Genomic DNA, 57,671 nt, shown 5'->3' with positions numbered 1-57,671 from the left:
TTGATTACCAACATCTAGAAGACCCATATTACTTAGATCTTTCTGAACGCTCGAAATACTCTATAGAACACTTTAATGCACTGGATGATCTCTTTTCAAGTTTTGCCGATATTGCCTATTATTTGCTCGTTATTTTTTCCATGTTTGCAGTATTGATTACATTTAACCCATGGATATTATTGATTATTTTTGGCACTTTGGTGTTGTATACAATCAACTCGAAATTCTCATCAAAGCAAAATGTGTTAATATCCCAAAAATTAGGACCAATTAATCGCAAATTTAATTATTATCAAGTCATTGTATCAGATGTTTCAAGCGCCAAGGATTTTAGCATTTACCCGTTGTCAGATTTGATGTTTGATAAATACAATTATTTCTTAAAGGAAACAAATAAAGTATTTATAAACTACTTCTTGAAGAAGGGTTTTCATGGTTGTATATTCATAATTATTAGTGTTATTCAAATTGTTTCTATATATAGTTTAGTTGGATTTCAATCGATAGCTCTCAGCCTTGGTATAAGTACATTTGTTTTCTTAGTAGCAGCCGCAACTAAAACTTCGGAAGCTTTAAGTGGCTTTATAGCTAGTATATTTAGATTTCAAACATCATCTCAAATGCTGGGACCACTAGTAGAATTGATGAAATTGAAAGAATCTGAAGAACTTTATAAAGAAGGAGAAGTTGCTAATGTAATGAATTCATTGCGTTTTGAAAATGTATCATTTCATTATCCAAATCAAGAAAACATTGTTTTAAATGATATTTCATTTACAATTGATAAAGGTGAAAAGATAAGTATTGTTGGCTTGAATGGCGCGGGGAAAACAACATTGGTAAAGTTGATTTGTCGTTTATACAAACCAACTTCTGGTACAATCTACTGGAATGGTATAGATATCCAAAAGTATCAGTACAATTCATACTTAAGTCAAATTGCCGCTGTATTTCAAGATTTTAAATTGTTTGCTCTTACTTTATTTGAAAATATTGATATGGAATCGAATAACCGCGAAGAAGTATTACGTTGTATTAATCAAGCCGGTTTGAATGACAAAATTGCTAGTTTAGATGATGGCATTGACACATATCTTTCCAAACAATATCATGAGTTTGGAATCGAGATGTCCGGTGGGGAAATGCAAAAGTTAGCCATTGCAAGAGCGTTTTATAAAAACTCATCATTAATTATTCTAGATGAACCTACAAGTGCTCTAGATCCACTTGCTGAAGCTGAAATATATGAACACTTTAGTGAGCTAGTGGCAAATAGAACTTCTATATATATTTCACATCGTATGTCATCTTGTGTATTTAGTGACAGAATTATTATTCTTGATGAACATAAAGTACAAAAAATTGATACGCATAAGAATTTAATGAAACAAAAAAATTCAAAATACTATGAGTTATTTAATTCACAGGCAACATATTATCAAACAAGCGTTAATTCTTAATTCTAAAAATCGAATTTAATTTAAACATATTTGTGTAATTTTCAAGAAGATTTTACTTATATAAAACAAGAACCCAAATTCTATAAATTTAGGCTCTTGTTTTTTTATATAAATTAGATTCTCATTTTAAACTATTTAATAAATTCTCTTACTTCTGCTTGAATTGCTTTTGCAGCAATGTTATCAAGTGCGGTTCCTATTACTAAAATGTTGATTCCAACCTCTTTAAAGGCTTTATAATTTGTCTTGTTAATTCCGCCTTCAGCAATTGTTGGAACGCTTACAGCGCCAACTAATGCTTCAAGTCTTGCTTTCATAAATGGATGAATTTCTCCACCCTTTACGCCTTCATAACTCATGCCAGTCATCATTCCAATAAAGTCAACACCAATCGCTTCCATTTCTTTAGCTACTTTTGCAACTTCTAAAGGAGTTTCAGCTGGAACACCAAAGATATGTTTATCTGTTGGCATACCGATATAAGCATCAACTAATAATCCAAAACTATGAGCTTTTGTTACCCATTCCTTTAAGTCTTCTATACTAGATTTATGAGTGTGCAGCCCATCAACCCCTGATTTAGCGATATTGATAAAGTCTTCGTCTGATAATACGACAGGCATCACTTCAGTAAATCCACCTGGAACACCTATGGTTATGAAGATGCTTTCTCCCACCACTTGTCTTACTCCATGAGCAGCTTCTAGCATTTGTTCTAACTTGATTTCATGTCTTACTTGTTCAGCATCATCCATGTTATTTACGCCTTTATAACCTCTTGCAAGTGCTAATGCTGGATGGTTTGGTTCTAATAGTCTTGCTCCTGCATCAACAGCCGCTTTTGCCATTCTAGCATCATCACCTGTGATTCCAGTACTTAACAAAGTAGTTCCATTGTGTTCTTTAATAGCATCTAATACTTTCTTTCTACCTTTTTCTAGCTTTAATTTCATGTCATTTACAATCATTTAACTTTCACCTCTTTATGTCCAATTCTATTTACAACCATGGTTAACACAAAAGCGATAGCCATAGCTAGTAACATACAAAATGCAAATCCTAATGGATTATTTGACAACGCTGGTGCAATAACAGATGGAACGTAAGCAGTTCCTTTAACGCCTAGTAAGCCTACAAATAATCCACCAATTCCTGATGCAACAATTGCTGTTCCCATTATGAGTTTGTTTGAAAACATAAAGGGATACGCCGCCTCAACAAATGTACCAAAGCCAACATTAATAGCAAAACCAGGAGCAGCAATAGAACGATCATCTTTTCTTCTTGGCCAAACAATGTTTGCAAGTGTAATACCTGCTGAAACCATTACTAAACCTACCATATCTACAGCTCCAAGGAAACTCATTCCTTCGATTTCCATTTCAATTAATACGATTGGCAATATTGCAGCATGATATACTCCACCCATGATAGCGGGCCAGATTAATAATCCAGCAATTAAACCAGCTAACGCAGGACTAAATTGTAGTGCAGAATCGATTAACCATCTAATTCCATCTCCTGCCCATAAGGCAACTGGAGCGATTAAATAAAAGACGAGTAAGCCTGCGACTAAACCTGCAATACCACCAGCAATAATGTTTGCGGTTGTTCCAGGTATTTTCCATTTTATGGCTTGTTCTATAAACAATGCTGCAAGAATACCTGCAATGATTCCACCGATGATTCCACCAATGATTCCTCCATTAACAGATAGTACACCGGCAACAAGCCCAGCAACAATTCCAACTTCATCTAATCCTGATACTTGTTTTGCAGCAATAACAGCAACTAAAACAGGTAAGGCAAGAATTAGTATATCAAAGATTCCATAAAGACCTGATAAAAATGGTATTTGACTTAATGCTAGTACCAAAGCCATAGCAATAAACCCTGGAATAGATGCAAGCATAATGCCTCTAATGCTTATTCTTTTTAATATGTTTGAATTATCTATGCTATTAGATGATCCAGAAGATTTAATGACAGCGTGATACTTGATACCAAAAAATTTTGATAAACTTTGTATTGCAGCAATGGCTCTTGTTCTGTTTGTAGTACCAGTAGTACCAGAAACAGAAATTACTTTTGCTCCTAAAGATTGAATGTAGGCCATTGATGTTCCGCCTGTACCTGTGATTGGAATTTTCTTCTCAGCAGCAGCGCCTAAACTTAAAGAATTTACGCCCTTTGCATCCGCACTCATTACAATAATTCCATCTACTTCACCAGCTAGAATGTCTAAACTAAGTTTACTGTCTGCTTGTTTTGCTAATTCATTTGCTTCATTTAAACCTACTAATTCTGAGTTTACAAGTTCTCCGTTTGAAATTTCGTATAAACTAGCTTTTGTAGACGCTTTGATACTGTCCATTGATGAAGTTGCACCAACAAACACAATATTACTAACCTTTATTCCCGCAGAATCTGCTTGAGTTAGAATCTCTCCTAGTAATTTGTTGGGGTCTTTCCCACCCAAACTAAATAAATTCCCGCCCGAACTACCAATTACAGCAATTTTCTTCATATTAGCCTCCATTTGATTTTTTTGTATGTCTATACATATAATTATATTCTAGCACTATGTACGTACATGTCAAGCCCTTTTTTGAAAAGCTTTACATTTTTCTTAAAATTTTTTGATATTTATACGGACATATTGGATTTTTTTGAAACTTAATGGTACACTTAATAATAAGGAGTTGATGTTATGTACAATGAAATGCGTTATTTACATGAACAAATATATGAAGATCTTAAAAGTAAAATTCTTACGAAAGAATATATATATGGTTCAATGCTACCAAGAGAAATTGACTTAATGACAATATACAACGTAAGTAGACATACCATTAGAAAAGCAATGGAAAGACTTTTTGTGGAAGGATATGTTTATAAGGTAAAAGGAACCGGAACTTTTGTTAAATCTTCAAAGGCGGACTATAAACTATCAACGATGTCCAGTTTTTCTGAAATCATTGATAATCAAGCAGGAAAACCAAATAGTGTTGTAATAGAAGCAAAAAAAATGCTTGCAGATGAAAAAATTAAAGACAAACTTGATTTAGGTAGCACTAAAGATTGTTATTATATTGAAAGAATCAGAAGAAATGGTAAAACCAATCTTTGTTTTGAAAAAACATTTATTAACCCAGAGTTATGTCCAGACATCATAGAATATGTAACTCCAAATGCTTCATTGTATCAATTATATGAAAAAAAATACAATCTAACTTTATTTGAAGGAATATATGATTTGGAGGCCATCACTGCTTCAAAACATATCTCAAAGATTTTAGATATTCCTGAAGGTTCAGCTATTTTGTATATGGAAGCTAATATTTTTCTTGAAAATGGTAAGGCATTATATTTTGTAGAAGCTTATTATATAGGATCAAGATACACATTTTCAACAAATCTTAAAAGATAACTTAAATTATTGTATAAAAAAAACACTGAATGGTAATTCACTTTCAGTGTTTTCTTATACCAAAACACACAATGAACTAAAAAGTCATTTTTCTGTAAGAACAGAAGAATTGAAACATCAACAAGGGTATAATTTTGCGAAATTGTGTAAAAAGTGCTATAATACGAAAGAATTCATTGCAAATTTATTTAACAATTATTAAGTAACTAAGGAGATGATTGATATCCATAATATTACATATATAGATGACAAAAACTTTGAATATAATAAAGAATTGATAAGTGCACTTCATACCTATAACAAATCCCAAACTGGTTATAGAGAAAAAGACAGTCGCGATTTTTATGTTTTTAATAACGAAATTTTGGTTGGGGCTTGTCATACAAAACAAGCTTCTGACTGGTGTAAAATAAAGGGTATCTATTATAAGGATATCGATGTTCTAAAAGCGTTAATGAATGATATCAAAAAGTTTTACCGAGGAAACGTTGAGGGCATTCAATTTAATTCCGTGCAAGAACAAAAGGTTCTTGATTTTAAAGAAATCGGTTTTAGTGTTCATGGGAAATTAGATGATATGCCAAGTGGCAATAAAAATATTTTTCTTCTTGATAAAAATCTAGAAAGTCATGAATTAAACAAAGATTATTTAATGAAATCATCTAGTGAACCTATTCCTTCTTATAATACTCTTTTGAAAGCAGAAATCAAAAGAGTGAGAGAAAGTCTTGATTTTTCTACCGAGCAAATTGATTTGCAATATATTGTGCTTGATAATAATCAATTTGTAGGAGGAATCTACGGTAATTTCCAATATGAATATCTATTTATCAATGTATTATTCGTAGACAAGAAATACAGAGGAAAAAGAATTGCATCTAAACTAATGCATATGATGGAATCAGAAGCGTTAAAACGCGGAGTGATGAATCTGTATTTGACTACATTTGAGTTTCAAGCATTGGATTTCTATAAAAAGCATGGTTATAAAGTCATTATGACAATAGAAGACTTTCCGAAAGATTTCGCTGAATATACCCTTTATAAAAAAATGAAAATAATCTCAAAAACCAATTAATCAAAATATCTAATTAGAATGAGACTTAACAACGGTACGACTAGTTTTCCTTGTTGTATATCATTAATTCTTCTCCCAACCTAGACATGAATTTTATAATGGGAATTGAAAGTTTTATTGGGGCCATATATAAAGCAATAACCGCTTCAATGTTTTATACAAAAGCAAAAAAAGAACACTTTAATCTTGACTACAATGCTTAATTAATGATATAATTCAAGCATAAAAGTCAAAAAGGTGAAAAATATGGAAAATGAAAACAAAATTTTATCTGTAATGAAAAAAAATAACGGGACAATTACATCAAAAGAAGTAATGAAATTAAACATTCATAGACAATACCTTAAAATTTTAGAAAATGATAAGCTAATTGAAAAAGTTGCAAGAGGCGTGTATATTCTACCAGAATACTTTGAGGATCAAATGTATGTCATTCAACAGAAATTTAGAAGAGGCATTTTTTCTCATGGGACTGCACTATATTTACACGGATTAACAGATAAAACTCCAAGTGTTTATACAATGACATTTCCAAATAGTTACAATACATCAAATGTTTTATCACAAAATATAAACACTTATCAAAGCTATAATAAATACTACTCTTCTTATCAAAAAAAAATCAAGACAAATCATGAAAACATAGTATTAACTTACACCCTTGAAAAAACCTTGTGTGATATTGTTAGAGGAAACAGCCGGCTAAGTAGTGAAGAAGTAACAAATGCATTCAAGATGTATGCAAAAAGAAACGATAAGAACCTTCCCTTATTATTTGATATTGCAAAAACACTAAGAGTAGAGAAAAAAGTAAATACATATATGGAGGTCTTAATTTGATTTCACAAGGAAAACTCAAACATAAAATTAACATAATATCGATACAAAAAAATATTCCTCACGGGATTTTATATCAAAACTTCTTCTTTGAACGATTTCTTGAAAGACTGTCTCTTACTAAATATAAAAATATGTTTGTATTGAAAGGCGGATACTTAATTTCTTATATGTTAGGAGTAGAAGATAGAACAACCGTTGATGTTGATTTGACAGTAAGAAACTACAACGTTAATGAAGAATCACTACGAATGGCTGTTCAAGAAATACTAGACATTACCCTAGAAGACAATACCTCATTTGTAATAACAAATGTAACAGATATACGTCATGAAGACAAATATAATGGTTATAGATTTACAATTATAGGTACATTCTACTCCATCAAGTTTCATATAAAACTTGATGTATCAACCGGAGATATTATCACACCTTATGCTCAAGAAAAACAAATTCATTTATATATGTCAGAAACAGACATAACACTAATGAGTTATAATACTGAAACGGTTCTTGCTGAAAAAATTGAAACGATTCTTTCAAGAGCTGAAGCTTCAACTAGACTAAAAGACTATTATGACATTTTTTCTATACTAGTGAAAGATCTGGGTAACATAAATATAGATGATTTAAAACTAGCAATACAAAACACATTTATTCATAGAAATTCACAAAATATTCTAGATAATGCAACAAAAATACTAGAACAGATTAAAAAGAGTGACATATTGAAAGAACGTTGGGAAAAATATAGAGAAGATAACCCATATGTGGGAAAAATTGCATATAATGAAGTAATGACAAAGCTTGATCTTTTGGTTGGGTTAGTATTTTAGACACTCATTATATTATGTAAAGATAAATAACAAAAAAAGGAAGGTTCTACTATATTTATTTGTATAACCATTCAAAAAGCCGCACTCAAAGGAGTGCGGCTTTGTTTGTTTGCAAAAAAGATTAAGAAGGAGAATAAACGCCCGTTTCCATTGGAATTGATTCTCCGGTAGCATAATCATAGAAATCCCAAGTTGTAATATCTGTTTCTGCAAGATAGATTTTTTGACATGCAGGGGTTCCAATACCTATATTTGTCGCTTCGAGGTTATCAATATATAAATCATATGTTGCAAAGCCAGGGAAGAGGTTAGCGTATGCACAAGTAACGTTTTCAAGAACGATGACTTCAAGTAAAGTCAAATCTAATCCCCCACCGATATTAAAAGAGTCTACAATATCAAGATTGCTACAAATGATTGCTGTCACACTAGAAAAATCTTCTGAAACTTGTCCTAAATATAAATTATTAGCAGATACATTCGTTAAAGTGATATCCTGAAGTAAAGAGAAATCAGCCGTTTCCCCACTTATGAAAATATTTCCACTACAATCCACATTCGTTAAAGATAAATGTTCAAGTGCAGAAAATTCTACATCACGATCTCCAATCTTGATTATACTTGCGTTCACATCAGAAATCATCAAATCCGTTAAAGAAGCGAAAACGGATCCGACTGAACCGATAATGATTTGGTTTAAAGAAATGCCTCCGAGAGTTAAATATTCAAGAGAAGGATGAGATCCTTTAATATAGATTGTTCTATTTGAACCTTCAAATGTAGTAGTCGAAAACGATAAGTCAGATAATACAGAATCATTGATAGTGCCACCTTGGATTTCAACATCTCCAAGTACTGAATCTGCAAAAGTTAGGGTAGAGTATACCGATCCTTTCACAAAAACAGTATAGGAAACAGTTGTGTTATCGATGGTTAAAGTTGCTTTAGTTTCAGTGATAGGTTTTGTGCCAGTTACTGTAATCGTTCCAATGTTTGAGTCAACGAAATTCACCATATCAAGTTTGTCAAACTCATTTTCTTCATTTCCAAGTAAGGCACTATTACTAATAGTAGTACTATCAATCTCCACAATCGTTAGATTTGGAAAAGGCAAATCTAAATTGTCAGCTCCAACTTGGAAATAATTTAGAACAGAGTTTCTAATATCAAGTGTTTCAAGAACAGGAAAATCATAAAGCGTCTCAGCGTTTGTAACATAATCCAAATACGTATCATTTTCTGTATTGGCATTTTCAGATAAATACACACTATACCTTGAAAGGTTATCAATATTGATTGTCGTTAACAGTTGAAAATCTCCGTTTATGGTCAATTGTTTAAACGTTGTTAATGAGACGAATTCGGGACCATTAACAAGCAAAAGCTCTAAAGAGGAGAAATCACCTAAAACAAAAATATCTTGATTTCCTCCATTAATTTCCAAATTTGTTACCCAGTCAAGATCCATAAGCAGAACCTTTCCTACTTCATAGCCGTTGATAGTTTCTGGTATTACAATGTCGGTTTTTCCAAGCGTAACGGCATCATCATAATAAGGAAAGCCTGGCCCTAAGATGATATCTACATTATCACCGTCTACTGACAATGGCAAGCCCAAATTAACATCAAAATAATTAAGGGCATAGATTTGGAATAATAAAGAAGTAGTTAAATTATCAGGAATGTCGGCTGCGAAAGTTCCATCAACCATATCTCTTGAAAACAAGATTTTAGTTAAAGATATTGTCCGCTCGGAAAGATATGTTTCTAAATTGGCAGAGCCTGGAACCGTCAATACGATTTCAGTCGTATAGGACCCATCTGTTTCAACCGTAATGGTAGAAGAGGCAACGTACAAGGTAGATTGATCGGTATACACACAATCTCCTAAAATACTGTCTGTTATTTCAACGCTATACAGTAGATCATAATTTGCACCATTGGTAATGATTACTACTTCGAAATCATTCTCGCTATAGAGATCACCCTCATAAATGTTTTCTGAAGTAGTAGTTTCTGTTGTATTTGTTGTATCTGTAATATCCGCAAACTCGGTCAACCCGGTATACACATTTCCTTTTAAAGATGTTATTTCAGAATCCTCATTAAGATACATCTCAACAAATTCAGGTGGATCTGAAATCGTTTTCTCGCCATTACATCCTAAGACACCGATAAAAATGATTAATGTCAACAATATGAAACTGATTTTTTTCATAATACCCTCCTTATTATTTAAAAAAACAAAAAAAGTGTTCCAGTAATCTTTGAAAGCACTTATTTCTTGTTGCCGCTTTACTAACTTTACTTGCGGCAAATTTGTTTGTATATTAAATTTGAATGTCCTATTGCTTATAATTTAACTCAAGCGGAATAACTTGTCAATATCAGTAAGTATTATTTGTTCAATATATTGTCCTTCAGAATCTATATTGAAATGATTTAGCGAATTAATCGATAATACTTTTCTCTAAATGAGTTGATTTATATTTGTTTTTTTGATTTAATAGATATGATAGGTTAATCTGTAAAAAAATAAAAAAATATGAATAAGGAGCGTTATATGAAATTTTATATTAAACAAAAAGTTTTTACGCTTAAAGATCAATTTAATATTACTGATGAATCGCAAATCATGATGTATCAAGTGAAAGGAAAGTTCATGAGTCTTACAAATAAATTGGAATTATTAGACAAGAATGGAAATGCTTTGCTTTTTTCTCATAGAAAAGTATTAACACTTTTGTCTAAGTATTTTATCTCCAATTTAAAAGGCGAAGAAGTAGCTATAATCAAAAGGAAATTTTCTCTACTTCCTAAATTTGATTTGTCTATTCTTGGAAAAGAATTAACCATGGAAGGAAGCCTTTTTGCACATTCCTTTACTATTTTGGATCACGGTGGTGAGGTTGCCTCTATCAAGAAAAAAATAATCTCATGGGGTGATACATATGAGATTGAGATTTATGGGCAAGAAAATGTGGAACTATTCTTATTTGCTGTTATAATTTTAGATCAAGTTATCCACGAAAAAAAACATAGATATTAAAAAAAGATAAATATAAATAAAATGATGCAATACACTTTTTCTAAAGTTTGACAACATATAATAGATTTAGCTTAACAAGCCCTTTATGGGCTTGTTTATTTTTTTAAATATTTTTTTATAACATATTGAAAACGCTTGCATCAACGTGTATAATGTGTTGTGGTAATACCACCAAGGAGGAATAAATATGGAAAGCAAGTTAAAGGAACCTAAAAATCTTTCAAAAAGAGTTCAGTGGTTAAGAGACTACTATTTTGAAGGAGTAAATAGAGATTGGAATAATGAGTACCATAATTTCACTACCGGAAAACCATGGGATTATTTATTTGATGAGATGACCTATTATATTGTTCCTGAAACGATATCTTTTTATCAAACGTTCACTTCATCAACACTTCAAAGTGCAATACCAATTGAATTACCACAAGACTTTTGGAATTTATCTTTGAAAGAAAGAAGAGCAACTTTCTTAAAAGAGATCATGGTCAATAATATGCCAATTGTTATACTGAAACATGATTTATTATGCGGAGCGAATTTTAATCTAATGTCTTCTCACTGTTTAAACGAAAAACAAGCAAAAAAGAGAAGCAAATTGGTTTATGGTAAAAAAGGTTCAAGAAAAACCTTTCTTGAGTATTACTATCGCGGTTTTGGAAATGTAGGAGCAACGAGTGGACATTTAATTCCAAACTATAAAAAAATCCTAACATCAGGTTTTGAATCAGTTTATCAAGAGATAACCGATGAATACAATCGGTTAAGCCCTCAAGAAAAAGATTCTAAGGCTGGAGAACAATTAAGAGCTATGATGATAGCTTCAACTTTGCCGAAAGAATTAGCCGAAAAATACAAAGATAAATGTTTAGAATTAGCTACCAAAGAGAAATCTAAAACAAGAAAAAATGAATTGTTATTGATGTCAAAAAATCTAGAAGTTGTTCCTTGGAAGCCATCAGAGAACTTCTATCAAGCAGTCCAATCATTGTGGATAACTCATATGTTAGTCATGAGCGATGAAAATTATCCCGGCCCAGGAGTTTCTTTTGGAAGATTAGACCAATATCTATATCCATTCTATAAAAAATCCATAGAAGATGGAATGTCAGAATTTGAAGCCAAAGAAATTCTTGGTTGTTTTTGGTTTCACTGTAATACTGCTTATGATGCACAAATCAGAGTCGGATATAATGGTATAACTGCAGGATTTGGTCAACTCTTTAATCTCTCAGGAAGAGATGCTTCAGGAAATGATCAAACAAATGATTTAACCTACATACTGTTAGATGTTATTGATGATATGTCCCCAATCCTAGAACCGAAACCGAATGTCAGACTTCATAAAAACACTCCAGAAAAACTACTGGATAGAGTTGTAGAAATGATTGCTTCCTCTCAAGGAGCACCCTTCTTATTGAATTTTGATGAAAGATCCATGGCAGGAATGCTTAGAGAAGCAAAAAAAGCACATGTAGAAGAATATATTAATAAGGACAACGTATTTGAATACGCATCTGTTGGATGCCTTGAAAACACAATGTGTGGAAATGATAGGTCAGGAACCGTTGATAATAATCTCTATCTCTATAAAGCAGTAGAACTTGCATTCAATCAAGGAAAAGACTTAACTCCAAAATATAATGAATCTTCTATGAAGTATTTAAAGCTGAAACAACTTGGTCCTAAAACCTTGGGATTATCTGAAATGAAAAAGTTTGAAGACTTTTATCAAGCGGTTAAAGAACAAACAAAATACATTATAAAGGAAAGCGTTGATTTATATGAAGTATCCGAATCCATTCGTTCAGAATATGGGAATACTCTTTATTTATCTACATTAGTGGATGGAACAATCCCTTCTCATAAAGATATTACTGAAGGAGGATCTGAATTAAAATTTGTTACAATCGAAGGTGTAACATTTGCAACGACAGTGGATTCAATATTGGCTGTGAAGTATTTAGTATTTGATAAGAAAATTTGTTCATTAGAAACCATAAAAGAAGCTTTAATCCACAACTGGGAAGGTTTCGAAAAACTAAGACAAATCGCAAAAAACAAAGCTCCAAAATATGGACGTGATGAATCTCGAGCCGATGAAATTGCTTCAGATTATATGGATTTCTTTGCAGAAGAAACATGGAAATACAAAACTAAGTCAACCGCTCGCCAATTCAGACCAGGAATGTTATCTTGGAATTATTGGGTAGGGGCAGGATTTATTCTTCCTGCATCACCAGATGGAAGAAAGCATGGAGAATTTTTCTCTAATGCCATTTGTCCATCAAACGGAGCAGACACCAAAGGACCAACGGCCAATTCCAATTCTGTTGGAAACATATTAGGAGGCAAATCAGAATCAAGTGATTTTGAGGGATACGTAAACTGCCTTCCAAATGGTGCAAGTCATACTATTACTTTCAATTCTTCATTACTTAAGAATATAAACCATTTAGATAAATTTAAAGCATTTTTAAGAGGTTACATCGAAAATGGGGGAACGGCATTACAAATTAATGTATTAGATCCTGAAATGTTAAAAGATGCTCAAAAACACCCTGAAAATTACAAGAATTTGTTAGTTAGAATTACAGGCTATAATGCATACTTTGTTACTGTAGGAAGAGAATTGCAAAATGAGATTATCGCCAGAGAATCACACCAAGAGTACTAATATGCGTATTTTGAATATTCAAAGAATGTCCACTGAAGATGGACCAGGATTAAGAACAACCGTATTTTTTAAGGGTTGTCCACTTCACTGTACTTGGTGTCACAATCCAGAATCAATTCCTTTTTCCTTTAATAAAGAGTGGATAAAATCTAGTTGCATCTTTTGCTTGGATTGTATCAAGGTCTGTAAACAAAATGCTCTTCACTATAAAGAGAAAAAGATAATTATAAATAGAGCTTTATGCAATCTATGCATGAAATGTGTTGATGTCTGTCCAACCTCTGCTTTGAAAGCTATTGGAGAAGATATCTCAGTCTTAAGTCTTTACGAAGAGTTAATCAAAGACAAAGCATATTTTAGTAATGGTGGTGGAATTACTTTATCAGGTGGAGAAGTGCTTTTGCAAACAAAGGAAGTTGCATTACTTCTAAAACGTTTGAAGCGGGATAACTTAAATATTGCAATTGATACTTCTGGATTTGCAGATTACGAAAATATCAAAGAAATTATTCCTTATACAGATATTTTTCTATATGATATTAAATTTTTTTCTGAAGAAAAGCACAATTTTTTTTGTAACACTAGCAATCAATTAATCAAAGAAAATCTTATTAAATTAAATCAAGAGAAGACAAAAATTTGGATTCGTACCCCAATCATTCCAAAAGCAACTGATTTTGATGAGAATATTTTAGAAATTGCAACATTCTTAAAAGACAATAACATTGATTTTGATAGATGGGAATTATGTGCCTTTAACAACCTCTGTAAAGACAAATATTCGAGGCTTGATCTAAAGTGGGATTTTCAAAATGAACCGCTAATGACCAAGCAAAGAATGAACGAGTTAGAAACATTGGCAAAATCTGTCTTACCTGCAAAAAGTAAAAATATCTTTTCCACAGGAACTTATCAATTGGAGGTACAATATGAATAATGCATTAACAGAACAATTGAATAAAGAATTTGAAAAAACAATTAAAATAGGACTTGTGTCAACCATAGATGAAAACAACTCTCCTCACATAACTGTGTTATCTTCTATCATGGGAAAAGGAACTTCTCAAATGATTCTTGGCAAATTTATTGAAGGATATAGTAAAGAGTTTTTTCAAAAACGTCCAAAATCAAGTTTTTTAATCATGAATACAAACAAAGAATTTTGGATTGGGAAAATGAATTACAATCATGAGAGTAAAGAAGGAGAAGATTATATTAATTACAATAATCAGCCGCTATTTCGGTATAATTCCTATTTTGGAATCAATACGGTTTACTACTTTGATCTTGTGAAAATTTCGGATAAACTTGTTCTTCCAATGACAAAAGTCATTTATAATGCGATTCTCTCAAAGCTATTTAAGAGTAAATACAAAGGAGACCGTTTAAAAAAAGCGATGAATGATTGGACATACCATTTTTTATCTAAGATGGATACTTTAACTTTCATATCCTATATTGATGAAGACGGATATCCAAAAATTGTACCTGTCATATCCGCGCAATCTGCATCAAGCTCACGAATTGTTTTTAGAAACCAACCTTTTAGAGAAATGTTACTACCAATTAAAAAGGGCCAGGATATTGCAATATTAGGTTTTAGTATGACCATGGAAACGGTTCTTGTTAAAGGCATGTTCTCGGGATTTGATAAAATGGGATTAGGATACCTAGATATTACAAGGATTTATAATTCTATGCCACCGGTTCATAAATATATCTATGAGGAAAAAGTTAAGCATGAATAAACCATTAAATAAAACACTAGATGTTGTAAAAGATATTCAAGATAAAATTATTAATAACAGTTTAAAATCAGAAGATAAGTTGCTTCCACTTCGAGAACTTGCTATAAGCTATAATACAAGTCGGTCCGTGATTAATGCTGCGATACATATCCTTTCCACAAAAGGATATGTATCGGTAAGTTCAAGGCATTTTGTTGTAGTAAACGATTTTCTATATTCAGGAAGTTTGGATGTTGTAAGAGATATCTATTCACAATCAAGAGGAACTTTAAGAAAAAAAACAATTGAAGAAGTTCTATCAATTCGTAAACTAGTTGAATTAGATGCGTTAGACAATATTATAATTAACAGAAGAAATATAGATAAACTGAATGAAATTCTTCGTTTAGAAATAAACTGGGTTGAAAAGGAAAAAGAAAATTTAGAGGAAATTTGCAATTTAGATTGCGAATTTCATGAATGTTTAGTAAAGACGTCCGGAAACGCTGTTCTCTTTTTGCTTTATCGGTCTTTTAAAGATATTGAGCATGACTTAGTCAGAAGATTTTACGAATCAAAACACGAAGTAATGAATGTTGTATCAAGTCATAAAGCTTTAATTTTTGCAATTGAAAGTCAAAATATTGTAGACTCTAAAAATATTTGGAGAAATTTGCTTGAAGAAGGCGAAAAAGTAGTTTTGTCAGGAAAAACATAAAAGATTACCGTACCGTTCATATGCTTTTAAACAAAAAACCGCTTAATCTTGAATGAAAAAAGACAAATAGTATTTGAAAATTAAGAAATAACAAATGACAAAGAGTCAATCTCAATTGCTTAGGGATTGGCTCTTTTATTCATTAGAAGTATAACAGTTGCGATTTGGATTCTTTCCTTAGAGCGGTTGCTTTTCTAAATATTTAGTGATATTCTAAAAGTAGAATATGATTTAAGGAGGGAATAATGGAAAAGTTATTATTTAAGAACAACATCGTAAATATTGTTGTTGGAGTCATACTCACTCTTTTTACAATACTCGCTTATTTTTTAGGATGGATTGGTGAATTTCTTGCAATTTTCATCGGTATCATTTTGATTGCGTTATCTTTACAACGTTTTATCATTACGTTTAAGAAAGTTAGAAGTCGAAACGCAACTGCCGTTTTGATGATAGAAATCATCTTAGATTTGCTACTAGGCACATTATTGATTATCACTCAAAAGAATGCCGAAATATATATTGGTTTAATACTGTTTTTAAGAGGGTTTTCCTATTTAATTATTAATTATCTAATCAATAGACCAATTAAGTTTATTATCTACTTAATGAACATTTTGTTCTTAACTGTTGGATGCTTCTTTATGTTTAGACCACCACTCGGATTGAATTATTTAGAAATTGCTGCATTATGCCTCTTTGTCTTCATCGGACTTATCTACATTATCTTTGGAATTCTCTATTTAAATGAGAATAAGAAAAAACAACCTATCAAAGAGGAATTAGCGCTTGTAAAACAAGCCGCTAAACCTACTGAACCTCCAATGAATACCGTAGTGAAACCAACAGAAACTCCAAAACCAGATCCCAAACCTGAAGTGAAAATAGAAACACCACCTAAACCAAAGCCTATTGAACCAGCACCTGTAGTAAAGACACAAAATTTAACAGAAATGACGGTTTCGGAGCTAAAAGCCATTGCGAAAGAAAAAAACATATATGGTTATAGCAAAATGGTTAAATCTGAATTGATTGCGGTTATTAGAAAAACAAAATCATAAAAACATCAATTTTATAAAAAGATAACAAAGTAAATAGATTTCAGATTATCAAATTAATATCTAAATAGTTTCGTTTTTCACAACGAAACTATTTAGATATTTTTTATGTCTCTTAAACCAATAAAACGTTTAGAGCACATAGTTTTACATAATGAAACATTAGTTGTATAATTAACTTAAAACGACAGAATTACTTCAAAATTGATTCTTTTCATCCGATCGTTATATCGATTTTTTCTAAGGAGAATAGAAAATGAAATTAAAAGGTAAAGTAGCGGTTGTCACAGGCGGAGCATCTGGAATGGGAAGATCCATATCCATTCTTTTTGCACAAGAAGGCGCCAAAGTTGTAGTATCTGATTTAAATCTTGAAGGTGCCAAAGAAACAGTAGAAATGATTACAAAAAATGGCGGTCAAGCCATTGCGATTTTGACAAACGTGGCAAAAGAAGAAGACGTACAAGTCATGATTGATACGGCTGTTAAAACATTTGGAACAGTTGATATTCTTATCAACAACGCCGGAATCATGGATAACATGGAACCAGTAGGTGCCTTAACAGATGCTCAATGGGAAAGAGTCATGGCGGTTAATGCAACTTCAGTGATGAGAACCACAAGAAAAGTTGTACCTTTGTTCCTTGAAAAAGGTGCAGGTGTAATCGTTAATATTGCTTCTGTTGGTGGTTTATTTGGAAAAGTTGCTGGATGTGCATACACAGCTAGCAAACATGCAGTAATCGGAATTACGAAGAGCACAGGTTACATGTACGCTCAAAAAGGAATTCGTTGTAATGCCATTGCACCAGGAGCCGTTATGACAAATATTGGATCCACAATGACAAACGTTGATCCATTCGGTGGACAACGAGCTGGAGCGAGTGTCCAACTCAATCCACGTTTTGGAAAACCAGAAGAAATAGCAGGAGCAGCTTTATTTTTAGCAAGTGACGATTCAAGTTTTGTTAATGGAACTGTTCTTACCGTTGATGGCGGATGGATGGCTTAATTCAATTTTAAATAATTATCTAAAAAAGCGGAATGTCAAAATTGACTTTCCGCTTTTATGTTAATATATTGTTTTTTGGATGGATTAGATTCATTGAAAAATGAGTTTTTTGTGAGCTTTTCGATTACTTCTTATTTCTCACAGAATATACATATTAATTCATTAAAATAGTCACAATTAGTATACATTTTATATTTTTAAGAAATGAGGAGGAAATATATGTCATCTTTGTTAAGATTAGCAAACATTGAAAAAGACTTTAAAATCAACAAGGTTCAAAAGCAAGTAGTACTAAAAGGTGTTACCGTCGACTTTGACCGTGGTGAATTCGTTGCACTTGTCGGTGAATCGGGATGTGGAAAATCTACTTTGATTAATATCATGGGAGGATTAGATAGCGAATACACGGGAAGTGTTATTTGTAAAGAGGCATTTTTAAGAGACTATTCAGAAAAGCAAATGGATGATTATCGAAAAAAAAGGGTTGGCATGGTTTTTCAAGATTATAATTTGATTAGTCATTTAAATTTAGTCGAAAACATCGAAATTTCTATGCAAATGAGTGACATTGAACCTAAAATTCGTCGCCAACGGTCGATGGAATTATTAAAACTCGTTGGCTTAGAAAATTATTCAAAAAAATTCCCTTCTCAATTATCTGGTGGTCAACAACAACGAGTTGCTATCGCAAGAGCCCTTGCAAATAATCCATCTATTATCTTAGCTGATGAACCAACAGGAGCTCTTGATAAAGAATCTCAAGAAATCATCTTAACTATTTTACAAAAGATTGTCCAATCTGGAAAACTCGTTATTATTGTGACTCATAGTGAATTAGTCGCAAGTCATTGCAATCGAATTGTTCGAATTGATGATGGAGTGGTTGTTTCAGATGAAGTGAAGTATAAGGTAACAGAAATTGCCCAATTTGAAAAAGTTATTATGCCAAAGCCAATAAAAACAAAAGATATTGCCAAATTATCTTTTAAAAATTTAACAAAAAAAGGCATTCGCAGTTTGATTGTATCCATCGGAATGGCCATTGGCATTGCTTCAGTTGTTTTGATTTTAAATTTAGGGTTAGGACTGACTAATTACGTAAAAGAAGTATATGTTGATAATATGCAATCAACTCAAATCATGGTAACGAAAATTAGTGGTGAAGATTTCAGTAGCTCTGAAATAAATAGCATTATGGAACTTGATGGAATAGAACACACTTATCAATCCACCATCATCCAAACCGCAACGTATGAATATAATGATTTGGAAGCTGACATTGATAATTTAACTGGTTATTATGAGTATTATTATCCAAACATTCTTTATGGATCTATGCCTTCAGATGAATCGGAAATGTTAATTAACGAAACTATGGCATATTCTTTATCATCTGAAGGCATGATTGTTTCGATAGGAACTGAAATTAGTATAATTTATGACGAACAAATTTATGTATTTATTATTTCAGGAATTTATGAAGATTTATCTGAAAACAGCAACGAAGCAAATGTATATATTAGTGAAACGGAACTAGAAAATCTTTATAGCATTGAAGATGGATCTAATACTTTGTATGTAAGCCTTGAAGATGTAACTTACGTTTCTGTAGCGCTTGAAGATATCAAATCACTTGGATTTGTTGTATATCAAGAAGACAGTTCTGTTAATTCGTTACTAGAGTACATTGAAATAGGTACTAAGATATTAACTGGAGTTGGCGCTATCTCCATGATTGTGGCCGCTATTATGATTTTTATTGTTCTTTACATAAGTATTATAGAAAGAACCAAAGAAATAGGAATTCTTCGCGCAATTGGTGCAAGAAAATACGATATTCGCACCATGTTTGTGTTTGAAGCTGGATTAATTGGCTTAGCAGGAGGAGTACTAGGTGTTATTTTTTCAATTGCTGTAACGCTTGCGACAAATGCGATTACAGAAATCTCGCTTCAAACAACCTTAATTAGTTACAATGTATTATATTACTTACTTGGAATTGTGTTGAGTTTTATTGTAAGCATTATTGCAGGAATTGCTCCAGCAATCAAAGCAGCAGATCTTGATCCAGTAATCGCTTTGCGATTTGAATAGGAGAGATTCCTATGGCAAAATCAATGAGTAAAACTCAAATAAAAGCAAAAAGAAAACAGAAAAAAATAAAGAAAATCGAAAATATTGATGCCAAGGGAATTAGTCGCAAAAAATACAAACTAGTCATTACTCCAAAAACATTTTTTATTTTGAAAGCGATAGCCATTGTGCTAATTCCCATTGCTTATTTTGTTTATTCTCCACTTTTAGTTTTAGTCATGTTTCTATTCGTTGGACTTTATTTTGTGGCCATTGGATGCGAACATAGTTTAAACAAAAGCGTTATTAAAAGCAACCATATCAAAATTCCAAAATACGATAGTGCAATAGCTTTACTATTAATTTGTGTTTCTCTTTTTGGAGCATTATCTAGTTTTTCAAGCGGAGGTGTAGGAAGAATTGCTAATACTTTTCTAATGAAACTAAAAACTGCGGTGTCTAATTTTGGTTCACTTCAAACTGGAATTAGAAGTATTTTTGGAACTACAGCGGGATTTAAATTTGGTCCTATGGAAAAGCCTGATGGATTTATTCCAAATTCCGAAGCTTTTTTAGAGGAATTTGGAACAATGCCTCGTGGTGATTTTCATGAAGGTGTACCTAATTTTGAATTTTCAATGGATAATATCCCCATTGAATTTATGTTTTCCCAAGTATTTTCAACTGTTGCGACTGTATTAATTTGTATGGTAGGAATTTTTGGGGCTATCTCTTTATACTATACCATGATTAAAATACGAAAATTCAATACCGAACAAAACGAAATAATCATTGATGGCGAAATAAAACTTCTTTCTGATGAAGAGATGTTTTCAATTCTTGATTTTGGAGAAATAGAAGAACAACGCTAAACGTTTAGAATGATAAATATTTAAATGAAAAAAGATACGCATTATTAATGTGTATCTTTTTTTGGTATTACATCGTATAAATCTTCAATAATATCTATAATTTCTTTTTTCGATATTTCTAGAGTTTTGCACTGTAAAATATTGTCTCTAAAAATATCTTTCACTAAATCGAATTTCTTTTTTTTTAGCGTTTCTTTTGAATTGGTTGTAATGTAAGATCCTTTTCCAGATATAGTAAGAATGTATCCACTTTTCTCCAGTTCTTCCCAAGTTTTTTTAATAGTAATGACAGATACTCTCAATTCTTTTGCCATGGTTCGAATAGAAGGTAAATTGGTGCCAGATTTTAACTCTCCACTTAAGATTTGAGCCTCAATTTGATCATAAAGTTGCTGGTAAATGGATGTGTCAGACTTGCTGCTAATAAAATAACTTTTCATTATTTTATTTGCTCATAGTTTTTAGCTGATTTATTTAGAGATATCCTACTTAACCCCACAAATATGATGATTCCTGCAAATAACATTCCTGTTTGATAGAAGACATTTGGATTATCCAATATTTTTGATGCCCAAGGAACTAGTAAATCTAATAATTCAAGCCCAATACCAAAGATTGTGGAAACGATGATGGCGAATATGAGTGGCTTTCCAAAATAATAAGCAGTTTTGAAATATAATGGTAAATAGACAATATTAAATAGACCAAACATAATGAATACATATCCAAAAAAAGCTGGACTAATATCTAGGAAAATATTAAAAGAACCATAGACCAAAACGTGAATAATACCAAAAATAACGGCTAAAACAATATGATATAGTTCTAAAATAATAACCGTATACCCTTTTGATTTTGCTATGTCACTTTTTTTAACAGGAAGCACGGTTGTAAATTCATAATCTTGTTGAGCTAAGTATGCCGAAAAAATCTGAGGGGCACTTACCCAAAAGAAGTACATGAACACTAATATGAATATCCATTGAGGTATCATGATTAAACCCGCAAGTAAAATGGGTAAAACATAGAAAAATTTATTTACAGACAAAACCAGTTCTTTATAAATTAAGTTTTTCATTTTGATTTTTCCTCTCTGAATAATAGATCATGATGTCATCTAAGCTTGGAACACCAACTCTAATTTGAGTGTTTTCTTTTAAATACTCTTTTTTGATTAAACCTGTAAAACCAAATGCGTTTTTCTTATAGGATATCAAATTATTCTTAATAGAATCAAGTGCGTCGAAATCGCCATTTATGAGTTTGTATTTTTCAATTAAATCATCTTTTGGTAAACTTTCGACAATCTTTCCATTTTGAATAAATGTAATGTAATCAGCACTTTTTTCTAAGTCGCTGGTTATGTGTGTAGAAAACAAAATGCTAACTTCTCCATCCTCAATAATGCTTTGAAAAAGCTCAAGTAAAGAATCTCTTGCAACTGGGTCTAATCCGCTAGTAGGTTCATCAAGAATAATTAATTTAGCATGATGGGATAAGGCTAAAGCAATGGAATATTTCAAACTCATTCCTTGAGATAATTCATCCATTTTTTTCTCTGGATCTAAGTTAAATTTTTTTAAATAATTTAGGTATATTTCTTCATCAAAATTCAAATAAAATCGCTTAAAGACACTTGTAATTTCTTTAATTTTTCGTTTGGGATAAAAAGATTTTCCTGACATGAATGCGATGTCCTTTTTAATCTCAATTTCAAATTCGTCGATATCTTTTCCAAAGATAGAAACATGACCACCATCTTTACTAATGATATTTAACATCGCCTTTAATGTTGTAGTTTTTCCTGCACCATTTTCTCCAATAAATCCCATGATATATCCTTTTGGAATACAAAAGGAGATGTCATCTAAAGTAAACTTTGGATACTCTTTTCTGAGATTTTTAACTTCTAATACGTTCATAAAAACGCCTTCTTTCAACTGTGTATGTTGTACATATACAGTATACACAATAAGTGAATGAGTGTCAAGAAATATTAGAATAGAAAAATAGAATAACTTCTATCAAAAAAAGAAATAAAAAAGTATAATATGGATGGGTAGATCTTTGATGGAAGACTTTTAAAGATTTATAGAATTTTTTTGTCAAAGAGTATTCATAAGAGGATAATTGAAAGGAGAAATGTATGAACAATGCAGTAGTAACGATAGAAATGGAAAGCAAAAATATAATTAAAATAGAGTTATATCCCGACATTGCACCAAATACCGTTAACAACTTTATCAGTTTGGTAAAAAAAGGGTTTTACGATGGTGTCAAATTTCATCGTGTAATTGAAAACTTTATGATTCAAGGTGGAGACCCTGAAGGAAGTGGTATGGGGGGACCTGGGTATAGCATAAAAGGAGAGTTTTCATCAAACGGATTTCACAACTCTTTGACGCATGTAAGAGGAGTTATATCCATGGCAAGATCACAACATCCTAATTCAGCTGGTTCTCAATTTTTTATCATGCATCAAGACTCGCCTCACTTAGATGGACAATACGCTGGGTTTGGTAAGGTAATAGAAGGCATAGAAGAAGTGGATCGAATTGCGTCTGTTGATGCGGATTATAGAGACAGACCTGTAAAAGATGAAATAATGGTTAAAGTAACGGTTGCGACCTTTAATGAAGGTTACTTGGAAGTTGAAAAGATTTAAATCAGTTTATCAGAATCATATTTCTTAAATCTTAGGAATGTTAGATATTGCCAATAAAGAGGAGACCTTAATTGTTTATAGGGAGTATGAAGATTTCATTAGAGAATAACATTTATAATATTCTCATTATAATAACGTTTTCTCGAAGTGAAATATTGTAATATTTAATACAATGTGATATATTATATAGAGCTTAATATTCATTGATTTCAACCATATACAAATAAACAAGAAACACACACTATTTTTACAAGATTTTATATGTTATATAAAGATATGGAGAAAACATGATGTACACTAGTATATTACTGGGAGTCATCCTTGGAATTACAATCAGTCTGTTTTTATTAAAAAAACAATATGTTAAGACAGATAAACTGCTAAAGGTTCTCTCACTTTTACTGTTTTTTGTCTATATAATTTCGTTTTTTTTCACAGATTCCATAGACAGCACATTTAATTTGTTTTTTATAGATATCAGAACACCCATTGATGCTCAGGCAACGTGGGTTTTTTCACGTTTAATGACTGTTGTGATGATTCTTTTAAGATGGTTAACTGCCGTAGTGGTTGCGTGGGGAATTGTTGGATCATTTTTCAAACAACGTTTTTTAAAATGGATGATGGCTTCATTTGGAATCGTCGTAGGAATTCTTGACATCATTTTTTTTAAGAGTCATATGATTGCTTTCTTTGGAAACGATGCTTACACTCTTTTTTCATTAAGAGGAATTCAGTTTGCGCTTGTGATTGTGTTTTTGCTTATTTTATCCATTATGAATCTTATTACTTTAATTCAAACAAAGAGTAAAGTGACAAAGAAAGATATATTAACCCTTATCGTTGTATTCATTCTTTCCTGTTTTGCCTTAATGCCAGAATCGCTTTTATATAACCTGCTAGGAAATTATGGCGATTCGCCTTTAGATTTTAATAATGAGCACTTATTATTAATTGTTTTTTCGTTTGCTTTTATCATTGCTGCTTATTTTGTGATGTTTTCCAAAACACAAGAAGATAGAAATCTTATGCTTATGTTTTTGGTCTTAGCAGCTTTTTTCCAATATTTCTATATAAGAAGAACTGGAATTGGTTCGCTTCCACTTCATCTATGTAATACAGCGATTTTACTTATGATGATTTCATTTGTATTTAAATGGAAAGGTGTTTTCTATTTTAATTACTTTGCTAATGTCCTAGGAGCTTTCATGGCGATTCTTTTACCAAACTATACCTCAGACTTATATTCATCTGGTGTCGTTCATTACTGGTACAATCATATTTATGTATTAGTCATTCCAATTTTAGGAGTTGCTTTTCATACGTTTGAACGCCCTACGCTCAAACTAATGATTAAAGCAATTGGAATCTTCTCAATCTATTACGTATTTGTCGTGTTTATCAATGCTTGGATTAATAATTTTGAATCAGTCGATTATTTCTTTACCTATTCAAGTTTTATCCCATCAAAACTAGGGCTTGAAAGTGTTCAATATCATAACACGATTTCATTTCAGTTTAAAGAATTAACCTTTGTTTTTTTCTGGTTGTTCCAGGTTCTATATTTCTTTGGGTTCATCTTCTTAATGTTTATGAGCTGGTATGTATACGATGGAATCTTCCAATTTGCGGATCGTTATTACAATCTTATCTTAAAACGCAAAAAAATGAACATGGATGTGTTAAATCTAAAAAAAGCTTTAAATGGTAGAAAATTAACCGAACCCATCAACCCAGGAGGAATAGACATGTTGAAAATATCTCATTTTTCAAAACAATATGGATCATCAAAAAACAAAGCAGTTGACGATTTCTCTTTAGAAGTCTATGCGGGAGAAGTCTTTGGGTTTTTAGGACATAATGGCGCAGGAAAATCGACGACCATTAAAAGTTTAGTTGGTATTCAATCCATTACAGAAGGCGAAATGGAAATTTGTGGGTATTCCATAAAAACGCAACCCTTAGAAGCAAAACTTCATATTGGATATGTATCCGATAATCACGCAGTCTACGAAAAACTAACCGGAAGAGAATACATTCATTATGTTGCGGATTTATATAAAGTCTCAAAAGAAGAAAGAGAAGAACGTTTAGAAAAATATTTAGAACGATTCGCTTTAGCTTTTGCAATCGATAACGAAATTAAAAGTTACTCCCATGGAATGAAACAAAAACTTGTCGTTATCGCATCTCTCATCCACCAACCAAAAGTATGGATTTTAGATGAACCTCTAACAGGACTTGATCCTACTAGTGCATTTCAAATTAAAGAATGCATGAGAGAACATGCCAACAAAGGCAACATCGTCTTCTTTTCATCTCACGTTATTGAAGTGGTTGAAAAGATTTGTGACCGAATTGCCATTATTGGAAAAGGAAAATTAGAAGGCGTATATGTAATCAAAGACTTATTAGCCACTGGCACTTCTTTAGAACAACTCTATATGGACAGCGTTGCAAAACAAACCATAAAAGGAGTGACTTAATATGTGGAATCGCCTGCTGATTTTAACGAAGATGCAGCTGTCAAACAAAATCAATTTCAAATTCATTCATAATAAAAGATTTATAGCTAAAGTTGCCTTAAGTCTTTTAATGATTATCATTGTTACTATCGTTATGGCACTCGCTTTATATGTTATTAAAGGCATCTTATATATCCCAGTTAATGTGTATTTTGTTATCTTTATTTTATTCTTTACACAAGTGCTTAGTATCATAGCCACAACGAATGGCTTGATTGTGGATTTATATATTAGCAAAGACAATCAAATATTATTATCTTTTCCTGTAAAGAATGATGAAGTATTTGTCAGCAAACTCATGGTGTTTTACGTTCATGAGTTTGTTAAAAATCTGTTCTTTTTAATTCCACTACTGATAGGTTTTGGTTTTATCAATAATATGCAGTGGTATTATTATTTAAACATTATACCAATGGTTTTAATCATGCCAATGATATCAGTGTTAATCAGTGCGCTTCTTTCACTTCCCATCACGTATTTAAAAAATTTCTTTTCCAATCGGAATATCTTACTTTTGGTGATGGTATTTGCATTGGTTTTCCTTATTTTTTATTTTGTGACAACACTTGTATCAAGTATTCCAACTCCTATCCGAATTGTGCCTTTATATAACCGGTTTATCAGTGTCATTGCAATCTTTATGCAATCGAGCGCTAGGTACTCCACCATTTATGGGCTAATTGGAAAACTTCTTTTTGGAATTAATGTGGCAGTGAATTACTTGATTGTATTTGGAACTGCTTTTGTCTTATTGCTTCTAGTCTTTCTAGTTTCTAGGCCACTTTATTTTAGATTAACATCAAAATCACTAGAATCCGCTTCCAATCAAGTACATGTTTCAAAATACATTCCAAATAAAAGTATTTTTCGAACGTTTGTCAAAAAAGAATGGCTTATCACAAGCAGAAGCATCAATGAATTGTTATCCAATTATGCCATGCTTTTATTGTTTCCCTTTGTATTATATGTTTTAAACTATATCTACATGGGAATACCAAGAATTTCTCTTGGAAATTCACTGGTGATCGTTTTTGATTTAATGATAAGTTTATTTATTATTACTTCTTCAAATACGGCATCTGCGTCAGCAATTACACTGGAAGGGTATGAGTTTGTTTTATTAAAAACATCGCCTTCTAATACGCATCAAGTGGCTTGGGCGAAAATCATGTTTAATCTCTTATTTTCTTCTTGTATGATTATTTTGAGTTTTATCATGTTTCGGATTTCTCTTCAAAACTTTCCCGCCTCTTCGTTGTGGCCTATGATGATTGTGATATTAATTATCAATTCAAGTCATATCATCTGGAGTTTACAAATCGATGTATTAAATCCAAAACTCAGTGAATATGCAGCCACAGGCTCCTTAAGTAACAATCAAAATGTTTCAAAATCAGTAACGATTGGGTTTGTTTTAAGTTTAATCATTGCTGTTATATTTGGAGTTTTGAGTTTTGTCGCTCCAGATTTAGCTTGGACGATAACGATTATTATTTCGCTTTTGTTTTTAGTATTTAGAGTGATTTCGTTTCATTATTTTTTAAATGCGTATTTTATCGATATTGAGTTTTGAGGTGAGAGAGTATGAATAGAAAAGCATTAATATTTATCGTTTTCATGCTTGGGGTATTGTCGATCATGGCGGTAGGCGTTTGGGGTGCTTCTCCAGATCCTTCTGACAATATAACGATGAATTCCATTTTCTTTTCTGATGATAGAATCATCACAAATGAAAGTGGAGACAAAATCATTTTTGTAGAAGACATTATCACAGACTTGGAAACCAATTATGAGATTCAAATCGGATTTGAGTATTTACCGTCCAACGCTTATGCTTATTTAATCGTAAGGACCAATGAAGAAAGTGTCGCCGCAATTGTACAAGGGAATCTAGTCTACGTAGCGTTCTCTCAAAAAGACACAGTATCGATTACAATCACCGACAAGAATACCGAAAAAACTGATACAGTAACACTCGTTTTTAGAGCGTCAGGACAAGTTGACATCCCTGATGATATATTTGATTAAGGAGAAATTACAATGAAGACATTTATGAAAAAATTTGGGTTTTATAGTTTATTTGTATTAGCGCTATTGTTATTAATTGGATGTAACCCAAAAGAGATTACAATTTCATTTGAAACAAATAGCGGGATTCAACTTGATAGTGTGAAAGTGTTACAAAATTCATCTTTATCTGATTTACCAGAAGCTTCTAGAATCGGATATGATTTTTTAGGTTGGTTCTATAATTCAGAATTAGATCAACCCTTAGATGAAACCACTCCCGTTTTACGAAATATCACTTTATATGCAAAATGGGAAATACAAACCTATACCATCACTTTTATGAGTGATGAAGAAGTATATCTTACTTCTTTCCTTGTGTATGGAAATGAAATAACAATGCCAGTTGATCCAGTAAAAACCGGATATCATTTTTTAGGCTGGTATTTTGAAGAATCACTTTTTGAAGATGACACGATTGTTACTTCAGATTTTGTTTTAACCGCAGAGTTTGAAATTGATGAATACGATATAACCTTCAACTTAGGAAATGGAACGATAGAAGTGATTACGATTACCTATGGAGAAGAAATTCAAACCTTTCCATCTTCTGTATTAGCTCCAATGGATGGAAAAATGATTGTTTGGAAAACCTATGAAGATGAAGTATTAGGAGACGTGGCTGATTTTGACGATATTACATCTGATATGTCTGTTATATCCGTATACGTTGATGTGTATCTTACCATCACGATTGATGATCTTCAAGGCAATATTACAACCGAAATCATCAAATATGGAGAAATCATCTCAAGACCTTTAACTGATCCTTCAAAAGAACATTACAGTTTTTCAGGTTGGGTAGGAGAAGATGAACTTCAATATGATTTTTCTTCAGCTGTAACCGAAGAATTTACCATTTCAGCCAGTTATACAATTTTGAAGTTCCAAGTTTCATTTTATAATGAAAATGGACAAATGATTGGTGGACCACAAACCATCAATTATGGGCTAGATGCCATTGCACCAGCATATACAGCACCACTAGGATATGTATTTAGTGGATGGGACAAAGGATTTTCAACTATCACGCAAAACACTCAAGTAAATGTTGTGTTAGTAGGAAATGATTATGAAATCACCTTTGAAACCTTTGGTGGTTCAACTGTTTCAAGCATCAATCAAACAATTGGTGAGGTAGTCTCGAGTCCTGAAAATCCAACAAAAACAGGATATACCTTTGGTGGGTGGTATTTAGATGAAGCCTATTTAAACGAATATGCAAGTTTTACAACAATGCCTTATAACGGACTAGCACTTTTCGCAAAATGGACGCCAAATAATTATACCATTACCCTTGATCCTCAATTAGGAAGTGTAAGTCAAACGACGGTTCCTGTTTTGTATAATGCAAGCATTGGTTATTTACCTACTCCTGTTAGACCGGGATACCAATTCCTTGGATGGAGTTTGAATCCAAATGAAACAGCGTCAAACTACATCACTTCTTCCTCAAACTATACACAGACTCAAAATATAACAATTTATGCTATTTGGGACTATGCCGATTATGTAATGAATCTCTTTGTAAATGGTGGAGATGCTCTAATTTCCAACACCGCAAGCGTTACCTATATGAGTCCTATTTCAACGTTTATTCTACCTACAAGATTAGGTTATACGTTTGAAGGATGGAATACACTTTCATCTGGACTTGGAACGACCTATGAGAATTCAGATATTTATCAATTGACTAGTAACTTGAATTTATATGCTATTTGGGAAGCAAGTGAAGTAAGTCTTGCCTATACGGTCGAGTATTATTTTGAAAATGTCGACGATGATTTATATACTTTAGGAGAACAAGTAAGCTATCCTGGAGTGACGGATACAGAAGTAGAAGCAATCATTAACTCTTATTCTGGATTTACATACGCGGTTGATTCACCTTTCAATGTAATCAGTGGAACGATTTTAGGAGACGGATCACTTGTCTTAAAAGTTTATTATGACCGAATAATTTTTACCGTCACGTTGATTGATTCATCGGATACATCAAGTGGGTTCTTTATGGTGAAATATGATGGCTTTTTAACCAATCTTGAAACACCAGTCAGAACTGGCTTTACGTTCCTTGGATGGGTAGACTCAGAAGGAAATGAATATACAGCTCAAAATCAAATAGCGGAAAACTTGATTCTTTATGCAAGATGGAATCAACTTATCTGTACGGTTACTATTGAAAGAATCTTCTTAAAAGGAGATATCGAACAATCTAGATCTACTATTACAACACAAGTTGGATACGGGAATGATTTTTCACCGGTATCGCTGATTGAAGGATATGATTTTAACTATTTTATCGGTTCAGATTTGGTAGAACATGTACTAGCAGCCGATACGTTAAATATTACAGACAATGAAACCATACAAGTCTACTTCGATATGCAAAGTTTTACCATTAATTTCACGCAGTTCTTATCTACTGCAGAAGATATAACAATGGAATCTTTCACGGTATATTACGATGAAACATTTAGCAATTTACCTACGCTTATATTAAGTGGAAATGCATCTTATTCTCTTGTTATATGGAATAGAACCGTTTTTCAAAATGTCAAATCCAACATTGATGTATTTGCCGTATATTATCCTGCATCTGGCAAAACCGTTACCTTTACCGATAACGGAACCATTAAATACATCATTTCTGATACAGATGTTCCAACAGGACAAATCATTACAGAAAACTCCCCCATCTGGAATTTACAAAAATCAGGATATGTCTTTTTAGGATGGTATTATGATCTTTTAGGACAAAATCCTGTAAGTATCACTGATCTAGATTTTACTTTGCTTGGCTCATCGGTAAATCTTTATGCTCTATGGGAACAACTTTTCCCATATGATGATCCAACCGATGTGACAGTTTCAGTGTCAGGAACAAGCGTCTCTGTTACTTGGCATCAAACAACTCTTTTGGGAATGTATCCATCTTCTTTTAACTTATTAATTGATGGAGTGGAATACGTTTTAACTTCAAGTAATTACACGCGAGTTGCGACTTCTTTTACCTATACAAATGTGCTGCTTGATAAACTAAAAGATGTCGGAACACATCACGTTGCCGTTAAAGCTTTAGGAGATAATCTTGGAAGTCTTAATTCTGCGTATTCGGTAGTGTGTGAACATGTTGTTGCAACCGAAGAGGAAGAAATTAGTGATGTTGAGATTTATGACTATTTCATTATCGAAACAACTATTTCTGGAAACGAAAATTATATTTTTTATACTGATATGACTTATAATTTCTCTTCAAAATACAGTTTCTTAGTGTTAGATGGAAACGAAGTTATTTCATCAAATCAAAATTTACTTATCACTTCAGGAACACCAGGATTATTTGAAATCATGATGTTTAAAACAGTCGATAACGTCACAACTCAGACTTTAATCCAAGGAAAAGTTGTTACTTACATTAATCAATTCCAACTTGGAAAATCCTTAACTGATTTTAACAATGAAACAACTTCAGATAATTATTTGAATCCAAATTTTGAAATGTATAAAGTTGGAAACAAAAACGATTTCTACTTTACGTTATCCATTCTTAATAATACCGGAAGTAAAGTAGACATGAATGATACAGTTCTTGATTTTGCCTTCTATTTAAAAACAGGATCTACTTATTCACTACTTGAAGGAGAAGATCTTGCGAGTTACGTCACTCAAAAAACAGGATATCTGTTTAAATTTACAACACTTGCAACAGGAAGACAATTTAAAGTTGAAATTGCACCAAGATATCAATCCTTAGAAATGACCGTACCTACAAGAACTTTTGAGTTTGTTGTAGAAGACGCTTACAATGCATTTACGAACGCACAATTACAAGTTTTATTTAAAAATTTAAGTGTTCATCATATTATTTTACATTCGGATATCACAGCTTTAGTAGATCCTCTTTATTTAAATGAAGATGGTTCTCCTATGAATGGATATTCTCAAGTGTTACCAAGTGGAACCATTGATTATCGTGGTAACGTCTACCAAAGAGTTGGCGTATCAAATAACGACTCCTTAGTATTAGATGGTAACTACTTTACCATTGATGGATCTGGACTACCTTATGTGAAAGTTACATCCGATCCAGATGGTGGATACACCGACGTTGGAGTTGGTACAGGTAGTACTTATGGAATAGTCAGTGTTCAAATTGGAATATTCTGTTACAACGTAACCCCAGATCCAACAAAAGTACTCATAAACAACGATAATGCAGTCTACTACTCCAATTTAACGATTTTAGGTAATACAACCACACCTTCTGTTAACTATTCGTTAAGCGCCGAAGAAATTCTTTATCAAGAGCAATTAATGTCCATCAATTCAGGAGGACTTGCTGGAGTAATGACAAGAAACGGTAGCACCTATTTAGAAAATGTTAACATAGGATATACAACCATTGCTTGTTTCTTAACCGCATATGGTTATAAGCTTGATGGAGTAACTTCCATTTCTACTAACACCAATTACGTTCGAATTTATGATTCTTGGGCAAATAGTTTTTATGACTATGGATCTCCTATGATTGATATTAAAAATTCTGATATTGGAAGTAGTGGTGGAGCTGCCATTCACTTAGAAGATGTTCGACCAGGAAATTCAGGAATTGAAAACATTACCGTAACAATCGATGACTCAACCGTCATTAATAACTGGATTTCAGGAGATGAAGCTTGGTTTAAAGCCTTTGGATTCTCAGGACTTGCATTGCTTCTTAAGAGTCAAGCAGAAGTAGAATTAAACAAAATGGATAAATCAATTATTCATTTAGAAGAAAATCAAATTACAGGAGCTCTCTCTGAAAAAATCAATTTTATCATTTTATCAAGAGATATGGATAGCGCCGTGACAGAAGACGAATTCTTCAACCAAACGAGTGGTTCTGAGATTGTACTTCATTTAGAAGACGAAACAGGAGTAAATACTTTAGCTCGCGCTTTCAATTTCCTTCAAACGGATTTTAGAAGTACTCAAGTAACTCCTGGAACCTTGTTATCACCTGTTGGAATTTATTCATCTTCAGCCGCATTTTATGCCGCTTTTAACACCGTTTGTCAAGACTTGAGTTATTTGGCAGGCTATGGCTATACAGCACAAGATATTGCTGAATTAGCCATCAATGTAGTTTATATTGCTAGTTTTTACAACCTAAGTCTTCCTCAAGCGGAAAATGTAGTTGGGGCGATTGGTGAATATGGATTAACCGTTTCTCAAGCAGTTGCTGCAGTCGTAGGAGAATCTATGCCAGCACAACCAAAATATTTAGAAATTGCACAAGAAGCTGCAGGACTCGGAAAAGTTCAATTGATTCTTGAGTACGGAGCCCAAGCTCCATTGTAATGAAGTAACACTCAAATTCTTAAAGAAAAATGAAGATGTTAATCCACACAAAACGATGTGGGAATTAACATCTTTTTCTTTTGTCTTTTTATCCTATTTTGAAAAAGTAATCATTCACGAAATCTTCACGAGTTCAAAACGAAATCTACACCGAAATAGATTATGATAGAAGTAATATTTTTGAAAGGAATTGAAATGGATATGAAAAAAACAATCATGATGTTACTGTTTGCTGCAATTTCGTTTTCTTTAATAGCCTGTAAAGATGCATCTGTTGAAACCATCGCGTCTTTAACAACCTCTACACTTCCAGATATCGACTTATCCATGGACGTATCAGATGAATATTCTGACTGGGAAGAAACAGAAGTTGTTTCTTTATATTTTGATTTAGGGAATGTCGTTTCGAGTGATTATGCCGGTATTCAAGTAGGAGCCTCGACTGTTATCTTTACTCAAGCAAATACATATGTACTGAATGGGTCTTATCAAGGAACCCTCATTATTAATGCCCCCAGTCAAGAGGTAAGACTTATTTTTAATAATGTTGAAATTACGGCAAGTCAAGGAGCAGCCCTTATTATTCTTGATGCGGACAAAGTCATTTTGAGTATGCCAGAAGGAACGATTAATTCAATATCTGACTCAACGGATTACGGGTATGGGGATAGTGAACTAATGAACGTTGATGCCGCTCTTTATAGCAAATCGGATTTAGTCATAAACGGGCTTGGATTTTTAACAATTTATGCCAATTATCAAGATGGAATTAAAGCAAATGATTCTCTTGTTCTAAGTGATATCGATTTGAAGATTTATTCAGTGGATGACGCAATCAATGTTAATGATTTTGTATTAATTCAAAGCGGTGTATATAATATTGAAGCGGGTGGAGATGGTATAAAAGTATCTCACGATGATTTAGATAAAGGATACATTGCAATTTTGGATGGAGAGTTTAATCTAGAAGTTATTAACGACGGGATTCAATCCTCTTCTTATATCGTCATTGAAGGAGGTAATTTCAATATTATATCAGGAGGAGGCAGTACGGCTTTTCTAAGTAGCGACCAGTCGAGTAAAGGCTTAAAGGCCAGTCTTGGGATTAGATTAAATTCAGGTGTCATTTGTATCAATTCTTCTGATGATTCACTTCATAGCGACAATTTAATATCAATTCAAGGTGGATATATTACTCTTGAAAGTGGCGATGAAGCCATACACTCTGATGATGAACTTAACATTACAAATGGAGAAATTTCTATTACGAAATCTTTTGAAGGAATGGAAGCTTTAAACATTTATATTTCAGGAGGAATCATAAATATCATTGCAACAGATGATGGAATTAACGGGGCAGACCCAGACATTGATGCAGAAGATGCACTTTCTCCAAATGAAACTCCAAGTGCACTTCTTTCAACGGCTCATATGGAAATATCGGGAGGAGTTCTTATTATCGAAGCAGAAGATGATGGAATCGACATCAACGGAACTATTTACCAAAGCGGAGGTCTCATTTTAATCAATGGACCTGTTAGTGGAATGCAAAGCGTAATTGATTATGATTTAGAGTGGGTGGTGACGGGAGGAACAATTATAGGAGTTTCTGGATATGGCGCTGAGAGTAAAACTCCATCTGAGAGTTCTACTCAAACTTGTTTGCTTTATAATACAAAATCTATACAAGCATCAGGAACCACTATTTCAGTTCAAGATTCTGATGGAAACTTCTTGTTTGCGTTTACGCCTAATAAATCATTTCAAGCAATCACAATCGTTTCATCTACTCTTGAGTTAGGACAGTCTTATACGCTTTATTTAGGAGGAACGATTACAGGAGAATTAACAGATGGATATTATATCAATCCTTTGATAGAAGACGCAAGAGTTTTGGGAAGTGTCACGATATCTTCTATTATAAATTATGTGAATGCAACCATTTTAGTTAGATCTAGATGATTTCAAAACGAACCCTCAAATAGAATGTAACATAAAAAAAAGATAAGCGAATCTAAAAGCTTTTCTTTTTTCTTTTTGCATATTGAAACTAAAATCAATTTATGATAATATTGATTCAAATTAATATTTGTTATTTAAGTATATCTTGATTTTAGGAGGTGTCCCATGAAAAAAGCAATGGAAAAAAATAACATAAAATTATCTTATATCTTTATGACTGCATTCTTTCTTTTAGTTGTTGGTTTTCAATGGGTTCGCATTTCTGGATTAAATTTAGGATACTTAAAACCAACCATTGATGTAAAAGTTACCATCATCTATTTGCTTTTCATTCTTTTTTTACCAATCGTAGTTTTACTATTTATCTATTTGTCAGGGTTATTTATTGTAACTGTTAAAATCAAAATTCCCGAAATTTCAAGTTTTAAAAATCAACTTTATAAAAACATCAGTTTATTAAATAAATATAATCCATTTAATAGAAGATTAAATATTCAAAGTAAATACAAGATTATGAGGTGTTGATTCATTGTTTGAATTTATAACAAATAAAAACGATGAAGGGAGCATCATGAAAAAAAGAATATATTTAATTATAATACCAGTAGTTATGTTTATATCGATTGTAATACTTTACAGTATTGTGCCATCGATATACAGATTCTGGTTTGTTTTTAGACATGTATTAATTTTCGCTTTAGTAGCTTATCTATTGATTTTTGGTTCATACTTTATTTACAACAAAATTATTAAACAATTTGATATTAGTAGAATCAGGTTGTGGATTTTAAGAATATTTACCATTTGTATTGTTTCATTGCTTTTGATTTTAGGAAGCAATTTTCAAATAAATTACATTGAACGATATGAAATCCCACCTCTGATTGCATGTGCATATTATGACCATTTTGACAACTTGATTTACTCTTCACAATTTGATTATATATGTCCAGTGCTTGATAACTATTCCAATACCTTTACAAGTGACAAAGAATATATTTCTTTTGACGTTACCGAAACGGCAAGTGGAGAATATACGAACTATGAATCAGTAGACAACTCAACTGTTTATATGTATACCGTGTTATCAAGTCATTTTGAATATGTATATAATGAAAATAAGAATATTGAAAAAATCACCATAGAAGCACGAGTTGTTTCGGAAGAATCCACTGAAGAAAGAGAACACACAAAAAATTACTACAGTGGATATAAGAAAGTCATAGAAAATGAATATAATCCATTGCTTGTGGTAAGCACAAATACAACGCAAGAGTATTTAGATGAAATTGATTACATTGATGCAAGTAGTTATACGGCCCCAGAGTTTTCGAATTTAGACGCAAATTGTATTGTCTATGAATCAAGTTTATCTGAAATAGAAGATCAAACTTCAGGATATGATCGATATTTAATCGATATTTCAATGACAACTTTCGAAGAAGATATTCCATCGACGTTTGTTTTTGCAAAAGGTGATGTAGAATATGTAACAGATGAAAATAGCAACCCGGATGTATTTGACATTGATTTCTATGAAAATGATCGTTATATTGACACATCCATTAATTATAAATTTAATTATAGTACAATAGAAGTAATCAAAGATTTGCCAGATATTATTAACTTTTATACAAATGACGCGGAGAATCGAATTGGAAGTTACGTATATAACACAAAGATGGATTCATTCTATTTAAACAATTACTCTCGATTACTAATTAACTTAGAAACCGGGACTTTAGTAGAAGTAGAAGATTATGTAGTCCAAGATGAACAATATTTTATCAACCGTTTTTCAACTTCTAAGATTATTGAAACAGAAATTGGCAAAAAAGTAGAATATTATTATACCTACGCATTAAGTAATGGCTCTTTTTTGTTTGGGTATAATCAAGGAGATTATTATAATGCTTTCACCTCAGAGGGAATTAACTCTACCTATAATTTTCCTTTTTCTATAAGTTTTAAGCAAATGTATGATTATAAATTCATGATGGAAGATGTAGTAAGAATTGAAACCATCAATATCTATCAAACAAATATTTTGATTGAAGGATTTAGAGAAGCTTATAAATAAAATATTAAAAACTAGAATGAAAAAATTCTAGTTTTTTTACATGAAAAACAAGACATATCTGTTTTTTAAATGAATTTAAAGCTTAAGTTCATAGGCTATTGACAACAAATTTTATCTGTGCTAATCTTATTAAAATGAATCTTAATCAAATTCAAAATGAAGAAACAAAATGATATACTAAATTATAACTTGTTTTATACCATTTTTTTTAAAAAACGCATGATGCATCGCGTTCAAATGTTGTCTTATTTTCCTTTTTATCACTAAGAACATTTGAATCAAATCTACAATCTATCTTTTGACGCATTCGGTTTTTATGATGTGTCTTTATTGTGATTAAAAAAACAATTTAAATAGAAAGAATAAAGAGAGGAAAAGCAAATAACATGAAATCAAAATTATTTTTTGGATTAGTCATACTTCTATTTGTAACAATTCTTGCTGGATGTGCTTTGGGAGGAACAACCACTACTACCACCACTACCACTTCTCAAACGACTACGACTACTTCTGCAATATCATCTTCAACTACTGTTTCGACACAGACAACCTTTACAGTAACTTTTTCGCTTGACGGAGGAACTCTTGTTTCTGGAACTCTTATTCAAAATGTGTTACCAGGCGCCACTGCTTTGGCTCCAACGATTGAAAAGGCAGGGTATTCCTTTTTAGGATGGGACTCAGGATTTTCTAATGTTACATCCAATCTTACCGTAACTCCTCTTTGGGAGGAATTGCTAGGAACAGTTGGACTGAATTATACATTAAAAGATGACGATACTTATGAAGTCGCATACTATGTAGGAACAGAAGTAGAATTAACAATACCCATGTATTACTTAGGTAAGGTAGTATCTGGAATAGGAGATAGTGCATTTTTTAATAGCCAAACTTTGACAGGTATTTCTCTTCCTGAATCCATTGTATCCATTGGGCATCAAGCCTTCTATTTTTGTAGAAATTTGATTCATATTACTCTACCTTCACACCTTGAAATAATTGGCAGTTACGCTTTTTATATGTGTATTAATTTACCTAATTTAATTTTTCCTACAACCTTAACGACTATTGAAAATTACGCATTTTCGAATACGCATAGTATTACAAGTATTAGTTTTCCAAATAGTCTAACTTCTTTAGGAGAAGGAGCCTTTAGTGCTTGCGAAGCACTCTCAAACATTACGTTTGGAACCGGACTCACTAAGCTAAGTGATGGATTATTTTTAGGCTGTTCCGCACTTTTATCGATTACGATTTCCGATCAAGTTACTGAATTAGGAACAAGTGTTTTTGCTTATTGTGAAAATCTTTTGACAATTGTTTTTCCCGACTCTATCGAAAAAGTTGGAAGTAACTTACTTGGATATAGTTCTCCATGGCTTGATAGTCAAAATGATGGAGTAGTATATATTGGCAAAGTAGCATATACCTACAAAGGAGTTATGCCAAGTTCTACTTCGCTTACTTTTAATCAAGGAACAAAAAGCATTGCGCCATATTCATTTAATGATCAATATAATTTAGTGGAAATTATCATGCCAAATTCAATCATTGAAATTGGTGAGAATGCTTTTTCTCAAGATTTTAATCTTGGCCAGATTACCTTTTCATCTGGACTCCTTCGAATTGGAAATGGAGCTTTTAATATCTGTAGTGCCATAACTTCTATTACATTTCCTGCTGGATTGGAAGAAATAGGATCTGGAGCTTTTTACTCGATTAGCGAACTTTTGACAGTAGTTTTACCAGATAGCATAAATTACATAGGCGATGGAGCGTTTTCAAACTGTACCAAACTTGTATCCATTAATTTGCCCCTAAATATCTCTTCTATCTCAGATAATCTTTTCAAAGATTGTACAAGCCTTCAATCCATTGTTATTCCAGATAACATTTATACCATCGGAGAATATGCTTTTTCTAATTGTGCAAGTCTTAGTTCATTGACATTAAGTAGCAATCTAGTAGAATTTGGCGAACGAGCTTTTTCTCATTGTGTTAATCTAACATCCATCAGTTTCGGTGGAAATGTAACAACAATTAATGAGTATGCTTTTTCTGAATGTACAAGACTCGTTAATATCACGATACCTGCTTCAGTTACCTTTTTAGGAAAAGGAGCATTTTACGGATTACGCACACTTGAAACAATCTCAGTTGATTCTTTAAATCCAAATTATGCATCCCTTAATGGAGTGCTTTTCACCAAAAATATGGAAAATTTAGTTCTTTATCCTGCAAAAAAAGCAGATGTTAGTTATTCGCTTCCATCTGGGGTAAAATACATTGAAGATGATTCCTTTTATAATTGTAAAAATCTAACCAATATTACTTTTCCAATTGGATTGGAATCCATTGGACAATATGTTTTTGATGAATGTACAGGACTTACGTCGATTGTCTTTCCGGACGGCTTACTTCACATTGGATTTCTAGCTTTTTCAAATTGCACAAATATTGCATCAATCCAATTTCCAGATAGTTTAAAAGACATTGGAACATATGCTTTTGGTAGTACGGCATGGTATAATAATCAACCAAGTGGAATGATATATGCTGGAAAAGTATTTTTAATTTATAAGGGAGAAATACCTTTAGCTACTTCAATATTGATCCTTCCAGGAACAATAGGAATTGCAGGGTCAGCCCTTTATGGACAACCTAATTTAATCGAAATCACCATTCCTCAAAGTGTAATATTTATTCAAGAATTTGCTTTTTACGATTGTGAGGCTCTTACAACTATTACCATTCCAGAAAACGTAGAATTTATTGGAAGGTACACCTTTGGAGAGTGCGCTAATCTTGAAACAGTCAATATGCTTGGAGTAACTCCTCCTGTTTTAGAATCCTGGTTAGCATTTTGGGATGTGCCATCTACTCTTAAAATTATGGTCCCAGCAACGACTCTTCAAGCATATCTAAATGCTTTTGAAGGTTGCGAAACTTACATTCAAGAAACACCATAAAGAAAGATTTAATGACATAAGAATTAAATACATAGCTAATATGATATTTTATGATACCGCCTTTTATATCGAGAGCAAATTTAAGCATTTCATTTTTCAACTTTTCATGTGTATGATATAATATTATATATATAAAACACTTTTTTAGGAGGAAATAAAATGGATTTAACTTTTCAAAAACTACGTCGATTTAATATGATAATGGGTGCACTTCATCTAATACAAGGAATATTAATGTTGTTTTTAGCTTCAACTGTCATCCAAAAGATTGGAGAATTTCAACCAATTATTACACAAAACTTTTTACAATTTAATACAATTACGCAATCATTAGAACTTGCAAGTAAAGAACTATTTCAATTACCGTTTGGAATACTTGTGGCAATGTTTTTATTACTAAGCGCAGTGGCACATGCACTAATTTCGATTCCAAATAAACTCAATAAAAAATATAATAGTGATTTGCAAAAAGGAATCAACCAATTCAGATGGTTTGAATATGCGCTAAGTTCATCGATAATGATTGTACTAATTGCGACTTTATTTGGAATTTATGATATAGCGTCTCTAATCCTAATTTTCATAGTGAACGCTAGTATGAATTTATTTGGACTTGTGATGGAACAATTAAATGCGAAAAGAGCACAAAACGAAAAAATCAATTGGGGACCATTCATTTGGGGCGCCATTGCCGGAATCGCTCCATGGATTGTTATCTTACTTTATATGTTTGGTAATGCTAATTTTGGTCAAGTTCCTTGGTTTGTATGGGCCATTGTTGGAACGTATTTTGTTGCATTTAACTCTTTTCCGGTGAATATGGTTTTACAATACAAAAAAATTGGTAAATGGAAAAACTATCTTTATGGAGAACGAGCTTACATTGTGTTAAGTTTGGTTGCGAAATCACTTCTTGCTTGGCTTGTATTATTTGGAGCAATGCAACCATAAAATTTAGATATCATCGACAAATACTTGATTAGAGATAGCTTAAATTAAGAAAAAGATTGATTTCTTTCCCACATTCAAAAATAAAAAATTATATTTCTTGCATTAATTCAAAAATAGTGTATTATAAAGTAGATATAATATAAATGTGGATTGAAATTAAGATAACGAAGTTACCTCAATTATAATGATACAATTTGTAAAAAATCAAAAATAATATAAGGAGGTAACATTCATGACTGGTAAAGTAAAATGGTTCAACGCTGAAAAAGGGTTTGGATTCATCACTGCTGAAGATGGAAAAGATATATTTGCACATTTTTCTCAAATTCAAAAAGATGGATACAAAGCTTTACAAGAAGGCGAAGCTGTTAGTTTCGATGTAACTGAAGGACAAAAAGGTCCTCAAGCATCAAACATCGTAAGTTTATAATTTACAACTAAAAAGCCGATTTCGGCTTTTTTTTATTTACATTCAAATAATTAAATTTCAAGAAATAGTAATAAAAGAAGTTGAATCAAGTCAACAAGTCATAAAAAAAGCAATCGTTAATTTAACGATTGCTTTTTATTATAGTTTCGTTAAGGTGTTGGAACCAATACCATTCTAAAAGTAGTGAAATCATTTGCAGTGCCATTTGAGCCACTAAAACAGAAATTTCCAGGACCAAGTTGTCCAAGCGATCCTCCTCGAATGAACCATGGATTTTGAGTAGTTGGAGAGATGGAACTTTGACCGCCCCATGCAAAATTTTCACCAAAGCCCCCACTTGTTTCATAGGTGGCGTCTCCTTTACTTAAAGAACCTAAAGCACTAGTTGTTAAGAAGGTATCATAGTATTTAGAATTTCCGGCAAGGATGGATAAACCATAGGCTGGATTACTTGCGTTAGAAGAAGGAAGTAAAACACTTGCTAATATTTCATTGTACCCACCGTTCATATCGTAAACACCATAGGCGTTTCCTGTAGTTGACTGATGTCCATTATATATCCAAGATGGGTCAGTGTAAGAACCTAGTAAAACATCACTTCCACCTGTTTTTGGTGCAAGAACATTTTGGCTGTTATAAATAGTAGAATAAAGAGTTGCATTTGTACTTGCGTAAGTTCGGTATCTGCCATAAACAGAAAGTGAAAGATAACTTATGGCTCCCCATTCGCTGCTTTTTGAAAGATGAGAATCGAGTTCGGTTGAATTCCAACCATAATAAGAGGCTTTTGTTTCCATTTGCCTTGCTCGAAGAAACTTAGAGTCAAGATTTCCTGTCATAAATGGTGTTACAGCTGGTACTGATTGAACTTCACCCAATATTTCAGAGGCTTGAAATTTTGCAACCCAAAAACCAGTTAGTGCTTGTTGGCCAAATGTAAACGCAGGATGACTGGTCCAAGTATGATTGGAATCAGATGCAGTACCGGTAGTTTGTAATGGAAGATTGTGAATATTATCATTTGTGCCAACTGTAAATTTGATATCGATTGATCCTGTTTTGGATTCGTTCCAACCAAGAGAAACTCGGTAGATGTAACGAGGAATCCAAACCCAATAAGATCCATCTGAACTTATAGCATTGGCCCAGCGGGAAGAACCAATATTTCCTGGATGAATTCTGTTTGGAAAGGTATCAAGGTATGCATACCATTTTGTTTCATCCCAATTTGGATTGATAGTACCGGTTTGGACATTGGTATATTTTACAATTTCATTATAATCATCATCCCAATAGACTGGGTTCATTCCAGTTAAAAGAATGGGAGGGTTGACCGCCTGCGCAAGAGAGGAATTATACCCACTGATTTTTGAAGCATAAGCACTCCAATTTGTAGATCCTTGATACAAAGTTAAACACGTAGGAAATACAAGAAGCTTCAAATAAGAAAGAGTGTTGTTAAAAGCATTTGTTCCAAGAGTTGTTATGTTAGATGTATCAGTATTTTCAAGAATTACTTCTTCAAGATTTGAAGCGTTTTCAAAGGCATTATTACCTATGGATTTAATCGATTCAGGAATCGTTATAGTCGAAAGAGTTTGATTGTTTTTAAAAGCATTGTCTCCTATTGCTACAACCGGCATCCAATCTATTTCATCTGGCACATAAAGTACTTGACTGCTTCCGGTATAAGAAGTAATGGTAACTTCATCGTTGGCTATAGTATAAGTATACTCATAGGTCATCAAAAGTTGCCAATTAATCATACGATTTTGACTGGTTTTAACCATCAAAAAGAGTTCATTGTCTGTACTCAACCCATCATCAATTAAGGTTACAACTTCTCCAGCATTTAAGCCAAGTCGATATGATATTTCCGTTGGAACATTTATATAATTCAGGTCGGTTTCAAAATCCATTAGGGTAAATCCTCTTCCCCAAGCGAAAAGTCTACCAAGACTTGTGAGTAATAGAAAACGGTCACCCATCGTGGAAATAGAGGACACTGTTTCATTTGTACTTAGATTTAATGAGGAAGTGATATCTGTTGGGTATTGAATACGGAGTTCGACTGAACCAACGCCAGCTTGTCCAAATTCATTGCCACCAAAAGAGATAAGACGGTTATTTGACGTTATAACCATTGCACTTTTCCAACCGGCCATGACATCTGAAACTGTCTCTCCAGATTGAAGGCCAAGAGTAGGATTAATTAGAATGGGAGTAAGGAAATTTTGCATTTCATCTGCGTTACCAAGAGCAAAGTTGTAACCACTTCCAATTCCGTAAAGGTTACCAAAAGAAGTAAGAATATGAACGTGAAACCCACCAAAAGTCACTTTAACAATGGTTTCTCCCGTTTGTAAAAGCGATTGAAAGGTTGTTACTTCGGTTGGTTGATTCTTATTAGTCGTTGTTCCATCTAATAGAAGACCATAATTATTATTTCCCCAAGTAAATATCCGGTTATTCGATGTAATAGCTAATGATTGACTTTCTCCAGCCGCGATCCACTCAATGGTTTCACCGATTCCTAAAGAAAAAGACGAAGTGAGATCATAAGGAGTTATTTGATCGGTATTGGTTTGATTACCCACTTGGCCAAAATCGTTGTAACCCCATGAAAGTAAGCGGTTATTAGTGGTGAGTAGTAAGTTGTGCTCAGCACGAATGCCAATCACAAATTGTTTAACGCCTTCTCCTGAAGCAAGACCGATATTTGAAGTGATGTCAATGAAAGTATCTTTGTATTTAGGCGTTGATTTTCCAAATTGACCCGTTAAATTAGACCCGATAGCGAGAAATCTTCCAGTTGAAGTCAAATAGATGCGGTGTAAGTTCCCTGAATGCATCTCTGTAATGGTCTCACCTGGATCAAGATCCATCCAAGATGTAACATCGGTGGGTGTTTCATAAATAGTAGTATCATTTCCTCCCCACAATGCAAATTGACTGCAAGATGTCATTAAAAATGCCAAACAAATCGTTATTACTGACATAAAAAAGTGTTTTACCATAGCGATTTCCCTTCTGATGTTTTACATCTATGAATAAGAGATAATAAAAAAAGAAAGTAAGAAAATATTATTATCTTTATATTAGCATTATCACAAATAAAAGAGAAGGCTCTCACGGAATATTCTTATTTAAAACATCAAATTTCAAAAAAAATGATAGATCATGTCTTTTTGAATAATCAAGATATAAAAAAAACAATCGTTAGCTTCGCGATTGTTTATTTTTATAGTTTTGTTAAGGCGTTGGGACCAGTATTGTTCTAAAAGTAACATAATTAGTTGAAGCGCCACTTGTACCACTATAACTGAAAATTCCAGTACCAAGTTGCCCGTGTGATCCTCCACGAATAAACCATGGATTTAGAGTGGTTGGCGAAATTGAATTTTGACTTCCCCAGGCTAAATTATCACCAAAATCCCCACTTGTTTCATAGGTAGCGTCTCCTTTACTTAAAGAACCTAAAGTACTAGTTGTTAAGTAGGTTTCAAAGTATTTGGAATTTCCGGCAAGGATAGATAAACCATAGGTAGGATTATCTGCACTTGAAGAAGGAAGTAATACACTTGCCATTATTTCTGTGAATCCAGCGCTCATGTCGTAAACACCATAAGGATTTCCTGTGCTTGACATCTGTACATTGTTTATCCAAGAAGCGCTACCGGAAGTACTGATTAAAAGATCACTTCCACCCGTCATTGGAGCAAGACAATATTGGTTATTATAAAGGACATCATAGAGTATTCTATTTGCAGTTGCATAGGTTCGATGTCTACCATAAACGGAAAATGAAAGATAACTTACAGCTCCCCATTCGCTGCTTTTTGAAAGATGAGAATCGAGTTCGGCTGAATTCCAGCCATAATAAGAAGTTTTCGTTTCCATTTGTCTTACTCGAAGAAACTTAGCATCAAGATTTCCTGTCACAAATGGTGCTACAGCTGGAACTGATTGAACTTCACCTGATACGTCAGAAGCTTGAAATTTTGCAACCCAGAAACCAGTTAGTTCTTGTTGACCAAACGTAAAAGCAGGATGACTGGTCCAAGTATGGTTGGAATCAGATGCAGTACCGGTAGTTTGCAATGGAAGATTGTGAATATTATCATTTGTGCCAACTGTAAATTTGATATCGATTGAACCAGTTTTGGATTCGTTCCAACCAAGAGAAACGCGGTAGATGTAACGAGGAATCCAAACCCAATAAGATCCATCTAAACTTATAGCGTTGGCCCAGTGAGAAGGACCGTTTTCTCCTGTTGTATCAGCATAAGAAAAGGTATCAATGTACGCATACCATTTCGTTTCATTCCAATTTGGATTAATAGCACCGGTTTGGACATTGGTATATTTTACAATTTCATTATGGTCATTATCCCAATAGACCGGATTCATTCCAGTTAAAAGAATGGGAGGGTTGACCGCCTGAGCAAGAGAGGAATTATACCCACTGATTTTTGAAGCATAAGCACTCCAGTTAGTGGCGCTTTGATATTGAGTTAAGAGTGTTGGAAATACAAGAAGCTTCAAATAAGAAGGAGTATTATTAAAAACATTTGTCCCAAGAGTAGTAAGATTAGTTGCATCTTTATTTTCAAGAATTATTTCTTCTAAATTCGTAGCATTTTCAAAGGCATTATTGCCAATGGATTGAACAGAAGCAGGAATCGTAATAGTCGAAAGAGTTTGATTGTTTTTAAAAGCATTGTCTCCTATTGCTACAACCGGCATCCAATCTATTTCATTTGGAACATAAAGTACTTGGTTGTTACCGGTATAAGAAGTAATCGTTACTTCATCGTTAACTGAGGTATAAGTATAATCATAGATTGCCATAAATGTCCAGTCAATCATACGATTTTGACTAGTTTTAGCCATTGAATAAGGGTCGCTATTAGAGCTCCAACCCGCGTTGATTAAGGTTACAACCTCGCCAGTATTTAAGCCTAGCTTACTTGTTATATCGGTTGGAAAGTTTAAAACATTAAGATCAGCTTCAAAATCCATTTTAGTAAATCCTCTTCCCCAAGCAAAAAGCCTTCCAAGACTTGTGAGAAGGAGAAAATGATCTCCATTTGTGGAAATAGAAGATATTGTTTCATTTGTACTAAGATTTAATAAGGAAGTGATGTCTGTTGGATAGCGAACACAGTATTCATCTGAGCCTGCCCCGGCTTGTCCAAATTCATTCCCACCAAAGGAAATGAGTCGGTTATTCGAAGTTAAAATCATTCCATTTAACCAACCATTTATGATATCAGAGATGGTTTCTCCCGATTGAAGCCCAAGAGTAGGATTAATTAGAATAGGAGTAAGTGTTTCAGAACCTTCTTCAGCGTTTCCAAGAGCGAAGTAGCTTTTCATTCCGATGCCATATAGGTTACCAAACGAGGTAAGAATATGAACATGATATGAACCAAAGACCACTTTTTCAATGGTTTCTCCCGTTTGCAAAAGTGATTGAAAAGTTGTTACTTCGGTCGGTTGATTTTTATTGGTTGTTGTTCCATCTAACAAAAGACCGTATTCATTTCTTCCCCAAGTAAATATTCGATTATTCGATGTAATAGCTAATGATTGACTTTCTCCAGCCGCAATCCACTCAATGGTTTCTCCAACTCCTAAAGAAAAAGACGAGGTGAGATCATATGGAGTTTTTTGGTCGGTATTGGTTTGATTACCCACTTGGCCATAAAAGTTATAACCCCATGCAAGCAAGCGATTATTAGTAGTGAGTAGTAAGTTAAAATCAGCACTTAGGCCTATCACCAACTGTTTAACGCCTTCTCCTGAAACAAGATGAATATTTGACGTGATGTCAATGAAAGTATCTTTGTATTGAGGAGTAGATTTTCCAAATTGACCATATTGATTATTTCCAATAGCTAAAAATCTTCCAGTTGAAGTTAAATAGATACGATGCATGTTTCCAGAATGCATCTCGGTAATGGTTTCACCTGGATCAAGATCCATCCAGGTGGTAACATCGGTTGGTGGTTCATAGACAATAGGAGTGGTACTTACCCAAAATGCGAATTGATTACACGCGGACATTAAAAAAACCAAACAAACCGTTATTATTGACAAAAAAAAGTGTTTTTTCATTGCAATTTTCCTTCCGAAATCTTACATCTTTGTTTAAAGGTTAGTAAAAAAAAGAAAGTAAAAAAATATTATTATCTATATTTTAACAGTATAACAAGTAAAAAAAAAGACTCTCACAAAATATTCTTTTTTAAAACACTAACTTCTTTTATGATTTACAATATAAAGATGTAAATTAATTTTTAAATAACGATACTTCATTAAATGAAATTTCTATTTTATATAATTATTTTAAGGTGTTGGGACCAATATTGTTCTAAAAGTAGTGTTATCATCTAAAGAACCATTTGAGCCACTAAAACTAAAATTTCCAGTTCCAAGTTGTCCGTGTGACCCTCCTCGAGTAAACCAAGGATATTGGATGGTTGGCGAAACTGATCTTTGACCACCCCAGGCTAAATTCTCACCAAGACCCCCACTTGTTTCATAGGTGGCGTCTCCTTTACTTAAAGAACCTAAAGTAGGATTTGTTAAGAAGGTATCATAGTATTTAGAGTTTCCTGCAAGGATGGACAAACCATAGGTAGGATTATCTGCACTTGAAGAAGGAAGTAAAATGCTTGCCATTATTTCTGTGAATCCAGCGCTCATGTCGAAAACACCATAAGGATTTCCAGTGGTTGACTGATATCCATTATATGTCCAAGATGGGCTACTGTAAGAACCAGTTAATTGATCACTTCCACCTGTCTTCGTCGCAAAACAATTTTCATTATTATGAAGAACAAGATAGAGAGTTCGGTTAGCAGCGGCGTAAGTTCGATACCTTCCATAAACGGAAAGTGAAAGATAACTTACGGCTCCCCATTCGCTGCTTTTTGAGATATGAGAATCGAGTTCGGTTGAATTCCAACCATAATAGGACGTTTTCGTTTCCATTTGTCTTACTCGAAGAAACTTAGAGTCGAGGTCTCCATCCATAAATGGCGTTACTGCTGGCAATGATTGAACTTCTCCTGAGACCTCTGAGGCTTGAAATTTAGCAACCCAGAAACCAGTTAGTTCTTGTTGACCAAATGTAAAAGCAGGATGACTGGTCCAAGTATGATTGGAGTCAGAAGCTGCACCAGTAGTTTGTAATGGAAGATTGTGAACACTATCATTCGTTCCAATTGTAAATTTGATATCGATTGAACCAGTTTTGGTTTCATTCCAACCAAGAGAAACGCGGTAAATGTAACGAGGAATCCAAACCCAATAAGATCCATCTAAACTTATAGCATTGGCCCAGTGAGAAAAACCATTATCTCCCGTTGTATCTGTATAAGAGAAAGTATCGAGGTATGCATACCATTTTGTTTCATCCCAATTTGGATTGATAGCACCAGTTTGGACATTGGTATATTTTACAATCTCAATAAAGTCATCATCCCAATAAACTGGATTCATTCCAGTTAAAAGAACTGGAGGGTTGACCGCCTGCGCAAGAGAGGAATTATACCCACTAATTTTCGAAGCATAAGCACTCCAATTAGAAGCACCTTGATATTGAGTTAAGCAAGAAGGAAATACAAGCAGTTTTAAATAAGAAGGAGTATTATTAAAAACATTTGTTCCAAGAGTAGTGATATGAGATGTATCAGTATTTTCAAGAATTACTTCTTCAAGATTTGAAGCATTTTCAAAAGCGTTATTGCCAATGGATTTAACAGACTCAGGAATCGTTATAGTCGAAAGAGTTTGATTGTTTTTAAAAGCATTGTCTCCTATTGCTACAACCGGCATCCAATCAATTTCTTCTGGAATATAAAGCACTTGGTTTTGCCCTAAATAAGAAGTAATCGTAACTTTATCGTTGGCTGAGGTATATGAATAATCATAGATTACCATAAGCGTCCAGTCAATCATACGGTTTTGACTAGTTTTAACCATCGAATAAGGATCGCTATGAAGGCTCCAACCTGCGTTGATTAAGGTTACAACTTCGCCTACATTTAATCCAAGCCGATTGGATATATCCGTTGGAACATTTGCATCATTTAGATCTGTTTCAAAATCCATTTTAGTAAATCCTCTTCCCCAAGCGAAAAGTCTACCAAGACTAGTGAGTAAAAGAAATTGTTCTCCATTTGTGGAAATAGAAGAAATTGTTTCATTTGTATTAAGATTTAATAAGGAAGTGATGTCTGTTGGATATTGAACTCGGTATTCATCCGATCCAGAACCCACTTGACCAGACTGATTACCTCCAAAAGAAATAAGACGGTTATTTGAAGTTAAAACCATACCACTTACCCAACCACCAATAACGTCGGTGATTGTTTCCCCTGATTGAAGTCCAAGAGTTGGATTAATTAGAATAGGAGTAAGTGAAACAGAAGCTTCTTGAGCATTTCCAAGTGCAAAGTATCCGCTCAATCCAAATCCATACAAATTGCCAAAAGAAGTAAGAACATGGGCATGCGTTGCACCATAAACTATTTTTTCAATGGTTTCTCCCGTTTGCAAAAGTGATTGAAAAGTTGTTACTTCGGTTGGTTGATTCTTATTGGTCGTTGTTCCATCTAACAAAAGACCATAATCATTTCTTCCCCAAGTAAATATCCGGTTATTCGATGTAACTGCTAGTGATTGATTCTGTCCTGAGGCAATCCACTCTATGGTTTCTCCAACTCCTAAAGAAAAAGACGAGGTGAGATCATAAGGGGTCATTTGATGAATATTGGTTTGATTTCCCACTTGACCAAAATGGTTGTAACCCCAGGCAAGTAAGCGGTTATTGGTAGTAAGTAACAAGTTGTGATCAGCATTAATGCCAATCACAAGTTGTTTAACATCTTCACCTGCAGCAAGGCCAATATTTGACGTGATGTCAATGAAAGTATCTTTGTATTGAGGCGTTGATTTTCCAAATTGACCATATTCGTTATTTCCAATAGCCAATAATCTTCCAGTTGAAGTTAAATAGATACGGTGCATGTTTCCAGAATGCATCTCAGTAATGGTTTCACCTTGATTAAGATCCATCCAGGCGGTAACGTCTGTGGGTGGTTCATAAACGATAGGGCTATTTCCTGCCAATTGCCCACAAGCAGTCATCAAAAAAACCAAGCAAATTGTCAATATTGACATAAAAAAGTGTTTTTTCATTGCAATTTCCCTTCTGATGTTTTACATCTTTGTTTAAAGGTTAGTAAAAAAAAGAAAGTAAAAAAATATTATTATCTTTATATTAGCATCATCATAAAAAAAAGAAAAGACTATCACAGAATTTTCTTTTTTAAACCACTAACTTCTGACACTACTGACTAGTTTAAACTTCTAAGTTTCATTTTGAATGTATCAATTTATTTTCATATACTAAATTATTCACTAAAAATAAAATCATCGAATCTTCTCAAAGCAGAAGAATTCGATGATTAGTTTTATAGATTTAAGAATGCTTTATAAAGCGTGAACTGTAAAAAAACAATGCTTAAGTTTTTGACTTGTTATTGAATTTGATCTTTCATCATTTTTGAAATCATTTTAATAGCTGCTTTTGGACTTAATTTATACATGAAACGCATCATTTTAGAGTCTTTTCCAGCGTAAACTTGAAATTTGTTTTTTTCCATTCCATTAATAATGATAGCTGCACAGTCAGAGGCTGGCAACATTTTCATGGCAGGTTTCTCATCTGCTTTTGGTACTGTCATGGAGACATTAGAATTTTTGGCAATATCGGTAGCAATGGCTCCTGGAAATACAATAGTAACATTTACATTTGTATCTAACAATTCAGCATATAATCCTTCAGTAAGTAATTTAATTGCCGCTTTTGAAGCACCATAAATGGATTGTCCTGGGAATGGGAAGAATCCGCCCATACTGGAAACATTTAAAACGTGACCTTCGGGACGAGTTAAAAGATGAGGTAAAAAAGCTTTTATCATATAAAGAGTACCATAAAAGTTAACGTTCATAACCATATTGATTTTACCATAATCCAAATCGTTGACTTTAATGAATGGTTGAATGATTCCTGCGTTATTTATGAGTCCGTCCACCACTTTATGCAATTCAATGATTTCTTTGGAAACTTGAGTTACGACATCTTGATTTGTAATGTCACAGACATGAATGGATAATTTTTCTTCTTTATCTGCAATTTTAGCCGTTTCTTCTAAACGTTGTTTGTTAATGTCGATTGCAGCTACAACCGCTCCTTTTGCAAGAAGTTGAAGAACAAGTTCTCTTCCTACACCACCACCTGCGCCTGTGACAACGATTACTTTACCATTTACTTTCATAAGTGAAACCTCCTATTATTTTTAAAACAAGATAAGTGAATCTATAATCAATTTTATGTTTAAATAGATTAATTGTCAAGAGTAACACATTTATATTGATTTACGAACAATATTGAAAAATATCCTTGTAAAAAGTTATAAACTTAAAAAATTAATTGATTCATTTTAATGCCGTGCATAAACTTCTAAAATGACAATATTATTTATTGTATGTAGCCTATTCACAGTTTTAAAATTATATGATATAATTTAATAACTAATAATTTAAGGAGTGATATCTTTGATTGAAATACTTGTGGATTATGATATTAATCTATTTGCGATTGTTTTATTATTAGTTTTGTACACTGTTATTAGAGTCAAACGCGATATTTATCGATATTCGACGCATTTACTTTCTGCGATTATTTGGATTACTATTCTTGCATTAATTGTTGAGCCAATCACTTGGATTTTTGATTCCTCTCAAGATAGCTTTGAACTAGCAATAAATTATATTTCTAATTACACCTTAGTTATGCTGTCGCCTATTTTAATTGGAATTTGGGGAAGTTACCTAGATTATAAGATTTTTGGAAACCGGAAACGAATTATTAAACGTCATTATTATCAGTTCTTGTCCTATATTATGTTTGTTTTTTTAATCATTAATATTTTTTATCCTATATTTTTTTATATCGATGATAATTTCAGTTACCATGTAGCCAATTTAGAATGGATAAAATACGTTATTATCTATGGAGGCCTTTTATATTTGTTAGGATTTGTTTTTATAAATCGTAAAATCATAAAAAATAATATTATTTATGGAGTAATAGCTTTCTTTTTTCTTCCGTTAGTTGGATCTGTTTTACAAATTATTGATTATCATTTGTTTTTTTCATGGACGATGCTTGCATTATCTGCAGTTGTAGTTTACATTTTTTTAGAAACTACTACAGGAATCAGGGATTATTTAACAAGGCTTTATTCTAGAAGAACTATGGAAGAATATGTATCAAATTTGTATGATAGGAATTATCACTTTACCTTAATAATGATGGATCTAAATCATTTTAAAGCTATCAATGATCAATTCGGACATCACGTAGGAGATCAAGTGCTAATAGCTTTTGCAAAGCTATTAAGAGATGTATTTAAGGAAGAGAAAATGATTGCTAGATATGGTGGAGACGAATTCATCGTCGTCATTGAGTTATTAAACAATTCATCCATAAATGAAGTTCTAAACGAAATGCGTTTGAAAATTAAAAATGATCCTTTTTTCAATACAAATGGACTTTTTGATTTTTCTTCTGGTATGAGCGTTTACAATGGACATGAGTCTTTGGATCAACTTTATATAGATGCAGACAAGCGAATGTATAAAGACAAATCTTTCATAAATAATAATAAGTAAATGATTTTATAAAAAGGGTGATATCAAAATGTATGAAATTGCCCTTTTATTATGTTTTTGATTAAGACTAAATAAATAATATAACTCTCTTTAAAAAAAAATATAATTAATTTTTAAAATAATAACACAATCATCAAAATTAAGAGTATAATGAAAGAGTATTCCCCATATATAGATTGTAACATTTCACTAGTTAAAGAATTATGTATTGGGATTCACGAAGTCAATATATTAGTTTTTGTGTCAAGATTTATTAGTATAAGTCACTAGTTATGGCAATTATTTTAGCTTTTTTATTAGCAGTTGAATTTCTTGTATTTGTATATATGGGGAATACACCTTATTTTGAATGGCTTGGATTCAGTGAAACCACATTGCTGGTTTCACATTTTTTTTACCTTAGCTTGAGGAAATTTATCTTTTGATTATAACTTGAGAAGAAAAAAAGGATTGTCATTTTTTGACAATCCTTTTTCATATCTTTTAGTCATCTATTTCGATAACATTTACGTACCGATATAAAATACTTTCGTTTCCAGAAGAATCACTTAAGTGATATTCAATAATGTATTCTCCAGGATATTCGGTCAATACATGTCCTGTCACAGAAACTTGTACATCTTCTAAGCTATTATCCGTTGAAGTGACACCTTGATCTGTCCAGTCATCTCCCACAAAAACGGTATCAATTCCTGAATTGATTGTTCCAGTCGGTGCGGTTTCATCAATGACGATAACCATTCGGGTGATTTGTTTTATGACATCTTTATAGGAAACTTGATACACAATTTCGTAAGTTCCCAAAGTGGTTGTATCGACTGTGGTTGAAATCACTTCATTTTCAACCGTAAAACCATAGGCTTTACTTTTGGCACCCATGTCGATAAAACTTGTATTAATTTCGACTGTGTCAATGCCTTCGTTTAATTCAATTGTGACATTGCTTGGATCGACGGTTGTGCAACTTACCAGAAAAAAGAAAAGAAATATAATCATAAATTTATACGATTTACGCACTCCATTCATCCTCCTTATAGGCTACAAAAAGGGTTAAAATTGTTTTAGGTTCTAAATCCGCTAAGACAAATACAAACCTACTCTTTTGGTAAAGTACTCCATCAAGTTCTACTTGATAGATGATGTGATAAACTCCTGAGGTATTACTGTCGACCGATCCTATAATTTCGATTGTACCAAGGTTTGAAGTGGCTCCAGCTTCTATATAGGAATCATGTAAAAATAGGGTTGAAAGTCCTTCGTTTAAAGCAATGATTACCGGAGAGGTTGTAGGTAGTACGTTTACAATTCTTTTAATTTCATAAACGATTTCTAAGCCAAATTTTATTTGATAAGTTATAGTGTATCTTCCTGAAATTAAAGAATTTACAACTCCAATTTTTTGCATGGAAAGTGTTGAGTCTAACAGATGAATTCCTGCATCGACAAAGGAAGAAAACTGATAAATCGTATCAACTCCATGAATTAATTCAACCGAAGAAGGAATAAAAATTTTATTAAAAACAGGGTAGATATCTATGCTTTCAGTAATAGAAGATATCTCGCTACTCCACTGGATAAATTCATAATCAAATGAAACAGTTGAGGTTTTCGTTGGAGGGGTAGGAAGTGAAAAAATTGTATCATAAATATCCGTTATGGTAAATATCACGGTTTGAAGATCAGACCCAAAAAATCTTACTGTATAAAGGATTGGCTCAAATTCTCCATATAATGTTATGTTTTCAGAAGCTGTGTCTTCTAGAAATTGTGTTGTAAGAGAAACCTCTTCAAACCAACCAGTAAATTCATATCCAGTTTTGGCAGGAATTGGTAACAAGATTTCATCATCCGGAAGGAAATACAATTGATTATACAATTCTCCATCAATCATTAAATTAATTTGAATGGCTTCGGGAAGGAACCTAGCATATAATATAAGATTGGTTTGAACTGGAAAAAGAGAATATGGATTAACAAATGAAGAATCCAGAAACCACCCAGCAAATACTTCACCCGGGTTATTCGCTTCTGGTAGAATTGGAATCTCTCCATAGTTGACAAAAATATCTTCTAATGGATCTCCTTCTGATACAAAAGAAATAAAAAGCATAATAGGAGAAAGTTTTGCATACAAGGTAATATTTGATGTTACAATTCCGGATTCATAAATTGAAGTAAATTCGCTATCTATATACCATCCTTCAAACGTATACCCTTCTATATCAATTGACGATGGATCTAAAAAGCTTAAAGCCTCTACTAAAGTACTAGAATAGACTTCATTTAAAGCCATATAGGTAATGTCATAATAAATGATTTCTTCAAATTTTGCATAAAGAGTTAAATCAGATTCTACAGGGCTCATTTCAAAAGGAACTTCAAAAGCAGAATCGAGATACCATCCTCTAAAATAAAAGCCATCAAGCAAGGTAGTAGGAAGAATAAATTCATCTTCATTTGCGACAATGATATTTGCAACTAATGAACCCTCTGTAATAAAGGAAACAGTGTGAAATGCAGAAGAATATTTCGCATATAGAACCAAATCATACGTTATCGGAGTTGAATATGAAAAAGCATTAATAAATTTAGTATCAAGATACCAGCCAACAAACACATAATTTGTTAAAGTTGGAGTATTCACTTCTGGTAAAATATTTCCGTTCAAAACAAAAACGGGTTCAACAGCAGTACCTGGACTTGTCACAAAACTCACTTCATGGTATTCATTGGTTAGAAAATCATAAGTATTAATCATGCCATAGCCAAAATACTCGTCTAGTCCTACAGCTCCTAAATCATTCGCAGAAAGTAGAACTTTTGATCTTATTTCAGATAAAGTAGCTTCTGGATAAAGACTCAGGTACAAAGCTATAATTCCAGATACATGAGGAGCAGCAAAAGACGTTCCTGAAACAGTGGCGTATCCATTATTTGGAACCGTCGTGATAATTTCAGATCCAGGAGCTACAAGGTCAATGGTATCTCCAAAATTGGAATAACTTGCAAGATTTTGATATTCATCTATGGCTCCAACGGATAGCGAGTTTTCAAACGCAGCCGGATATAAAGGTTCATCAGTTCCATCGTTTCCGGAGGCAGCAACAACGATTACTCCTTGTTGCGTGGCATAATTGATTGCCACTTCTGTCTCAGAATTAGCATAAGATCCTCCAAGAGAAAGATTAATAATATCTGCACCCTGTTCTACCGCATAGTATATTCCTTCAATAATTTCACTGTCTTTAAAAGTACCTTCTTCAGCATTATTTGCTTTAATTACTAATAATTGAGTGTTTTGAGTAATTCCTGCAATTCCTACTGAATTGTCTTTGTTTGCGGCAATAACTCCTGCAACCATGGTTCCGTGTCCAAAATCATCAAGCACAGCAGCAAGACCAACTTGACTTGTGACGGTATTATAAGATAAAGAAGAAATTCTGCCTACAAATTCTACATGATTGCTATCAATTCCAGTATCGATGATTGCGATTAAAATAGAAGAAGAACCTTCGGTTAAAGGCCAGGAATCTATAGTCTCGGTGAGTTCTAAAGAATATTGCTGATTTAGATAGGGATCAGTTGTACTTTGCCTTGGTGGAGCAGTAATTGAAGAATAAGAGTTGTATTGAAAACCCTCACTTAATAGAAGTGACTCGTTTTGACTTTCATTGGCTTCGAAAATAGCTATATTATAACTAGTAATAGATTGTAAAGTAAGATTATACGTATCTGCTAAATCATATGCTTCATCAATGCTATCTACTTTATATATATATTCATTTGGAACAACTTGAAAAGATGTAACTTCGCTGTGAAATAAACAAAAACTTATAAAACCAACAAAAAAAATCAAAAGAAGGAAACTGATGATTTTTTGATAACGATTTTTAAACATTCAATTTTCCTCCTTTTGTTAATCGTATATATATTATATACGGTTTTACCTAATAAATTATTGGTTTGTCCCTAAAATAAATGAATATATTTAATTGTAATATGAAAAACCAAATCAAAAGACATTTGATTAATCATATTTTCACTTAAAATTTGATTATTTGATAGAACTTGCCACCTTATTTACTTCTATTATAAAATGTA

At 32.8% G+C, this 57,671-nt stretch carries 38 protein-coding genes (1 of these 38 running past the window's edge); 26 read left to right on the top strand and 12 right to left on the bottom strand.

Annotated features, from left to right (window positions below):
• Positions 1–1,460 carry the 3' portion of an ABC transporter ATP-binding protein/permease gene (locus tag KJ971_05000; protein MBU1145195.1) on the top strand. The gene continues 313 nt to the left of window position 1, outside the view, so the window shows 1,460 of its 1,773 coding nt (coding positions 314–1,773); the start codon falls outside the window, past its left edge; it ends in the stop codon at positions 1,458–1,460.
• A 131-nt stretch (positions 1,461–1,591) separates the two neighbouring features.
• On the opposite strand, the gene KJ971_04995 is transcribed toward KJ971_05000, so the two are convergent.
• Together KJ971_04995 and KJ971_04990 are read right to left on the bottom strand one after the other, a co-directional pair.
• Positions 1,592–2,428, bottom strand: a complete 837-nt coding sequence (locus KJ971_04995; protein MBU1145194.1) for a histidine biosynthesis protein — start codon at positions 2,426–2,428, stop codon at positions 1,592–1,594.
• Positions 2,425–3,987: a PTS sugar transporter gene (locus KJ971_04990; GenBank protein ID MBU1145193.1), complete on the bottom strand. Its 1,563-nt coding sequence runs from the start codon at positions 3,985–3,987 to the stop codon at positions 2,425–2,427. Before KJ971_04990 ends, KJ971_04995 begins: the two co-directional genes overlap by 4 nt.
• A gap of 183 nt (positions 3,988–4,170) precedes the next feature.
• Here KJ971_04990 and KJ971_04985 point away from each other — a divergent pair, with 183 nt between their 5' ends.
• From KJ971_04985 to KJ971_04970, 4 genes are all read left to right on the top strand, one after another.
• Positions 4,171–4,890 carry a GntR family transcriptional regulator gene (locus tag KJ971_04985; GenBank protein MBU1145192.1) on the top strand — a complete coding sequence of 240 codons (720 nt, stop codon included), beginning with the start codon at positions 4,171–4,173 and terminating at the stop codon, positions 4,888–4,890.
• 214 nt (positions 4,891–5,104) lie between these two features.
• A complete protein-coding gene (locus tag KJ971_04980; protein ID MBU1145191.1) occupies positions 5,105–5,968 on the top strand; it encodes a GNAT family N-acetyltransferase in 864 nt (287 codons plus the stop codon).
• A gap of 246 nt (positions 5,969–6,214) precedes the next feature.
• Positions 6,215–6,808, top strand: a complete 594-nt coding sequence (locus KJ971_04975; protein ID MBU1145190.1) for a type IV toxin-antitoxin system AbiEi family antitoxin domain-containing protein — start codon at positions 6,215–6,217, stop codon at positions 6,806–6,808.
• A gap of 131 nt (positions 6,809–6,939) precedes the next feature.
• On the top strand, positions 6,940–7,641 hold the full coding sequence (locus tag KJ971_04970; GenBank protein MBU1145189.1) for a nucleotidyl transferase AbiEii/AbiGii toxin family protein: 702 nt from the start codon (positions 6,940–6,942) through the stop codon (positions 7,639–7,641).
• 121 nt (positions 7,642–7,762) lie between these two features.
• Here KJ971_04970 and KJ971_04965 read toward each other — a convergent pair whose 3' ends face one another.
• Positions 7,763–9,859: a hypothetical protein gene (locus tag KJ971_04965; GenBank protein ID MBU1145188.1), complete on the bottom strand. Its 2,097-nt coding sequence runs from the start codon at positions 9,857–9,859 to the stop codon at positions 7,763–7,765.
• A gap of 345 nt (positions 9,860–10,204) precedes the next feature.
• Here KJ971_04965 and KJ971_04960 point away from each other — a divergent pair, with 345 nt between their 5' ends.
• From KJ971_04960 to KJ971_04920, 9 genes are all read left to right on the top strand, one after another.
• Positions 10,205–10,690, top strand: coding sequence for an LURP-one-related family protein (locus KJ971_04960; GenBank protein MBU1145187.1), 486 nt, complete (start codon positions 10,205–10,207; stop codon positions 10,688–10,690).
• A gap of 187 nt (positions 10,691–10,877) precedes the next feature.
• Positions 10,878–13,364 (top strand): hypothetical protein, encoded by a 2,487-nt coding sequence (locus KJ971_04955; protein MBU1145186.1) that lies wholly within the window; start codon positions 10,878–10,880, stop codon positions 13,362–13,364.
• A gap of 1 nt (position 13,365) precedes the next feature.
• Positions 13,366–14,301 (top strand): glycyl-radical enzyme activating protein, encoded by a 936-nt coding sequence (locus KJ971_04950; protein MBU1145185.1) that lies wholly within the window; start codon positions 13,366–13,368, stop codon positions 14,299–14,301.
• Positions 14,294–15,112, top strand: coding sequence for a hypothetical protein (locus KJ971_04945; GenBank protein MBU1145184.1), 819 nt, complete (start codon positions 14,294–14,296; stop codon positions 15,110–15,112). Before KJ971_04950 ends, KJ971_04945 begins: the two co-directional genes overlap by 8 nt.
• Entirely contained in the window at positions 15,105–15,809 is a 705-nt protein-coding gene (locus KJ971_04940; GenBank protein ID MBU1145183.1) for a GntR family transcriptional regulator, read from the top strand. The genes KJ971_04945 and KJ971_04940 overlap by 8 nt, the downstream gene beginning before the upstream one ends.
• A 245-nt stretch (positions 15,810–16,054) precedes the next feature.
• Positions 16,055–16,870 carry a Rho termination factor N-terminal domain-containing protein gene (locus KJ971_04935; GenBank protein MBU1145182.1) on the top strand — a complete coding sequence of 272 codons (816 nt, stop codon included), beginning with the start codon at positions 16,055–16,057 and terminating at the stop codon, positions 16,868–16,870.
• Positions 16,871–17,123: 253 nt separating this feature from the next.
• The gene (locus tag KJ971_04930) at positions 17,124–17,879 is read left to right on the top strand and encodes an SDR family oxidoreductase (GenBank protein MBU1145181.1); all 756 of its coding nucleotides are present in this window, start codon (positions 17,124–17,126) and stop codon (positions 17,877–17,879) included.
• 219 nt (positions 17,880–18,098) lie between these two features.
• The gene (locus KJ971_04925) at positions 18,099–19,973 is read left to right on the top strand and encodes an ATP-binding cassette domain-containing protein (GenBank protein ID MBU1145180.1); all 1,875 of its coding nucleotides are present in this window, start codon (positions 18,099–18,101) and stop codon (positions 19,971–19,973) included.
• An 11-nt stretch (positions 19,974–19,984) separates the two neighbouring features.
• Positions 19,985–20,824 (top strand): hypothetical protein, encoded by an 840-nt coding sequence (locus KJ971_04920; protein ID MBU1145179.1) that lies wholly within the window; start codon positions 19,985–19,987, stop codon positions 20,822–20,824.
• A gap of 44 nt (positions 20,825–20,868) precedes the next feature.
• On the opposite strand, the gene KJ971_04915 is transcribed toward KJ971_04920, so the two are convergent.
• From KJ971_04915 to KJ971_04905, 3 genes are read right to left on the bottom strand one after another with little or no spacing between them, the layout of a single operon-like run.
• On the bottom strand, positions 20,869–21,264 hold the full coding sequence (locus tag KJ971_04915; GenBank protein MBU1145178.1) for a GntR family transcriptional regulator: 396 nt from the start codon (positions 21,262–21,264) through the stop codon (positions 20,869–20,871).
• Positions 21,264–21,902 (bottom strand): ABC-2 transporter permease, encoded by a 639-nt coding sequence (locus tag KJ971_04910; protein ID MBU1145177.1) that lies wholly within the window; start codon positions 21,900–21,902, stop codon positions 21,264–21,266. The genes KJ971_04915 and KJ971_04910 overlap by 1 nt, the downstream gene beginning before the upstream one ends.
• On the bottom strand, positions 21,883–22,746 hold the full coding sequence (locus KJ971_04905) for an ABC transporter ATP-binding protein (GenBank protein MBU1145176.1): 864 nt from the start codon (positions 22,744–22,746) through the stop codon (positions 21,883–21,885). The genes KJ971_04910 and KJ971_04905 overlap by 20 nt, the downstream gene beginning before the upstream one ends.
• Before the next feature lie 224 nt (positions 22,747–22,970).
• Between KJ971_04905 and KJ971_04900 the strand changes: the two genes are divergently transcribed.
• The 11 genes from KJ971_04900 to KJ971_04850 all read left to right on the top strand — a co-directional run bounded on the left by KJ971_04900 (position 22,971) and on the right by KJ971_04850 (position 41,819).
• Positions 22,971–23,489, top strand: coding sequence for a peptidylprolyl isomerase (locus KJ971_04900; GenBank protein MBU1145175.1), 519 nt, complete (start codon positions 22,971–22,973; stop codon positions 23,487–23,489).
• Between the two features lie 287 nt (positions 23,490–23,776).
• Complete coding sequence (locus tag KJ971_04895) at positions 23,777–25,975, top strand: YwaF family protein (protein MBU1145174.1); 2,199 nt, start codon at positions 23,777–23,779, stop codon at positions 25,973–25,975.
• 1 nt (position 25,976) lies between these two features.
• The gene (locus tag KJ971_04890) at positions 25,977–27,587 is read left to right on the top strand and encodes a hypothetical protein (GenBank protein MBU1145173.1); all 1,611 of its coding nucleotides are present in this window, start codon (positions 25,977–25,979) and stop codon (positions 27,585–27,587) included.
• An 11-nt stretch (positions 27,588–27,598) separates the two neighbouring features.
• A complete protein-coding gene (locus KJ971_04885) occupies positions 27,599–28,042 on the top strand; it encodes a hypothetical protein (GenBank protein ID MBU1145172.1) in 444 nt (147 codons plus the stop codon).
• 12 nt (positions 28,043–28,054) lie between these two features.
• Positions 28,055–33,427 carry an InlB B-repeat-containing protein gene (locus KJ971_04880; protein ID MBU1145171.1) on the top strand — a complete coding sequence of 1,791 codons (5,373 nt, stop codon included), beginning with the start codon at positions 28,055–28,057 and terminating at the stop codon, positions 33,425–33,427.
• Positions 33,428–33,607: 180 nt separating this feature from the next.
• Positions 33,608–35,389 (top strand): carbohydrate-binding domain-containing protein, encoded by a 1,782-nt coding sequence (locus KJ971_04875; GenBank protein ID MBU1145170.1) that lies wholly within the window; start codon positions 33,608–33,610, stop codon positions 35,387–35,389.
• Positions 35,390–35,554: 165 nt separating this feature from the next.
• Entirely contained in the window at positions 35,555–35,914 is a 360-nt protein-coding gene (locus KJ971_04870; protein MBU1145169.1) for a hypothetical protein, read from the top strand.
• A 46-nt stretch (positions 35,915–35,960) separates the two neighbouring features.
• Entirely contained in the window at positions 35,961–37,469 is a 1,509-nt protein-coding gene (locus tag KJ971_04865; protein ID MBU1145168.1) for an energy-coupling factor transporter transmembrane protein EcfT, read from the top strand.
• 386 nt (positions 37,470–37,855) lie between these two features.
• Positions 37,856–40,438 carry a leucine-rich repeat domain-containing protein gene (locus KJ971_04860; protein ID MBU1145167.1) on the top strand — a complete coding sequence of 861 codons (2,583 nt, stop codon included), beginning with the start codon at positions 37,856–37,858 and terminating at the stop codon, positions 40,436–40,438.
• 159 nt (positions 40,439–40,597) lie between these two features.
• The gene (heR, locus tag KJ971_04855) at positions 40,598–41,389 is read left to right on the top strand and encodes a heliorhodopsin HeR (protein ID MBU1145166.1); all 792 of its coding nucleotides are present in this window, start codon (positions 40,598–40,600) and stop codon (positions 41,387–41,389) included.
• Between the two features lie 232 nt (positions 41,390–41,621).
• Complete coding sequence (locus KJ971_04850; GenBank protein MBU1145165.1) at positions 41,622–41,819, top strand: cold shock domain-containing protein; 198 nt, start codon at positions 41,622–41,624, stop codon at positions 41,817–41,819.
• Between the two features lie 149 nt (positions 41,820–41,968).
• Here KJ971_04850 and KJ971_04845 read toward each other — a convergent pair whose 3' ends face one another.
• The 4 genes from KJ971_04845 to KJ971_04830 all read right to left on the bottom strand — a co-directional run bounded on the left by KJ971_04845 (position 41,969) and on the right by KJ971_04830 (position 52,171).
• Entirely contained in the window at positions 41,969–44,836 is a 2,868-nt protein-coding gene (locus KJ971_04845) for a leucine-rich repeat protein (protein ID MBU1145164.1), read from the bottom strand.
• Positions 44,837–45,071: 235 nt separating this feature from the next.
• Positions 45,072–47,939, bottom strand: a complete 2,868-nt coding sequence (locus KJ971_04840; GenBank protein MBU1145163.1) for a leucine-rich repeat protein — start codon at positions 47,937–47,939, stop codon at positions 45,072–45,074.
• Positions 47,940–48,170: 231 nt separating this feature from the next.
• On the bottom strand, positions 48,171–51,029 hold the full coding sequence (locus KJ971_04835; protein ID MBU1145162.1) for a leucine-rich repeat protein: 2,859 nt from the start codon (positions 51,027–51,029) through the stop codon (positions 48,171–48,173).
• Positions 51,030–51,370: 341 nt separating this feature from the next.
• Entirely contained in the window at positions 51,371–52,171 is an 801-nt protein-coding gene (locus tag KJ971_04830; GenBank protein MBU1145161.1) for an SDR family oxidoreductase, read from the bottom strand.
• Positions 52,172–52,451: 280 nt separating this feature from the next.
• Between KJ971_04830 and KJ971_04825 the strand changes: the two genes are divergently transcribed.
• Positions 52,452–53,570, top strand: coding sequence for a GGDEF domain-containing protein (locus KJ971_04825; GenBank protein MBU1145160.1), 1,119 nt, complete (start codon positions 52,452–52,454; stop codon positions 53,568–53,570).
• 483 nt (positions 53,571–54,053) lie between these two features.
• Here the strand turns inward: KJ971_04825 and KJ971_04820 are convergent, their stop codons facing one another.
• The gene (locus KJ971_04820) at positions 54,054–54,596 is read right to left on the bottom strand and encodes a DUF5011 domain-containing protein (GenBank protein ID MBU1145159.1); all 543 of its coding nucleotides are present in this window, start codon (positions 54,594–54,596) and stop codon (positions 54,054–54,056) included.
• Complete coding sequence (locus KJ971_04815) at positions 54,580–57,468, bottom strand: S8 family serine peptidase (protein ID MBU1145158.1); 2,889 nt, start codon at positions 57,466–57,468, stop codon at positions 54,580–54,582. The genes KJ971_04820 and KJ971_04815 overlap by 17 nt, the downstream gene beginning before the upstream one ends.
• Positions 57,469–57,671: the final 203 nt, after the last annotated feature.

The organism is Bacillota bacterium (assembly GCA_018818595.1).
GTDB lineage: Bacteria > Bacillota_I > Bacilli_A > Izemoplasmatales > Hujiaoplasmataceae > JAHIRM01.
The sequence above is the reverse complement of the archived record's forward strand: the minus strand, read 5'-3'. Positions and strand labels throughout refer to the sequence as shown.

Bases quoted from the DNA above. Each gene is read 5' to 3' on its own strand.
- KJ971_04995 (MBU1145194.1), bottom strand. From the start codon at position 2,428: ATGATTGTAAATGACATGAAATTAAAGCTAGAAAAAGGTAGAAAGAAA.
- KJ971_04990 (MBU1145193.1), bottom strand. From the start codon at position 3,987: ATGAAGAAAATTGCTGTAATTGGTAGTTCGGGCGGGAATTTATTTAGT.
- KJ971_04985 (MBU1145192.1), top strand. From the start codon at position 4,171: ATGTACAATGAAATGCGTTATTTACATGAACAAATATATGAAGATCTT.
- KJ971_04980 (MBU1145191.1), top strand. From the start codon at position 5,105: ATGATTGATATCCATAATATTACATATATAGATGACAAAAACTTTGAA.
- KJ971_04975 (MBU1145190.1), top strand. From the start codon at position 6,215: ATGGAAAATGAAAACAAAATTTTATCTGTAATGAAAAAAAATAACGGG.
- KJ971_04970 (MBU1145189.1), top strand. From the start codon at position 6,940: ATGTTTGTATTGAAAGGCGGATACTTAATTTCTTATATGTTAGGAGTA.
- KJ971_04965 (MBU1145188.1), bottom strand. From the start codon at position 9,859: ATGAAAAAAATCAGTTTCATATTGTTGACATTAATCATTTTTATCGGT.
- KJ971_04960 (MBU1145187.1), top strand. From the start codon at position 10,205: ATGAAATTTTATATTAAACAAAAAGTTTTTACGCTTAAAGATCAATTT.
- KJ971_04955 (MBU1145186.1), top strand. From the start codon at position 10,878: ATGGAAAGCAAGTTAAAGGAACCTAAAAATCTTTCAAAAAGAGTTCAG.
- KJ971_04950 (MBU1145185.1), top strand. From the start codon at position 13,366: ATGCGTATTTTGAATATTCAAAGAATGTCCACTGAAGATGGACCAGGA.
- KJ971_04945 (MBU1145184.1), top strand. From the start codon at position 14,294: ATGAATAATGCATTAACAGAACAATTGAATAAAGAATTTGAAAAAACA.
- KJ971_04940 (MBU1145183.1), top strand. From the start codon at position 15,105: ATGAATAAACCATTAAATAAAACACTAGATGTTGTAAAAGATATTCAA.
- KJ971_04935 (MBU1145182.1), top strand. From the start codon at position 16,055: ATGGAAAAGTTATTATTTAAGAACAACATCGTAAATATTGTTGTTGGA.
- KJ971_04930 (MBU1145181.1), top strand. From the start codon at position 17,124: ATGAAATTAAAAGGTAAAGTAGCGGTTGTCACAGGCGGAGCATCTGGA.
- KJ971_04925 (MBU1145180.1), top strand. From the start codon at position 18,099: ATGTCATCTTTGTTAAGATTAGCAAACATTGAAAAAGACTTTAAAATC.
- KJ971_04920 (MBU1145179.1), top strand. From the start codon at position 19,985: ATGGCAAAATCAATGAGTAAAACTCAAATAAAAGCAAAAAGAAAACAG.
- KJ971_04915 (MBU1145178.1), bottom strand. From the start codon at position 21,264: ATGAAAAGTTATTTTATTAGCAGCAAGTCTGACACATCCATTTACCAG.
- KJ971_04910 (MBU1145177.1), bottom strand. From the start codon at position 21,902: ATGAAAAACTTAATTTATAAAGAACTGGTTTTGTCTGTAAATAAATTT.
- KJ971_04905 (MBU1145176.1), bottom strand. From the start codon at position 22,746: ATGAACGTATTAGAAGTTAAAAATCTCAGAAAAGAGTATCCAAAGTTT.
- KJ971_04900 (MBU1145175.1), top strand. From the start codon at position 22,971: ATGAACAATGCAGTAGTAACGATAGAAATGGAAAGCAAAAATATAATT.
- KJ971_04895 (MBU1145174.1), top strand. From the start codon at position 23,777: ATGATGTACACTAGTATATTACTGGGAGTCATCCTTGGAATTACAATC.
- KJ971_04890 (MBU1145173.1), top strand. From the start codon at position 25,977: ATGTGGAATCGCCTGCTGATTTTAACGAAGATGCAGCTGTCAAACAAA.
- KJ971_04885 (MBU1145172.1), top strand. From the start codon at position 27,599: ATGAATAGAAAAGCATTAATATTTATCGTTTTCATGCTTGGGGTATTG.
- KJ971_04880 (MBU1145171.1), top strand. From the start codon at position 28,055: ATGAAGACATTTATGAAAAAATTTGGGTTTTATAGTTTATTTGTATTA.
- KJ971_04870 (MBU1145169.1), top strand. From the start codon at position 35,555: ATGAAAAAAGCAATGGAAAAAAATAACATAAAATTATCTTATATCTTT.
- KJ971_04865 (MBU1145168.1), top strand. From the start codon at position 35,961: ATGAAAAAAAGAATATATTTAATTATAATACCAGTAGTTATGTTTATA.
- KJ971_04860 (MBU1145167.1), top strand. From the start codon at position 37,856: ATGAAATCAAAATTATTTTTTGGATTAGTCATACTTCTATTTGTAACA.
- heR (MBU1145166.1), top strand. From the start codon at position 40,598: ATGGATTTAACTTTTCAAAAACTACGTCGATTTAATATGATAATGGGT.
- KJ971_04850 (MBU1145165.1), top strand. From the start codon at position 41,622: ATGACTGGTAAAGTAAAATGGTTCAACGCTGAAAAAGGGTTTGGATTC.
- KJ971_04845 (MBU1145164.1), bottom strand. From the start codon at position 44,836: ATGGTAAAACACTTTTTTATGTCAGTAATAACGATTTGTTTGGCATTT.
- KJ971_04840 (MBU1145163.1), bottom strand. From the start codon at position 47,939: ATGAAAAAACACTTTTTTTTGTCAATAATAACGGTTTGTTTGGTTTTT.
- KJ971_04835 (MBU1145162.1), bottom strand. From the start codon at position 51,029: ATGAAAAAACACTTTTTTATGTCAATATTGACAATTTGCTTGGTTTTT.
- KJ971_04830 (MBU1145161.1), bottom strand. From the start codon at position 52,171: ATGAAAGTAAATGGTAAAGTAATCGTTGTCACAGGCGCAGGTGGTGGT.
- KJ971_04820 (MBU1145159.1), bottom strand. From the start codon at position 54,596: ATGAATGGAGTGCGTAAATCGTATAAATTTATGATTATATTTCTTTTC.
- KJ971_04815 (MBU1145158.1), bottom strand. From the start codon at position 57,468: ATGTTTAAAAATCGTTATCAAAAAATCATCAGTTTCCTTCTTTTGATT.